The organism is Martelella sp. FLE1502 (assembly GCF_053484255.1).
Genome location: NZ_JBAKFQ010000024.1, coordinates 1 through 56,264, shown reverse-complemented (window position 1 = coordinate 56,264; position 56,264 = coordinate 1). Strand labels below are relative to the sequence as shown.

The window sequence follows — 56,264 nt, the reverse complement described above, 5'->3', positions numbered from 1 at the left end:
GAGCGCCATTGGCATATAATCGACGAATACCTTCGCCCGCAGCACACAATCCGTATCGATCTCGCGAAGGCCGGCGACACTCGCACCCACCGCGTTCACATGCGCGCCCGGCGAAAGCCATGCGCCGTGCAGCACAGGTTCCGCCGACGATGTCACGGTGCAGACGATATCCGCTTCCGCCACTGCCGCGCGCGCCGTGTCAAACGCCGTTGCCGCAATGCCCTTGTCGCGCTGGCGGCGGGCGAAGGCTTCGGCCTTCCGCCGATCACGGCCCCAGACCCGGACATGATGAAGCGGGCGCACCAGCGCGATCATATCGACATGCCGGTCGGCCTGCTCGCCATAACCGAGAACCGCAAGTTCGCCCGCATCCCCCCGTGCAAGCGTTCGGGTGGCGGCGGCGCTCGCGGCAGGCGTCCTGAGCCCGGTAATCGCATGGGCATTGATCAGCGCCACCGGATGGCCGTGATCGCCGTCGAACAGCAATACGCCGCCCTGATGGGACGGCAGGCCGTGCCCGAAGTTTTCGGGATAGACCGTTTGCACCTTGGCGCCGGATTGCGGACCTTCGGCGGCGACCATTACGGAAAGGCAGGTGCCGGCCATGCCCGGCAGCGCCAGGGTGCGGCGGATATCCTGCGCGATGCTGCCGTCGGACGTCTTTCTCAGCGCGCTTGTCGCCAGCGCGATCGTCTCTTCGGGCGTGACCAGCGCTTCGGCGGTTACCCCGTCGATCACAAGCAATGGCGGCGCGTTCGTTGCGGCCATGGTCACCTCTCGAATATTCTCATTGCCCAAGAGATAGCATCGCCTTGCCTTGGCCGGCGGACAAACTTGATAACAAATTGCCATGACCTGACCGGCCGAACTTATAGCGCCGTCCGCGCCCCCTCCCTTCATAACTATTGATTATAAGCCCGAAGGTTGCGGTTGTTTGCGCCGCGTGCCCGGCTGTTCCAGAAAATAGCTCATAACGCGGCTTTCCGTTCGGAACGCACAGAAGTGAAATGAGGGGCGCATGCAAATCCAACGCTTTGATACAAACGCGCGGCTTTCGCGCGTCGTCGTTCATGGCGACACCGCCTATCTCTCCGGACTGACGGCGGATGACCGCAGCAAGGACACCGAAGGCCAGACGGCGGAAATCCTCGCCAAGGCCGACAGCTATCTCGAAACGCTCGGCGTTACCCGCAACGCGGTCCTCGCCGCCACGATCTGGCTCCGCGATATCGGCGATTTCGACCTGATGAACGCAGCATGGACGGCCTGGATCGACGCACCGCCGGCGCGCGCCACCGTCGAGGCCGTTCTCGGTCTGCCGGATATCCGCGTCGAAATCCAGTTCACGGTCGCGATCGCATGATGACGGGGCAGCGGGAAAGGAATGCTGTGTTCAGCAAGATCAATGTCGCCGATCGGCGCGCGACGGTAACCGTGGAAATCGACGGCCGGTCGGTGACCTGTCGCAAGGGCGATACCGTCGCCGCCGCAGTGATGCTCGCGGACGATGGCCCCTATCGGCGAAACCCGGTCTCGGGCGCGGCGCGCGAACCCTATTGCATGATGGGCATCTGCTTCGAATGCCTGATCGAGATCGATGGCGTGGCCAACCAGCAAGGCTGCCTGCGCACTGTCGAGCCCGGCATGCGCATCCGCCGCCAGCGCGACGTGCGGCCCCTGCGGGAAAGGGGCGAAGCATGACGCGTGATCTCTGCATCATCGGCGGCGGTCCCGCCGGCATGGCGGCCGCCAGCATGGCCGCCCGTCACGGACTGTCCGTCACCCTGATCGATGAGCGCCCGAGCGCGGGCGGCCAGATCTACCGGGGGCTTGAGGATGGCCCGCTGAAGGGTGGGCTGGGACCCGACTATGCGGCTGGCTCCAGCCTGATCGACCGCTTCCGCAAGGCGGATGTCGATGCCCATTTCGGCGCCACTCTGTGGCGGGTGGATCACGGCGACAATGGCGGCTTCGCAAGCTTCATCAGCGGCGGCGTCTCGCGTCGCGTTACCTACAAAAACCTGATCCTCGCGACCGGCGCGATGGAACGTCCCGTCGCCTTTGAAGGCTGGACCCTGCCGGGCGTGATGGGCGTCGGCGCGGCGCAGCTTCTGCTGAAATCCTCGGCCATCGCGCCCAACGGTAAAATCGTGCTTGCCGGCAACGGCCCGCTGCTGCTTCTGTTCGCAAACCAGTTGCTCGATCTCGGCGTGAAGATTTCCGCGATCCTCGATACGGCGCCCAGGAAAAACCCGGCGGCCGTTGCCGCTCAGCATCTGCCGGCGCTGTTTGCCAACCGCGCAAAGCTCGCCAAAGGCCTCGCCATGCAACGCGCCATCCGGGCGGCCGGCATAAAAGTTTACCGCGATGTCTCGGCGCTGCGCGCGCTCGGTAAGGAGCGGGTCGAGGCGGTGGCCTTCGCCGCGAACGGCAACAGCCATGATTTACCTGTCGACACGTTGCTGACCCATGAAGGGGTCATACCCAATACCCAGCTTTCACGCGCGTTGAACTGCGCACACGTCTGGGACGCCGGGCAGAACTGTCTGCGTCCGGACGTCGATCGCTTCGGCGAAACCAGCCTTGCCGGCGTCTTTGTCGTCGGCGATGGCGCGACCATCAACGGCGCGATCGCCGCGCCCGCCTCCGTCGAAATCGCCGTCGGCCGGATCCTGGAACGGGCCGGCATGCTCGATGACGCCGGCCGCGCCACCATCACTGCGGCACATCCCGTGATGAAACGCGAGCGTGCCTTCCGACCTTTCCTTGATACGCTCTATCCGCCGCGCATTGCTGCTGCCCCGCTTTCGGACGCGACGCTTGTGTGCCGCTGCGAGGCCGTGAGCGCCGGGACCATGCGGCAGGCGGTGCGCGATGGCGCTGCCGGCCCTGCCCAGGCCAAGGCCTTTACCCGCGCCGGCATGGGGCCATGCCAGGGCCGCGTCTGCGGGTCGATCGTCACCGGCCTGATCGCGCAGGAACGCCACACTTCCCCTGCCGATGTGGGCGCCTATCACGTGCGCTTCCCGCTGAAGCCGGTAACGATCGGCGAGATGGCAAAAAGCCGCGACAAAGACAATCAGGACGAGGCCCATCATGCAGCTTGAAACGGACGTCGCGGTGATCGGCGGCGGGCTGGTCGGCATCGCGCTCGGCTACGGCCTCTCTCTGCGCGGCGTCGACAATGTCGTGCTGGACGAGGGCGACGATGCGATCCGCGCCAGTCGCGGCAATTTCGGCCTCGTCTGGGTGCAGGCCAAGGGGTTGGGCCTTCCGGCCTACAGCAACTGGGCAATGCATGCGGTCTCGCGCTGGCCGGCGCTTTCCGACCAGCTTCTGGCGGAAACCGGCATCGATGTCGAACTGGTGCAGAATGGCGGGCTGTACCTCTGCCGCACGCCCGAGGAGCTTGCAGCGCGCGCGGCCAATCTGGCGACCATCCAGTCGCGCCATGAAGGTGGTTACGACTACGATATTGTCGACAATGCCGGGCTGCGACGGTTGGTCCCCGAGATCGGCCCGGATGTGCCGGGCGCCAGCTATTCGCGCTATGACGGTCAGGCCAATCCGTTGCGGCTGCTCCAGGCATTCCACCGCGCCTATCAGAAGCGCGGCGGCCGTGCGCTCGCCAACAGCGGCGTGCTCGACATCACCCGGCGGGGCGAAAAATTCGTGCTGAAAACCGCGCGCGGCGAGGTTGTCGCCGGGCGCATTGCGCTGGCCGCCGGCCTCGGCAATGCCGATCTCGGCGACATGCTGGGCGTCAATATCCCGCTCGAGCCCGTGCGCGGCCAGGTGCTGGTCACCGAGCGGGTGCCGATGAAGCTCGACTATGCGATCGAGCAGGTCCGGGGCACTGGCGACGGCACGCTGATGATCGGCGGAAGCTGGGAGGAAGAGGCAGGGTACGACCTCGGCACCACCTTCGACGTCACCACGAGGATCGCCGCCGATTCGATGTTCTTCTTCCCATTCCTCGAAAATGTCCGGATCGTGCGAAGCTGGTCGGCGCTGCGCATCATCACGCCCGACGCGGCGCCCGCCTACGAGGAAGTCGTCCCCGGCGCCTTCCTGATCACCTGCCACAGCGGCGTATCGCTTGCCGCGCTCCACGCCTATGAAAGCGCCGGCTGGCTCGCGGAAGGCGCAATTCCTGAAGCAATGGCGCCGTTTTCACTGGCGCGCTTTTCAGACCGGCGATAGGCGAAGCCGGGCGCCGTTCCGGGCAGAACCCAAACCAAAGCGTGAGAGCGAAGATGTTTGTCGAAGAGCCGAGCAAAGTGGCGGAACCACCTGGGACATTCTGCATAACGGCGCCCTGAAGGTACCCGTTGCACGTCATCGCCGTTCACCTTCTCGGATCAAAGCTGAAACCAGTCTCGATTGGTTCAATGGACGCGTCAGTCGATGTCCTGATCCGCTGCTGCGGAATTGCGAAACGCTCTGCAAAAAACGTCGCCTCCCGGGCCCACGCCCGGGCGGCGGCTTCGAAACCGGCGGGTTAAGGGGTAAGCATGACCCGGCCCAGAATGGAATTTTCCTCGGCATAGGCATGCGCCGCCGCGGCCTCTCTTAGCGCAAACCGCCGGTCGATGGGCACTTCCAACTCGCCGGAAGCGGCCCGTTGCAACATGGCGTCGACTGTCCGGTGGACTTCGGGTTTTTCGAACTGGCTGCCCATGAACACGCCCATAAGCGTCTGATTGGCCTGCAGGGCGGGCCAGAGGTCGAGCTCGAGCGCCGCGCGCCCGGCATTGCCGACGAACACCAGACGGCCCTCGGGCCGCAATGCGGCAAGCGATCCCGCGAGCGTGGAGCCGACGGGATCGACGACCAGATCCACGCCGCGGCCGTCGGTCAGCCGCATGACGGCGGCGGTCACATCCTCGGTGCGGTGGTCGACCGCCGCGTCCAGCCCATAGGCCCGCAGTCGCGCCGCGCGATCCGCGCCCGATACGGTCGCCAGCACCTTCGCGCCGGCGCGATGGGCCAGCTGGATTGCCGCGACCCCGACGCTGCCCGCTCCGCCCTGCACGAGAACGGTCTCGCCCTCGGCCAGCTTTCCCCGTGCGAAAAGGCTGTGATGGGCGGTTCCGAAGGAGATGGGAAGCGCCGCCGCAGCCGCCATGTCCAGACCGTCCGGCACCACCCATGTCCGCGAGGCCTTCACGGCGCGCAATTCGGCATGGGAGCCGCCCATGTCGAACGACGTCACCTTCTGCCCGACAAAGCGATCGCGAACCTTCGCGCCAACCGCGACGATCTCGCCCGCGGCGGCATAGCCCGGAACGTGGCCTGCTGCCTCAGGCGCGGCCGTCGCCCGATTGATGAGATCGCCGCCTTCGATCGAGATCGCCTCCACCTTCAGGAGTACGCCATCCTCGGGACAGGCCGGCGCTTCGACGTCCGCGTAGCGCAGGACCTCCGGCCCGCCCGGAACATCGTAATATGCAGCCTTCATGATCTTTCCTTCCATCGGTCTTCTTCATCGAGCGGTCAGATGACGATGCCAGAAGCACCGTTCTTGACCGCAAGGTTATGGTGAGGGGGTTCCGTCCGACGCCGCCGTTCATGCTCGACACAGCGAGCGGCGCTCTGAACCTGTTAAACCCTAGATGCAACGTGCGATCATTGTTGAGAACGCTCCAGTAGCATCAGCCTTGCTGAGCCTTCCACGGAGGACGGCCGTCGAGAGCGCCTCGCCCGCGCCGATGAGCCCGATGCACCGCCGTTCGAGTTCCGAGGGGTCCAGATTGCTTTGTGCTGCGAGAACGGCGACGAACATATCGACGGCCTGGTCCAGAAGCTCCTGCAACACATCAGCCTTTTCATCGCTGCCCGCAAGCGCGGCGCCAACCGCATGGAAATCGCCAGAAGTGTCGGTGGCGCAGCCAATATAGGCGGTGGCAAGCTCTTCAACCGCGTCCGCAGTGGCGGGGTTCCGGCTGACAAGGCCATTGCGGAACGTCTCCATCCGCTCCGTGTCGATCCACCTGTAGAGCGCGATCAGCAGGCCGGATCGATCGCCGAAGTGATCGTAGGCAACCGGCTTCGACACGCCGGCACGTTCGGCAAGGTGGCCGAGACTGAGCCGGTCCGTGCCTTCCTCCCTGATAATCGCCCGGGCCGTGGTCAACAGCTGGTGGCGGCGCTCCGCCTTGGAAAGCCTCGCGGACACGTTTCGCCCGTCAGTTTTCTGCCTGATCTGCCTGTCCGTCATACGCCCCTCTTGAAACCTACTAAAAGTAGGTTACGTATACCCTACGAATAGTAGGTAATGCAACAAGGAGGTCAGGACAATGGCGATCAACCCAATTCTTCTGGTGGGAGGCTCTGGTATCGTCGGGCAGCACGCCGCCCGGTATCTGAGAGACCAGCACCCGGATGCGCCACTGCTGATCGGTGGGCGCGATCTCGGCAAGGCGCAGCGCGTCGCCGACGAAATCGGAAATGCGGAAGGCATCGCCGTCGATTTGTCAGCCGACGATCTTGGCCTAGGCGATCGCCCGGTTGGCGCCGTCGCGGTCCTGTTCACCGACCAGCGGATCGCGGGCCTTCGTTTTGCGCAGGATCGGGGCGTGCCTTACGTGAATATCTCCCCGGGCATAATCGAGCTGGGCCCTGAGGTTGCAGCTTACATCCACCGCCCTGATGCCGCAGCGGTCGTCCTCGGGACGGAATGGCTGGTCGGCGCAACCAGCGTGCCGGCACTGGCGGCCGCGAAATCCTTCGGGCATGTCGAAAATATCCGCATCGGCGCCCTGCTTGACGAGGAAGATGCGTTCGGTCCGGCCGCCGAGGCGGACCTTGAGCGCCAGACCCAGGTGATGGCGGCGGCTCTGGAGCGTCGCGAGGGGGGCTTTGCCTGGCGGACCGGTGACGCCACGGCCGCGCGGTTCCGGGCCGTGGACGGGACGGAGATGGAGGCATCCGCCCTTTCGCCGAACGATCTCCTCGGACTGTCCATGGAGACGGGCGCGCCGAATGTCCGGTTTGACCTGGCGATCGGCGTCAGTTCCAGCCGTCGTGCGGGTAATTCGCTCTCTGCCGAGATCCTGATCGAACTTTCCGGCACGGACCCGGAGGGACAGCCCCTGGCCATTCGATTTGCCGTTGTGCACCCCGGTGGACAGATGCCGCTGACCGGTCTGGGAGTGGCGATGGTTCTTGAAAACCTGACCGGGCTGGGCGGACAGGCGCCGACACAGCCGGGCCTTTATTTTCCCTACCAGCTCCTGGACGCAGGTGCCTACTTCGTGCGTCTTCGGCAAATCGGCGGGTCAATCATCGATCTCGGGTCTGACGGGCCGAACAACAAAGGGGTTTCAATGGAGCGTATCTCCGCTGATCCGTCTGGACCCTTCACTTCGTTATAAAGCGCTTTCGGCATAGTTTCCGCAACCCGGCGGGAACGAGAACAAGCACAAGCCATATGGCACGCGCCCGCTTCGGCAGATGGTTTGGAACGAAAGTTCAGGTCATGGCACCAACCGCATGTTTCTGCTGCGGCCTTGCCGGTGACATGCGTGCAGTGGCGGTGTTTTACCCTTCCGGCAGAGCTGGAGCACGCGGCAGTTTGACATTATCCGCATCGGGAATAGGTGGCACTGTGACGATGTGCGCAGCATCGGTGGGTATTATTCACCTCCTTCCACGGGATGGGGGCCGCCGAAAAAATCCTGCTTACACCGATCAGTCGGATAGGGAGAATTGCGTTTTAATATTCTTGAGGCGGCTTTCTGTATATCCAGACTGGTTTTGTCACCTCGAATGCCTTTTAGAGTATCCGTTTTCTCCAATCTTCGCGGCACGGTCCCTGCGGGTAAGGGCGTCTCGATAGAAGCATGGATGACCGATACGCCGGGCGAGGTGCTGGGTGACAAGGCATTGGATATGATGCTCGACGACAGCACGGTCGTGCAGGCCGGTATGAGCATGGACATCTTCTCCGAAATGTTCGCAGCAAGTTTTCTGTCCTAGGAAAACAGGGAGCTGATTACCGCATGGCTGAAGGACGCAAAGGCGGCCTATGTTGCCCAGGGCAATACGGACGCCTCGCCTCAAGGGCACGCCGGGCTCCAACGTCCATTACACCCTACCCGATGGCACGGAAGGCGACGTCACGCTCGACGAGGACGGCAAGGCCGATGTCGAGGTCGGCGATCCCCAGCCGGAAGGCGGTATCCACGCCTATGCCGAAAACCCGGACACCGGCGAGAAGAGCGACGAAGTCGTTGTCAACTATAATCCGAGCTCCGACAGTCAGAGTAACAGCTCGTCCGACACCACGCCGCCGGATGCGCCGCTGATCGGCGCGATCAAGGATGACGACGGCAATGCCATTACCGGCGATACCAATGACACCAAGCCGAAGATCAAGGGCACCGGCGAGCCGGGTTCGCTGATCACCCTCTATGACGAAAAAGACAATGTCGTGGGTCAGGGCACGGTCGGGTCGAATGGCCACTATTCGATCGAGCTGACCGCGGCGCTGGCCGAGGGCACGCACAACCTGACGGCGACGGCCACCGACGCCTCGGGCAATGAAAGCGCCGAAGTCGCTTGATTTCCTCGGATCGGGCGCTGGCTTGGGCGTCGAACCGGCAAACTTCTTCTTCCATGCATAGAGCGAATGCCGGCTTACGCCGAGCCGTTGAGAGACTTCCGACACCGGATAGCCTCGTTCTGACGCACGCACCGCGTCGTATAACTGACGTGATGACGGGCGCCTGAGGGGAAAGCAAGCTCGGTCAGCCTCGCGCAAGCTGACCGAGCGGCTTTTTAGTGGAACAGTCCGTCGATGGGGTTTTCATTGTCGTAGGCGATGACCTCTTCGCTGGTCATCCCTTCGAACTTTTCCTTGCCTTCCTTGAGGGCGGCAATGACTTCCTCGGCGGAGGGATCGGAGAGGGATGCATTCGCGGCGATGAAATCGTCATACATCGAGGCCAGCAGTTCATCCATTTTGGCCATGTCGGCCTCGCTCGGCTGCGTGATGACGATGCCCTCTTCCTGCATTTTCGCCAGGCCCGCCTCGTTCAGATCATGATACATCGTCGCCATGTTGATAGCCGCGTTCCGTCCGGCCTCCGCCACCACGGCCTTGAGATCATCGGGAAGCGCGTCGTACATCTGCTGGCGCATGGCTGTCGGGACGAAGACCCGTGCGATGCCTGTGCGATAGACATGGGTTCCGATGTCATCAAGATTATAGGCGACCATGTCGCCGGAGGACAGGAAGATGCCGTCGACGACCCCCTGCTGGAACGCCGAGTAGGCATCGGCGATCGTGATGTTGACGGGGACGGCCCCCAGCTTCTCGGCCACCTTGGTCAGCGTGCCGCCGGCGGCGCGCAGCTTCAGGCCCTTGAGATCGTCAAGAGAATTGACCGGCGTCTTGGTCATGATGTCATAGCTGCCATTGACCCCCGCAAACGCCAGATAAACGCCCATCCGCTCGTATTCGTCGCGGTAGTAATCCGGGTAGAGCTCGCTGACCAGCCGGACCGCGGCATAGTCGTCATCCGGTAGCGCGTGCGGCAACTCGTTGGCATGGATCAGGTTGAAGCTCGACGCCGTATAGACCGGATAGGCGGCGGTGATGTCGGTAATGCCGGACACCAGCGCCTTGAACCCGTCGCCGACCGAATGCAGCACCGAGTTCGGGTAGCGCTCGACCTTGATCCGGTTGTCGCTGAGCGTTTCCAGATCCTCGGCATAGACCTCGTAGACCTGCTGCCAGGATGCCGAGGTTTCCGGCTGGTTGTAGGACAGTTTCAGGGTCACCTCCTGCGCCAGCGCGCCGGCGGTCAGTGCCATTCCTGTCAACAGTCCGGCAGCGATCGTGATGCCGGTTCTTGAAAGTCTGATCTTCATGCTGGGTCTCCTCCCTTAACAAGCTTTCAATCAGGTTGAGTAGCGGGTGAATGCCACCGTGGTGGCGCGGGCCTTCCAGTCGGTCAGCACGTTGACGACGGCCGGACGGCCTTCCGCCACGGCGGCGCGGGCGCGTTCGAGCGCCGGCCGGATATCGTCCGGCGTCTCGACATATTCGCCGTGGCATCCAAGCGCCTCGGCCATCTTGTCGTAGCGGGTGTAGCCAAGGTCCCGGCCCGGTTTCTCGCGCTCGGGATCGCCGGTCCAGCCGCCATTGAGGCTGATCACCACCAGAACCGGCAGCTTGTGACGGACGGCCGTGTCCAGCTCCATCGCGTTGAAGCCGAAGGACCCGTCGCCGTGCAGCACGATGACTTCGCTGTCCGGCATGGCCGCCTTGGCGCCAACCCCGAACGGCAGGCCGACGCCCATGGTGCCATAGGTGCCCGAATTCATCCGGTGCGCGGGCTTGAACGTCGGAATCGACTGGCGGCCGTAATTGAGGATTTCCTGACCGTCGACGCAGAGGATGGTGTCGTGGGTCATGAAATCGCGGACTTCGCGGCAGAGGCGAAGCGGATGAATCGGAATGCCGTTATTGGCGAGCGCCGCCTCGGACTTGGCCGTCTTCTCGGCGTTGACCTCGGCAAGATGCGTGCGCCAGGCAGCGAACCGGTCGCTCATGCCCTCAATGCGCGGGGCGAGCTGTTCCAGGGCGGTCCTGAGATCGGCGATCGCGCCAACCGAGAGCCCGCGGCTCATCGCAATCTCTTCGCCGTCGATATCGATGCGGACGACCTTGACGTCCTTGTGGAACCGCGGCGCCGCCACATGGCCGGACACATAATTCATGCGGGTGCCGAGCACGAGCACCAGATCCGCCTCGCGAAAGGCGGTGGCGCGGGCGGCGAGGTGGCACATCGGGTGGTCGTCGGGAACGATGCCGCGACCCTGCGGCGTGGTGAAGAAGGGAATGCCTCCGGTTTCGACGAAGGATGTCAGAACCTCGCCGGCGCCGGACCAGAGCGCGCCGCCGCCGGTGAGAATGATCGGACGCTCGGCCGCGCCGATCAGATCGACAATGCGCTCGACATCCGCCTTTGACAGCGCGGGGCGGGGCCGCTCGGTCGGGTTGTCCCTGGGCCATATAACCTGGTCGGGCTCGACATCCTTGGACAGCATGTCGGCGGGCAGATCGAGATAGACCGGTCCCGGCTTGCCGCTGGTTGCGATCTGCAGCGCGCGGGCGATGAGTTCGGGAACACGGTGCGGCTCGGTGACGCGCTCGGCCCATTTGACGCAGGGGCGCATCATATCGAGCTGGTCGACATCTTCCTGGAATACGCCGTGGCCGGATTGATCGCGCGGGGCGGAGCCGCCGAGCAGCAGAACCGGAACGCAGTCGGCCTTGGCATGGGCGGCGCCGGTGGTGAGGTTGGTCGTGCCCGGCCCGGACGCGGTCATGCAGGCGGCCACCTTGCCGGTCAGCCGGCAATAGGCCTGCCCCATCATCACCGCCGCCTGTTCGTGACGCACGTCAATGCCGCGAAGGCCGCGGCGCAGCGCGTCTGCCTCGGCCTGCAGCATCGGGGCACCCATGATATAGAAAAAGGTATCGATGCCGAAGCGTTCCAGCGCTTCCGCAACCAATAGTCCGCCGTTGGTCGTCATTGTCTTGTCCATTCGTTTCAGATGATGCCCTGGCTGCGCAGATCGGCGATGTCGCTCTCGCCCAGCCCCAGAATTTGCGAGAGCGCCTCGCTGGTGTAATTGCCGAGCTTCGGCGCGGGCGTGGATACGTTCGCAGACGACGACATCAGGACCGGCCAGCCGGGAATCGTGACCCGGCCCCGCGTCTCGTGCTCGAAGCTGACGAACACGCCGCGATCATGCATCGACTGGTCCTGTTCCAGCTCCTCGGTGTCCAGCACCGCTCCCGCGGGTACGCCGGCGCCGGCCAGGATGCGCATCGCCTCGTGCTTGTCGTAGTCCTTGATCCAGTTGCGCACGAGCTCGTCCACCGCCTCGTGATTGTCGGCGCGGGCCTGGGGTGATGCAAAACGAGGATCTTCCGCCAGATCGGTCCGGCCGATCACCCGCAAAAGCGCTTCCCATTGCAAATTGTTCGCGCGGTTCGAATAGACATAGCAATAGTCGTTCGGCCCGCCGCCCTTGCAGGGATAGGCGTCGCTGGGAGCGGTGGTTCCGAGCAGCATCTGGTTGCCGGCGCGCAGCGGTGCCTTGCCGTCACGCGCCTGGGCGGCGAAGGCGACGCGGCAGAAATTGACCATGGCATCCTGCATGGCGACGGAAACGAGCTGCCCCTTGCCCGTCCTCTGGCGCTGCAACAGCGCCGCGAGGATACCGATGGTCAGGTGCAGCCCGGCGCCGGTATCGCCCATGGTCGGACCCGGCTTGATCGGCCGTCCGTCGCGATCGCCGGTGATCGCCATGATGCCGCCGGTGGCCTGGGCGATCATGTCGAAGGCTTTGTAGCTCTCATAGGGGCTGCCGCTGGCAAATCCCTTGATGCGGCCGTAGACGATGCGCGGGTTCATCTCATGCACGGCCTCCCAGCCGAAGCCGAGCTTTTCCATGAAACCGGGCGTGAAGTTTTCGATCATCACGTCACACTTGCCGATCAGGTCGCGCAGGAGCTCCTTGCCCCGTTCGGACTTGAGGTTGATGGTGACGCTTTTCTTGTTGGCGTTGAGAACGAGGAAATAGTAGGAATCCATGCCGGGCTTGTCCGCCGAGGCGTAACGGCCCTGCTCGCCGCCCTTCGGATTTTCGATCTTGAGAATCTCGGCGCCCATCCATCCCATGGCCTGGGTCACCGATGTCCCGGCCTCGAACTGGGTAAGATCCAGCACCCGAATTCCCCTGAGCGCCTGATCTGCGACGTCATCCATTTGAAACCTCTTTTTCTATTGCGACTGTGTCTGATGAAGGGGCGCCGGCGTCGCGATCGGCGAGGATCATCTCGGCGGCCTTTTCGGCAATCGCGACAACCGGCGCATGGGTGTTCGAAGACGGGACGGTCGGCATGACCGATGCATCCACGACCCTCAGCCCCGCCACGCCGTTCACGCGGAGCCTCGGGTTGACAACCGCATGCTGGTCGCGGCCCATGCGGCAACTGCCGACCGGGTGGAAGACGGTGGCGCCCGTCCGCTTCATGTAGTCGACCAGTCCCGCGTCATCGGTGCAGTCCGCGCCGGGACGCACTTCGGTGGCGTTCGCGCCGAAGGCGCTCTCCAGCAGGCGACGGTTCCATCGCATCCCCGCAAGCAGCCGTGCGGTATCGTCCGGGTCGGTCATGAAACCGAGATGGAACTGCGGCGGGATATCGGGATCGGCGCAGACGGTCGTGAGCCGGCCGCGGCTTTTCGGCCGCATCAGCCAGGTGCTGCAGGTGATCCCGGCAAATCTGTCAAGCCGCCCGCCGCCCTCGGGCGAATAGCTCGCCGGCGTGAAGACGAATTGCAGATCGGGTTCGGCTTCCGCCGGCGTGCTCTTGACGAAGCCGGTCCCGTTGGCGGCCGAATAGGTGAGAATCCCCCGCCCCGTAAGAAGATATCTGAGCGCATGCGCGGCGACGCGCGGAAACCGGGCCTCGCGGTTCAGGCTGGCCCCCTTCTCGATCCGGGCGATGACCCGGACATTGTAGTGATCATGCAGGTTCGCCCCCACATCGCGCCGGTCGACGCGCGGCGCGATCCCCGCGCTCGCAAGCGCGTCTGCGGGCCCGATGCCGGACCTGTGCAGTAGGTGCGGGGAATTGATCGCGCCGGCCGAAAGGATCACCTCGCGCAGGGCGCGCACCGTTTCCAGCGTGCCGTCCGCCTTGCGGAGCTCGACGCCGCTGACCCGCAGGCCCTCGAACAGAAGCCGCGTGACAAGGACCTGTTTCTGCAGCCGGACGTTTGCGCGTTTGCGCGCGCGGTGCAGATAACCCGTCGCCGCGGTTTCGCGGAACCGTCCGCGTCTCGTCTGCTGGATCCGCGCCAAACCGCTGCCAGGCGTTGCGTTGTAGTCTTCGATGAAGGGGAGTTGAAGATTCCGGCCTGCCTCGAAGAACCGGGCTGTGAGGCTGTGCACCTCGGAGGTCTCGACCGTGATCGGACCATCCGTGCCCCGGCTTGGATCGCCGCCGGAAAAGGCTTCGGACATGCGGAAATACGGCAGCATCGCCGCGTATGACCAGTCCGGCCCCGCAATCTCGGCCCACCTGTCATAGTCCGAAGGCAGGCCGCGCGATTGCCAGAGACCGTTGATGGTGCCGGATCCGCCCAGGATCTTGCCGCGCGGATAGGGCAGCCTGCGCCCGTCCAGCCCCGGCTCCGGCGCCGTCTGATAGCCCCAGTCGACGCTCGGGTCGCGCAGGAGGTAGTAGAAGCCGGCCGGTATCCTTGACATTGCCCGGCGATCCGTTCCGCCGGCCTCGAGCACGAGGACGGTCGATTTTGAATCCGCCGACAACCGGTCGGCCAGGACGCATCCTGCCGCACCCGCGCCGATGATGATATAGTCCGGCTCCAATTCGACCTCCACGGTTTTCGGTTCTCTGACTGGTTTGACGATGCCGCGGCCTCTAGTGACCGGGCAGCAGGCCCTTGACCGGCTCGGCCTCGTCGAGCGCGATGATTTCCTCGGGCGTCATCGCGGCGTATTTGTCCGAAAGCGTGCGGATTTGATCGACAAGCGCCTGCGCCCGCTCAGGATCGGCGCTGTTGGCGACGAAATCGTCCCAGATCGGCGCGAGGCGGCTTTCGATCTCGGCCATGTCCTCCGGCGAGGGTTCGACCGTCGTCACGCCCGCCTCGTCCATCACGGCAAGCGCGTCCCTGGTCAGATTGTCGTAGTGGATCGCGTTGTTCATCGCCGCCTCGCGCCCGGCGACCGCAAGCACGTCCTTCAGATCGTCGGGCAGCGGATCATAGAAATCCGGGTTCATCGCATTCGGAATCCAAATCAGCGCGCCGTTGAGCCGGTAGTTGTATTTGGCGACTTCGTAGAGACGATAATCGGCCATGGCCGCGGTGCTGAGGATCACCCCATCGACGACGCCCTGCTGGAATGCCGCATAGGTGTCGCCGATCGAGATGTTGACGGGCACCGCGCCCAGAAGCTCGAGGATGGTGCTGATCAGCCCGCCGGCGGAGCGAATCTTGAGCCCCTTGAGATCCTCAACCGAGTTAACCGGCGTCTTGGTGATGATGTCGTAGGGCGACGTGACGCTGGTAAAGGCAAGATAGGTGCCCAGCCGCTCGAACTCGTCGCGGAAATATTCGGGATACAGTTCGTTGATCACCCGTGTCGCGACGTAGACATTCGGATAGGCCAGCGGAAGCTCGGTCGCCTTCACGAGGTCGAAGCTCGAGGACATGTAAACGGGGAAAGCAGGCGTGACGTCCGTGATATCCCCGGCGATCGCCTTGAAACCGTCGGGCGCGCTGTGCAGCGTGCCGTCCGGAAAAGTCTCGATCGCGATGCGGCCATCGCTGAGCTCGGCGATCCGCTCCGCATAGGGGACGTAGACTTCCGTCCATGCCTTTGAATTGCTGGGCTTATAGGTGGACAGACGCAGGGTGTAATCCTCCTGCGCAGCCGCCTCTCCAACGGCCAGCGCGGCGATCAGCGCTATGGCGCCACTCCTCAACAAACACATCATGATCTCCTTCCAGGTCATGTGATGCACAGGCAGAGTAAAACAAACATTCGTTCGTTTTGCAACTCCCGATCGGGGCTGTATCGGCGGGCCGACAAAAAATATCATATTTACAAACGGTCGTTTGTATGAGACGCTCGGCATTCCTTGGAGGATCGGCTTCAACGGGAACGGAGCAAGGGAGGAAAGAATGTTTATCAAGAAAATCGCAGCCGGGGCCGCGCTCGCACTTGCGCTGTCCGCCGGACCAAGCCTCGCGCAGGAGTTCGAGGTAAAGGTTTCCTATAACCAGCCCGAGACGTCGCCGGCCTGGCAGGAGGTCTTTCAGGCTTATGCCGACGAGCTCGAAGCGCTCAGCAATGGTCGCATCGAAGCCGAAACCTATCCGGGCGGCGTGCTGCACCCGGTCGGCGACGGTTTCAAGGCGCTGGTCAGCGGCGTCACGGACGCGACGGCGGCCTACCCGATCTACATGGCGTCGAGCTTCAACCTGATCCATGCAAACGAACTGCCGCATGCCCTGCCCGACAGCGACATTGCCGCGACCCGCGTCGTCAACGAGATGTACCCGGACTACTACATGGACGAGTATGAGAGGGTTGGCGTCTATCTCGGCTTCTATGCGGTGACGCCATCCTACGACATCCTGTCGCGCAAGCCGATCACGAGCGTCGAGGACCTGAAGGGCATGAAGATCCGCGCCGCCGGCGGCACCATGTCCGAGATCGTCGAGCGTCTGGGCGCGGTGCCCGTCACCATGACCATCACCGACACCTACTCCGCCTTCCAGCAAGGCGTTCTGGATGCCGTCCTGCTCAGCACCGCGGATCTCGGGGCCTATAATCTGGACGAGATCGGCAAGTACAATTACCGCGTCGGCATTGGCCGCGTCGCCATCCCGACCGGGTTCAACAAGGCGCTCTACGATTCCATGCCGGAAGATCTGCAGCAGGTGGTCGCCGAAGCCGGCCGCCATGCGGCGATGAACTACGCCAAGATGTATACCAAGCTGACCAATGATGCGCTGGCCGGCATGGAGGCGGAGGGCGTCGAGATCATCGAGCCATCGGAAGCGGATCTCGCGAAGATCGACGAGCTCCTGGCCCCGATGTACGACGCCTTCATCGAGAAGAACGCCGCGATGAAGGATCCGACGGCCGAGGAAACCCTGGCCCAGCTTGAGCAGCTCACGGAAAAATACAGCGCCATGAGCGACGAGGACATCCTTGTCCTCGATGAGGAGCAGCCGGTCACCGGCGCCTTCCACTGACAGGAGAACGGGTGGGGTCGGCCAATCGCCGGCCCTGCCCGCGTCACTCATACCCCGGACGACATCATGGTACGTTATCTGCTCGTAAGAGCCTCTTCACTGATGTTCGGCGTCGCAGCCTATGTCTGCTACCCCGCGATCCTCGTCATCATCTCGATCGACGTCGTGCGCCGCTACGTTTTCAATTCTCCATGGACATGGTCGCAGGAATTCGCCTCGCTGATGCTGTTCCTCGCGCTTGCGCTGTCCGCGCCCGCAGCCTGGCTCGCCGGGGTTCACATCCGGGCGGAGTTTGTCCGGGCCAACGTGTCGCCCAAAGCGAAATCGCGCATCGAGCGCGTGGTCTGGCTGCTGTTGGTTCTTGCGAGCGCGGCGCTGGCCTACCAGTGCTGGAAAGACGGCAGGATGATGATCCTCTTCAACGAAAATTCGCCTGAGCTGGACCTTCCGCATGTCTGGTTCCGCTTCGCGCTCGGCCTGTCCGCCATCATGACCGGCCTTGTCGGGCTCTGGGGCCTCGTCACGGGCCATGTGGCCGATGCGGACAGTTCCGAGCACGAGGAGATAATCGAATGATCCCGGTGATCCTCAGCTTCGGAGTCCTGCTTGCGCTGATCGCGCTGGGTATCCCGATCGGGCTGGCCATGATCAGCATCGGCCTCGCCGGCCTCTATTTCGTGGGAACGCTGAACAGCGCCCTTGCCCAGATGACGCTGGTCTACTGGTCGGAGGGCACCAGCTTTCTGCTGCTGTCGCTGCCCTTCTACATCCTGATGGGCAATCTCATCCATCACACCGGCATCGCGCGCAGCCTGTATCGCAGCGCGTCGCTCTGGCTGAACTGGCTGCCCGGCGGCCTTGCCATTGCGTCGGTTTTCGCCTGCGCGGGCTTCGGCGCCGTCAGCGGCTCCAGCGCCGCCACTGCCAGGACCATGGGCGGCATCGTCATTCCTGAGATGAAGCGCTACGGCTATGGCATGCGTCTGGGCACCGGCGTGATGTCGGCTTCGGGCACGCTCGGTATCCTCATTCCGCCCAGCATCATCATGGTGTTCTACGGCCTGATGACCGAAACCTCGATCGGCGATCTGTTTGTCGCGGGCATCGTGCCCGGCATCTGCATCTCGATCATTTTCGCGCTGATCGTCCTGGTCACCGCGGCCATCCGGCCGAAAGAGGTCGGCCAGAAGATCGACCCGGCAAGCTTCACCAGGCGCGACATGCTGATATCGCTTTTCGAGGTCCTGCCGGTTCTGGGCATTTTTGCGGTCATCCTCGGCGGTCTCTACCTCGGGGTCTTCACGCCGACCGAGGCCTCGGCCATCGGCGTGGTGGCCGTGCTGCTGTACGGAGCGATTTCGCGCAAGCTGAGCATGGCTGCCGTCCGCAACGCGCTGACGGACAGCGCCCTGACGACCGCGATGCTGTTTCTGATCATCGTGGGCGGATATCTGTTCACCCGGTTTCTCGCGCAGACCGGGTTGATGGGCGCCATCCTCGGTTTCATGAACAGCCTCGACCTGAATTATTGGGAATTCATCATCGCGGTGACGATCCTGTACCTCGTGCTCGGCTGCATTCTCGACCTGTTCGGCATGCTGATCCTGACGGTCCCGATCCTGTTTCCCTTTGCCATGTCGCTTGGCATCGATCCGGTCTGGTTCGGCATCTACATCGTGATCGTCGCCGAGGTGGCGCTGGTGACGCCGCCGATCGGGGTGAATGTCTACATCATCAACGCGGTGGCCAAGGACGTGCCGCTCGGCACGATCTTCCGGGGCTGCATCCCCTTCGTTGCGGGCATGCTATTATTCGTCGCCGCCCTGGCGGTCTGGCCCCAGATCGCGCTGTTCGCAATCCGATAGGAGGAACCCGTCTTGATCATCACGGCCATTATCGACCTGCAGGAAAGACTTGTGCCCGCCATGGCGGGGTCCGACGCCATGGTGGCGAATGCCGCGAAACTGGTCGCCGGGTCGCAGGAGTTCGCCCGCCCGATCGTGGTGACCGAGCAGAACCCCGACAAGCTGGGCGGAACGGTCGCCGACCTGCAGATCGATCGGGAGACGGCGATCGCGAAGATGTCATTCGACTCCTCCGACATGATCCTGCGCGCTTCGGGAGCGGTCGAGACGGTGGTGCTGGCGGGTTGCGAGGCGCATATCTGCGTGCGCCAGACAGTGCGCGGGCTCAGGGCTCGCGGCATTGATGTGGTCGTCGCGGTGGATGCGATCGGCTCCCGGAAAGACATCGACTATCGCACCGCTCTTCAGTCGATGCACGACATGGACGCACGACTGGAAACGGTGGAATCCATCCTGTTCGACTGGCTTGGAACCGCCGAGCACGACAGTTTCCGCAAAATCTCTCGGCTGATCCGGTAGGTTTGCGGAGCCGAATGAGGACGGGGCCCGACGACGGGCCCCGTCTTGTCATTTGTCGTTGCGCCAGTCCCATGCCGGCCGGCGTTTTTCGAAGAAGCTCGCCATGCCTTCCGCCGCATCGGCCCAGTCCCACATGTCCGCGACCCGGTCGACGGTATAAATGAAGTTCTCATCATGATTGTGCCGGTCGACATAGCGGATCAGGTTCTTCGCGGCGGCGATCGCCTTGGGCGAGCAGCGCAACGCCAGATCGACCTCGCGCTCGACCGCGGCGTCCAGATCATCGGCCTCGACCGCCATGCTCAAAATGCCGTATCCGACCGCCTCTTCGCCGCTGAACGGCCTGGCGTTCAGGAACAGCCGCCTGGCATTTGCCTCGCCCATGCGCTTGACCACATAGGGCGCGATCATCCCGGGCAGCATGCCGATGCGCGATTCCGTGATCGCGAAGGTTTCGCTCTTCAGACCGATCGCGATGTCGCAGGTCGAGACCAGGCCAAGGCCGCCGGCATAGGCCGCGCCATTGATCCGGCCGATCAGCGGCTTGCTCAGGAAATCGAGTTCCCGCAGCCAGCTTGCCAGCTTCTGGGCTTCGGTGATGCGTTCCTCGCGCGGCCGGCCGGACTGGCTCTGCTGATATTTGAAATCGCCGCCGGCGCAGAAGGCCTGGCCCTCGCCCGACAGCACCACGACGCGGACCTTCGGGTCACTGTCGTATTCGCGCACGACCGCGCGCGCCTCGTCGTACATCGTGCCATTCATGGCATTGCGCACCTCCGGCCGCGCCAGCGTCAGGTAGCCCACCCCCCTATCGTCGACATGCGCCTTGATCGTCTGAAATGTCATCCGTCCCTACCTTGTTTCGATTACAGGATTTACAAACAGTCGTCCGTTAGTTTAATGTCGTCAAGAGCGTTGATCAACCATTGATACCGAAATGCGAGACGAAGAGATGCGGAATGAACTCGAAGCAAAGCGCCGCAAGGCGCTTGAAGGCGGCCAGGGCAAGGCCCGCGACAAATACATCAAGTCCGGCAAGCTGCTTGTTCGCGACCGGCTGAAGCTGCTGTTCGACGATGGATTCGCCTTCGAGGACGGCCTTCTTGCGGGCAGCGAACGCGACCTGCCCGGCGACGGCATCGTCACATGCATCGGCAAGGTGAACGGCCAGGATGTCGCCGTCATCGCCAATGACATGACCGTCAAGGCCGGCACGTGGGGCCCACAGGCGCTGTTGAAGTTCAACCGGATGCAGGATCTCGCGCTCGAGGCCGGCATACCGATCGTCTACCTCGTCGATTCGGCAGGCGCGCGCATCGACGAGCAGAAATCGCTGTTCCTCGGTCGCAATGGCTGGGGCAATATCTGGTACAATCAGGTACAGATTTCCGGCCGCGTGCCGCAGGTCTGCGTGCTGTTCGGGCCGTCGCCGGCCGGCGCGGCCTATGTTCCGGGCCTGTGCGATCTGGTGATCATGGTGGACAAGCAGGCTTCGGCCTTCCTCGGCTCGCCGCGCATGGCCAAGATGACCATATCGGAAGACGTCACCGACGAGCAGATGGGCGGCGCAAGGCTGCACTGCATGTTCAGCGGCCTGGGCGATGTTCTGGTCAAGGACGATGCCGAGGGCATCACACGGGCCAAGGAATACCTCTCCTACCTTCCCGGCAACTGGGAGGAACCCGCCCCGCTTGCCGCGCCTGTGGCCGCCGAACCGGCCGCCGCCGCCCGCATCAACGAGGTGGTGCCGAAGAACCAGAACGTGCCCTATGACGTTCACGACCTGATCGACGGACTTGTCGACGAGGGCACCTTCTTCGAGGTGAAGGCGCTTTACGCCAAGGAAATGACCGTTGGTTTCGCGCGGCTCGGCGGCCGGCCGGTCGGCATTGTGGCCAACAACTCGAAGCACAAGGGCGGAGTGATCTTTTCCGACACCTCCGACAAGGCGGCCCGGTTCATCTGGACCTGCAACGCCTACAACGTGCCGCTGCTGTTCCTTCAGGACGTCAGCGGCTACATGATCGGCAGCTCGGTGGAAAAGGGCGGCATTATCCGCCATGGCGCGAAACTGTTGTCCGCGGTCTGCGAATCCACCGTGCCGCGGATCTGCGTGCTGGTCCGCAAGGCCTATGGCGGCGGGTATCTGGCAATGTCGGGGGCGCCCACCCATCCCGACGCGATGCTGGCCCTGCCGACGGCGATGCCGGCCCTGGTCGGCCCCGAGGCCGCCGTCAACGCGATCTATTACAACAAGATCATGGAACTGCCCGAAGAGGACCGGGCGGAGTTCATCCGCCAGAAACGGGATGAATTTGCGCAGGACATCGACGTCTACAAGGCCGCCGCAGATACGTTCGCGGCGGAGGACGTGCTCGCCGCGGACACGCTTCGCGACGATCTCATCAAGCGTTTCGCAATCTACAGCCGCCGGAAAGCGCAGGTCATCCCGCGCCGCTCCGCCGTTCATCCCGTCTAAGGAGAGTATAAAAAATGGCAAAAACGATCGATTCCATCATGGCCGGAAACGTCTGGAAGATACTGGTCAAGGAAGGCGACAGTTTCGACATCGGCGAGACTGTGGCAATTCTTGAGTCGATGAAAATGGAGATCAACATCGAGGCCGATGATTCCGGCACGGTGGACAAGCTGATGGTTGCCGAAGGCGATACCGTCGATGAAGGCACGTCGCTCTTCAGTTATTCCTGATACGCACAGCCAAGGACGGGAGGATAGTAAAATGATGCGAATGGATGTCGGCTCTCATGTCACCCACAATGCGGGGCGGTTTCCGGACAAGACGGCTCTTATCCAGGACGACCGCAAGGTGACCTATGCCGAGCTGGACCGCGTGTCCAACCGGATCGCCAATGCGATACGCGCAACCGGCGTCAACAGCGGCGATCGCATCGCCATGGTGATGCATTCGACGATAGACTGGGTCGAGGCCTTCGTCGGCATCATCAAGTCCGGCTGCGTGGCGGTTCCGCTGAACTACCGGCTGATGCCCCATGAAATCGCGGCGCTCATCGCGGATTCGGGCGCCCGGATCGTGTTCGTCAGTTCCGATCTGGTCGGACTGACCTCCGAGGTTTCGGGGATCGACAAGCAGGTCGTTTTCGACACCGCGGATCGCGATGCGTTCCTGGCCGATGCATCGTCGGAGCCCTGCGGCGTGGAGGTTGATCGCGCAGGGACCAAGGTCATCATTTACACCGGCGGCACGACCGGACCCTCCAAGGGCGTCATGCTCTCGCATGAAAACGTGTTCTGGAACACGCTGCACGAAGCCATCGACACCCGGATGCACGAGGACGACAACACCATGTTGCTCACCCCGCTGCATCACGCCGCAGCGCTGAACTGCTGGCTGCTGCCGCATCTCTATCTTGGCGCCACGGCGACGATCGTTCCGAAATACGATCCGGCGCTGGCCATCGCAACCATCGAAAAGCATAAGGTGACGAACGCCTTCACGCCGCCCTCGATGGCGCGCGACATCTTCAACCATCCCGATGCCCCGAAAACGGACCTCAGCTCGTTCCAGCGCTGGTATGTCGGCGGCGCCAACCTGTCGCGGCGCGACCGGGACCGGATGCACGCGCTGATCCCCGGCGTGGAAATCTTCTTCCAGTACGGCTTGTCCGAAGCCGGCGTGATCGTGACGGTGCTCAAGGAAAAGGATTATGAACGAGCGCCGCAGGGCTCGATCGGCCGCGCCTTCCTGAACTTCGACGTCAAGATCCTCCGCGAGGATCTGAGCGATGCCGAAAGGGGCGAGGTCGGCGAGATCGCCGTGCGCGGACCGAGCGTGATGAAGGGTTACCACAACAAGCCCGATGCCACCGCCAAGACCTTTCACGAGGGCTGGCTCCGGACCGGCGACATGGGGTCGATGGACGAAAACGGTTTCGTCCAGTTCCACGACCGCCTGAAGGACATGGTCAAGACCGGCGGGCTGAACGTCTATTCCCAGGAAGTCGAGCAGGCACTGCTTAGGCATCCTTCGGTGCGCGAAGCGGCGATCCTTGGCTTCCCGAGCGAGAAATGGGGCGAGGAAGTGGTCGCGGTCGTCGTATGCCAGGATGGCTGCGCGGAGGATGCGGCCGAACTGATCGCCTTTGCAAAAACCGAACTCGCCGGCTACAAGGTGCCCAAGCGGATCGTTTTCCTCGGCTATGGCGAAATTCCGATCAACGACAGCGGCAAGATCGCCAAGAAGGAGCTCAGGGCCAGGCTGGTCCCCGACAAGGAAGCGGAAGATGTCTGAACAGATGATGCCGACGGACCTCCTGAAGGGGCAGACGATCCTGGTCACGGGCGCCGGACAGGGCAATGGACGCGCGATCGCTCTCGGCATGGCCGCTGCCGGGGCACGCATTCTGTGCGCCGACCTGAACGCCGACACCGCGGCTGATACCGCGCAGGCCTGCGGCGCGGACGCCCGCTCCTTTGCCATCGACATCTCGGACCGCGACAGCGTGCTTGCCGCGGCGGCGGAAATTGAGTCGTCCTGCGGCCCGATCGACTGCCTGGTCAACAATGCGGGCATCCTGCTCAGGGGCCGCGTCGAGGAAGACCCCGACATCGAGAAGTGGAAGAAGACCTTCGCGGTCAATGTGACCGGAACCTATTCGGTCGCCATGGCGTTTCTGGATCAGCTCAAGGCGACCAGGGGTTCGATCATCAATATCGGGTCGATCCAGTCCTTCGTCGCCACCCCGAACTCCACCGCCTACACCGCCTCCAAGGGCGCGGTCCTGCAGATGACGAAATCCCTTTCCGTCGAGCTTGCGCGCTACGATATACGGGTGAATGGAATCGCCCCCGGCGTGATGCGCACGCCGATGACGGTGGAGACGCTGTCCAACGAGAAGGCGTCGACCGCGCTGCTGAACCATATTCCCATGGGCCGCGCGGGCGAGCCGGAAGAACTCGCCGGACCTGCGGTGTTTCTGGCTTCGAGATTGGCGAGCTATGTCACGGGTGTTATGCTGCCCGTCGACGGAGGGTATCTGTCTGTTTGATGAATCTGGCGGGAAGTTACATTGAGAACACTGGGGTCCAAGGGCGAGGTTACCGAAAAGCTGCTGCGCGAGGCCGGCATACGCCTGATCGCGCGGCACGGCTATGACGCGGTCAGCCTCAGGCATCTTGCAAAGGAAGTCGGAATTCAGGCCGGTTCCCTCTACAACTACATCAGCAACAAGCAGGACTTTCTGCATGCGCTGATGGGCGACATCATCCGCGACCTGAACAGCGACATGGAACAGGCGATGGCGGGTCTGGAAGACCCGCTCGAAATGCTTCGCGCCTTTATCCGGGTGCACATTCTGTTCCACACCAAGCGCAAGGACGAAGTCTTCATCGGCAATATGGAGCTGCGCAGCCTTACCGAAGAAAACCGGGCCGACATCGTGAAGATGCGCGACGAATACGAGGACCGGCTGGACCACATTCTGAAGAAGGGTCAGGAAAGCGGCATCTTCAGATTTTCGAACCGCCGCACCGTCCGCCTCGCCCTGTTCGCCATGCTCACCCAGATCGCCAACTGGTACAGCCCGAAGGGCAAGGAAAGCATCAGCTCCATCACCGAAGAATATATCGACCTCGCCGTCGCCATGCTGCGCGTGCCGGAAGAGCACCTGATGGAAGCGGCATAGGCGCCCGCCGGATCAGCGGACACCGATAGCCCTGATCAGTTGCGGAAGCGGCTCAGACTTCCGGCGTGCATGACCTTTCCGGGCAGGGTATGGCCGAACATGGCCTCGGCCATGCGCGCGGTTTCAATCAGCGCGTCGAGGTCCACGCCCGTGCTGATGCCCATTTCCTCACACATGAAGACGATATCTTCGGTGCAGACATTGCCGGCCGCGCCCTTGTGATCGGCAAACGGACAGCCGCCGAGCCCGGCGGTCGAGCTGTCGAACTGGTCGACCCCCATGCACAGGGCGGCATAGACGTTCGGCATTCCGGTGCCCCTTGTGTCGTGCAGATGCAGCCCGACCCGCAGATCGGGGTAGCGTTCCCGCAGCGCGCCGACCCTTTCCTCGATATCGCGCGGCGTCGCGAAACCCACCGTATCGGCAAGATAAATGCCCTTGAGCGGCTGCGAATACTCCTTCGCCAGTTCCACGATCCTGGCCGCCATGTCCATCACCCGGTCGATCGGCACATGACCTTCATAGGTGCATCCGAAGGCCGTCATGATGTAACCCCACTCAAGCGCGATATCGTGAGCGCGGTAGGTCTCCAGCCATTTGCGTTGCTCGTCGAAGGTCTGTTCGATGTTCTTGTTGGTGTTCTTGATCGAAAAGGTCTCGGATGCCGTGACGCGCAGCGACCCCATGATATCGAGCGGCAGGGTGAGCGCGCGCTCCAGTCCCTGCTGGTTCAGCCAAAGCCCGGTATAGCGAACGCCGTCGCGCTTGGGGATGGCGCGAGCGACCTCGTCCGCGTCGGCCATGCTCGGCACCCGCTTGGGGTTGACGAACGACACGCAGTCGATCTGCTTGAGACCGGTCGCGGCAAGAGAGTCGATCAGCTCCACTTTCTGATCCACCGTCAACTGCGCCTTCTCGATCTGGATGCCTTCGCGCGGGCCTTCTTCGTGCAGATGTATGGCCTTCGGAAAGTCGCTCATTGTTTTATGCCCTTGCATCTCGATTTGTAAACTAACGTATGTTTGTATATGACATTGAGGCGTTTTCTTCAAGCCTTGTTCCCGTCAGGGTGCTAGGATCGAAGGATGGATGGAGGAAGCTTTGGGTATCATCAGTCAAACGCACGGACCTGTGGCTTGGGTGTCGATCGACAGGCCGGCCAAGCTGAATGCGATCGATCCCGAGACGCATGAGGCGCTGGCCGCGCTCTGGCCGGAACTGGAGGCCGACGATCAGGTGCGGGTCATCGTTCTGACCGGGACGGGAGAGCGGTCCTTCTGCGCCGGGGCCGACATCGGAACCTTTCTGCCGTATCTGGCATCGGCGATCGAGGCGGGCAACGACCCGCAGCATTTCTGCGGCCTGACCAACCGGCGGCTGGGCAAACCGCTGATCGCCGCGATCAACGGCGACGCCATGGGCGGCGGGCTTGAACTTGCGCTGGCCGCAGATATGCGGATCGCCTCCGATCATGCGCGGTTCGCGCTGCCCGAAGTGCGGATCGGCGCGATGGCGGGCGCCGGCGGCGTTACCCGGCTGAGACGCATGATCCCGCCCGCCGTCGCCGAACACATGATCCTGACCGGAGAGCCGATCGGCGCCGCGCGCGCCTGCGAGATCGGCCTGGTCTCCGAGATCGTGCCGGGGGCGGAGCTTGCGGCGCGGGTGTCACAGATCGCCCACCGCATCGCCGCCATGCCGCCACAGACGATCCGCGCCTGCCGGGAACTGGCCGACGACGACCACCTGCCGATCGACGCCGCGCTCGAAAATGAACGGGCGGCCTTCCGCACCCTGATGCATTCGCAGGTGCTGCGCGACAATCTTGCGCGGTTCTCGCAGGAGCGGACCCGCATGTTCAGCGGATCGGAATAATACCAAGGACCGATGGGCGGCAGCCTGCCGCGCCGGACGGTCGGGCCCGGCGCGGCAGGCAGATCTAGATCAGATCCTTGATGTTCTCTTCCACGAATTTCGTGTGAAGCCGATCCGCCCGAAATTCCGGATGCCGGACGAGATTTCGCAGAAACGCGACATTCGTCCTCAGCCCTTCGAATTCGATTGCGTCGAGCGCCTCGGTCAGCCGGTCAATCGCCCGATCGCGGTCTTCCCCCCAGGCGATCACCTTCATCACCAGGCTGTCGTAATAGGGCGTGATCGCGTCACCTGCCTCAAACCCCGTATCGACTCGGATATCAGGCAGATCCGGCAGGCGCAGCCCTTCGATCTTGCCGGGGCTGGGGATGAACTGCTTGTCGGGGCGTTCCGCGCAGACCCGCACTTCGATTGCGTGGCCATGGTCGCGGACGACCTCCTGCGTCAGCTCCCGCGACAGGTCCTCGCCGAGGGCCTGCCTGATCTGCAGCTGCACAAGATCCAGGCCGGTGATCATCTCGGTAACGGGATGTTCGACCTGCAGGCGGGTGTTCATCTCCATGAAGTAGAACGCACCGGTCTCGTCGTCGTAGAGATATTCGACCGTGCCCGCGCCGACATAATTTGTGGCTTTGGCCAGCGCGACGGCCGAATCCAGCATGCCCTGCGCCGCTGTCGGATCGAGACGTCTCGGGCGGGCCTCCTCGAGGATTTTCTGGTAACGCCGCTGGGCGGAGCACTCGCGATGCCAGAGATGCACCGCCCCCTCGCCGCCGAAGCCGAAGACCTGCACCTCGATATGGCGAGCACGGCGAACGAGCTTTTCCAGATAGACGGATGGGTCCGAAAACGCCCGCTCGGCCTGTGCCGAGGTGGTCTGCACGGCGGCCACCAGCTTGTCGGCCGTTTCGACCGGGCGCAGGCCGATCCCGCCCCCTCCCCCGGCCGCCTTGACCAGCACCGGAAAGCCGATCTGTTCGCCCGCGGCGAGAATTCCCTCCGCATCCGCGGGGTCCAGTTTCGGCGTGCCCTCCAGAACCGGCACGCCGGCGCCCCGGGCCACGGCGCGCGCCTCGTTCTTGTCCCCCATCATCCGGATCGTCTCCGCCGACGGCCCGATAAAGGCGATGCCGGCGCGCTCGCAGGCATCGGAAAAGCCGGTGTTCTCCGACAGGAAACCGTAGCCGGGATGGACGGCGGCGGCGCTGACGCGCTTGGCGACATCCAGTATCCGCCCGGCATCAAGGTAGCTTTCCGTCGGCCGCGCGGGGCCGATCTCGTGCGCTTCGTCAGCGAGGCGCACGTGCAGCGCGGTCTTGTCCGCCTCGGAATAGACGGCGACGGCCTCATACCCCATTTTCTGCACGGAACGGATGATGCGGCAAGCGATCTCGCCACGGTTGGCGATGAGAATCTTCTTGGTCATGTTCTACCTCGTGACGTCAGAACGAGCGGGGGAAACCGAGCCAGCGTTCGGCGATCATGTTCAGCGACATGTTCTGGTTGAGCGGCGCGAAGGAATAGAGCCGGACATCGCGATAATAGCGCTGAATCGGCAGATCCATATCGAAGCCGGCGCCCGCGAAAATCTCCATCCCGGTATCGGTGCAGTCCACGGCAGCACGGGCCGACGCCCATTTCGCCATCGAGCTCAGCACGTCCGTCGCCTCGCCGGCCTCATCGCGGCGGGCGGCTTCCATCACCATTGACCAGGCGGATTCGACGGCGATGCCGGCCACCGCCAGCTGGTGCTGGACGGCCTGGAACTGGCCGATCGGCCGCCCGAAGGCCTGACGGTCGGCGGCATAGTCGCGCGTGACCTCGATCGCGCCCCGGCCGATGCCGACGGCCACCGCGGCCGCGTTGATTCGTTCGCCGTTGAGCGTCGCGACCACCTGCGGAAAGCCGTTGTCGAGCTGACCGAGGATGGCATCGCCCGGCACGCGGACATTGTCGAGCGACAGCGCATTGGTGTCGTAGCCATTGATCGCCATCGTGTTCAGCTCCGTGGCCGAGACGCCTTCGGCGCGCGTGGGAACGAGGAACATGGACAGGCCCCGGCTGCGATGCTCGCCCGTGCGGGCAAGGACGACCATGATGTCGCTGGTCGAAGCGCCGCTGATCCACATCTTGTTGCCGGAAATCAGCCAGTCGTCGCCGTCGCGCATGGCCTTGGTCTTCATCGAGGCCAGAATATCCGTGCCGCCGCCGGCTTCGGTCAGGCAGAAGGAGGCCTTGGTCTGCCCCTTGAGCAGCGGCGCCAGATATTCCGCCTTCTGCGCATCGCTGCCGTTTTCCTTGATGATGCGCGTGATCATGTAATGCACGACCATGAAGACCGCCATCGAGGTTGCCTTGCGCCCGAGCACCTCGAGCACGATGGCCTGTTCCACGACACCGCCGCCGCTGCCCTCCATTTCTTCCGGTATGCCGATGCCCATGATGCCCAGTTCGGCAAGGGCGGCGTGCAGATCCGCGTCGAAGGTCTTGGCATTGTCGAGCCGCTGAACCTTGGAGACCGGAGAGACGCGATCGATCGTTCCCTCCAGGGCCTCGCGCAGCATTTCCTGTTCGGGTGTGACGTTTGTGAGTTGGGGCAGCATTTCGACCTCCTTGGCGCCTATTCTCAGGCATGATTATCTGTTTGACAAAAGAACGGCTGTTTGTTTTTATACGCGAGGAGGAAGCGATGATCAAGATTACATACAGCATATTCGCAAGAAAGGATCTGGCTCTCGATATTGTTCGCTCCAGATGGATGGACGATCACGGGGGCATGGTGCGTCGCTTTTCCCAAAAGCTTCGGCTGGCGCGCTACGTCCAGACCCTGCGAACGCCGCACAGGCTTGAGGGCGTGATGGCCGCCTCCAGAAACCAGCCAGCGCAATACCCGTTCGGCATGGCCGAACTCTACTGGCAAAGCCGGGAAGACCTGGAATGGTCCTTCACCGACGAGGAGGCGCGCGAATGCTACCGCCAGCTTCTGGAGGACGAGAAGCGGTTCGCCGAACGGACGGAGTGGATGCCCTGGATCGGGGCTGAACATGTGGTCATAGACGGAGAGATTACCCATGGATGAACGCGACCTGTTCGGTCCCGTCACAATCGGCGGCATCGAACTGAAGAACCGGATCGCGATGGCGCCGATGACCCGCAGCCGCGCGGATTTCGAGGGAAATGTCAGCCCGCTTGCCGCCGAATATTATGCGCAGCGGGCGTCGGCGGGGCTGGTCATCACCGAGGCCATCGGCATCAGCCCGCAGGCGCATGGCTATCCGTTCACGCCGGGCATCTGGTCGGCCGAGCAGCGTGCGGCATGGCGCGCCGTAACCGATGCGGTCCATGCGGCGGGCGGGCATATCTGCGCGCAGCTCTGGCATGTCGGGCGGGTCTTCTCGAAGCGCAACAACCCGCTCGGTCTGGATGCGCTCGGGCCGTCAGCGGTGGCGCCGGCCTTCAAGATATTCACCAAGAGCGGGGTCGAGGATATCGCAACGCCCCGGCCGATGACCGCCGAGGACATTGTGCAGACGATCGAGGATTTCGCCACCGCCGCATTTGCAGCACTCGAAGCGGGCTTTGATCTGGTCGAACTGCACTGCGCCAATGGCTACATCATCGAACAATTCCTGTCCGACGAAGCCAATCAGCGCACCGACGCCTATGGCGGTTCCCGGCAGGCCAGGCTCAAGTTCTTCTCGGATATCCTGGACGCCATCCGCGCCAGAGCGGGTGACCTTTCCCGGATCGGCATCCGTCTGTCGCCGTTTGGCGATTTCAACGGCATCCGCCACAGCGACCCCATGGGCGTATTCCGCGATGTGCTGGGGCTGATCGAAAATCAGGGGCTTGCCTATCTGCACATCATCGAGCCTTCGATTTCCGGCGATGGAAGCCGGCGCGTGGCCGGCGAAGCCGAAGCGCCGGACGTCCTCGCCATTGCGCGGTCAGCGTTTTCGGGCCCGATCATCGCCTGCGCCGACTACGACCACGCCCGCGCGCAAGATGCCATCCGCACGAACCGCGCCGACATGATCGCCTTCGGGCGCCCCTATATCTCGAACCCCGACCTTGTCGAACGCCTGAAGGCGGGCGTCGCGCTTGCCGAATACGACCGGTCGACTTTCTACACCCGCGGCGCAAAAGGATATGTCGATTATCCCCGCGTGCTTTCCGCGAAAGCAGATGCCAACACCTGACGCAGAGGAGTAATGCAATGGAAAAGGTAGTGCCAATCGTCACGCGGGCTGGAGCCGAGGACAAGAGAACCGCGCAGTCGGATGACTGCGTGCGGGTCTCGGGGGTCAGCCCGCAACACACCCCCGCCACCAAGATCTGGTTCGGCAAGGTTTCCAACGAACCAGGTCATCGCTCGCCGCCGCATCACCACAAGGAGTGCGAGACGGGCGGCTACGTGCTGAAGGGTCATGGCCGGATCTATTTCGGCGAGGACTACAAGGAATATACCGACATGTACGAGGGCGATTTCGTCTTCGTTCCGCCGTTCATGCCGCATGTCGAGGTCAATATGAGCACCACGGAAGAGCTGATCTGGCTGACCTGCCGGACCCCCGACAATCTGGTCGAAAACCTTCCGGATGTGCCGGACGAACAGCTTGAAGGCTACCGCCGGTCCTGACCGCGTCCCTGGAGATCACCATGCAGAACGCCACTCCACTCTCGCAAGGCCTGCCCGGCACGCTCGCCCGATCCTTCGGCGCCATCGTTCTCGGCTCCATCCTGATGACCCTTGCGGCCAAGTACCAGGTGCCCTTCTACCCGGTGCCCATGTCGCTTCAGACGCTTGTCGCCATTGGCATCGGCTTCGCCTTCGGCCCGGTTCTCGGGTCGCTCTCGGTCCTCTTCTACCTCGTCGAGGGCGCATTCGGGCTTCCGGTCTTTGCCAACGCGCCCGAACGCGGGATCGGGCTTGCTTACATGATGGGGCCGACCGGGGGCTATCTCGTCGGCTTCGTGCTGGCGGCGGCGACCGCGGGACTGCTGTCGGGCAGGCTCCGCGTCAGGCGCTACTGGTCCGCGCTGGTCGTGGCGCTTGCCGCCGGGGCCATCGTGTATCTTCCCGGCCTTGCGTGGCTCGGCGCGCTTATCGGCTATGACAGAACGCTGCTGGACGCCGGGTTCTACCCTTTCCTGCCGGGCGATCTCATCAAGGCCGGCATCGCGGCGCTGGTCTATGTTCAGGCCATGCGCTTTTACGACCACAGAAAGGCGTGAGCCGCGATGCGACTGCTGAGCTACAAAACGACTGACGAGGCCCCCGACTTCGGCGTGCTGACCGCCGATGGTCAGGGCGTCGTCAGCCTTTCCTCCCATGCCCCGTCCCTGAAGACCTTTCTGGGACTGGACAATTGGCAGGAGATCGCGGCCGGGGCGGAAACCGCCCCGGCAACGGCCGCTCTGGCGGATCTCGTCTTTCTGCCCGTCATTCCCGACCCGGCCAAGATTTTCTGCGTGGGCGTGAACTACGCCAGCCACCTCAAGGAAACCGGGCGCGACCTGCCCGAAAAGCCGATGATCTTCACCCGGTTCGCGCAGTCGCAGACGGGACACGACCAGCCGATCATCCGACCGGCCGCCTCCGAGAAACTGGATTTCGAGGGCGAGCTTGCCGTCATCATCGGGTCGCATCTGCGTTACGCGCCCCCGGAGGCAGCGCTTGCCGCCGTTGTCGGATACAGCTGCTACAATGATGGCAGCATCCGGGACTGGCAGCGCCACACGACGCAGTTCACGCCCGGCAAGAACTTCCCCTCAACCGGCGCCTTCGGTCCCTGGATGGTGACGCGCGAGGCGTTCGGCGCAGTCGGCCCGCAGAGGATCGTGACGCGGCTGAATGGCGCGGTGATGCAGGACGGCCGGCTCGACGATCTCATTTTCGACGTCGGCCATCTGGTCTCCTACATGTCGTATTTCTGCGCCCTGGAACCGGGAGACGTCATCATCACCGGCACAACCGGTGGCGTCGGCGCCTTCCGCAATCCCCCGGTCTGGATGAAACCCGGCGATATCGTCGAGGTCGAAATCGACGGCATTGGCGTGCTGCGCAATCCGGTGGAGGCCGAAGCGCCCTTGCGGAACGCGGTCTGGTGATGAGCGCGCGCGAACAGGCAGCCGGACCGCTTCTTGCCGGCAAGGTGATCCTGATCACAGGGGGCGCATCCGGGATCGGCCGGGCCGCCGCGATCCTGGCCGCGCGCGAAGGGGCGCGGGTCTTCATCGCCGACCTTGATCTCGCCGGCGCGCGCACCACCCGGGCCGAGATCGAGGCGGAGGGCAGCGCTGCGGAGGCGCTGCGGGTGGACCTTTCGGATGCCTCCACGATTTCCGCGATGATTGCGCATGTGATGGCGGCGGCCGGTCGTCTTGACGGCGCGGTCAACGCCGCCGGCATCGGCGTCGGCGCCGTGGGGTCGGCCGGACAGAAGGTCGGCGAAATCGCGCCGGATGCCTGGAGCCGGATGCTCGACATCAACCTGACGGGCGTGTGGCGTTCGATGAAGGAGGAGCTCAGGGTCATGAAGGCGGGCGGCGCGATCGTCAACATGGCCTCGGTTGCCGGGCTGATGGCCTTCCCCAATGCCGGCGCCTATGTGGCGGCAAAACATGGGGTGATCGGTTTGACCAGGGCCGCGGCGGTCGATTACGGGCCTTCGGGGATAAGGATCAACGCCCTGTGTCCCGGCTATACCGACACGCCCCTCGTCGCGCATGTCCCGCCTGCCGCCCGCGCCGCGCTGAGCGCCAGAATTCCGCTGCGCCGGCTGGCCGAACCGGAGGAGATTGCAATTCAGGCGTTGTGGATGGTGTCCGACCGCGCCTCCTATCTGAACGGCGCGGCGCTGGCCGTTGATGGCGGCCACACCGCATGTTGACCGGGTTCCGCCGCCGGAGAGGACGGCGGGCATCACAGGCGGTCCGACGCGGATAACGGGTTTCTGACGTGTCAATGAAACTGTGCAGACTGTAGAGGAGACATAAGCACATGATAGGCAAGCTTAAAACGGCAGCGATCGCTTCCGCTATTTTCATGATGTCGGGTCAGGTCATGGCTGAGGAGGTCACGATAAAACTGTCCTACAACAATCCCGATACCACGCTGGCATGGCAGAGCGTCTATGAGCCTTACGCCCGGGACCTGGAGACCCTGAGCGACGGGCGCATCAAGGTGGACAGATATCCGAACGGCGTTCTGCACCATGTGACCGAGGGCTTCAAGGCTCTGGCGTCCGGGATCGTCGATGTCGCTCCTGCCTACCCCGTTTACATGGCCTCGAGCTTTCAACTGATCCATGCCATGGATCTGCCCTACGTCCTCCCGGACAGCAATATCGCCGCCGGCCGGGTCGTGAACGAAGAATACGCCGACTACATGCGCCCGGAATATGAAAAGATGGGCATCTACCTGGCCTTCGCCGGCACAACAGCGACTTACGATATACTCGCCGATGTGCCGATCAACACGCTGGAAGACCTGAAGGGCCTCAAGATCCGCGCGGCCGGAACGACCGCCACCGAGATCGTCACGCGCCTCGGCGCGGTTCCGGTGAACATTTCGGTCGCCGATGCCTATTCCGCGCTGCAGAGCGGGGTTGTCGACGGCGCGTTCCTGGCGCCCGGTGATATGGAGGCCTACAACCTTCACGAACAGGCCCAGCATCTCTACAGAACACGCGCCGCGCGGGTTTTCGTCGCCATCGGCATGCGCAAGGACATGTATGATGGCCTTCCCGAGGACCTGCAGAATGTCTTCAAGGAGGCCGGCAACAATGCCATGATCAACATGGCGGAGATGTACGAACAACTCACATCCGAAGGGCTCGAGAAGATGGCAGCCGAAGGCGTGACCATTGTCGAACCGTCAGCAGAGGACAGGGCCGAGATCCGCCGCCGGCTGGATCCGATGATCGGCGAGTTCCGCGAGAAGAACAAGGACTTGCAGGATCCGTCGGTGGACGAGGTGCTTTCCTCCCTCGCCGCACTTTCGGCGGAATACGGTGACCTTTCGGACGAGGAAGTCCTGACGATCTGGAAGAACGATCCGATCGAAAACTTCCTGCCGTGATCGGCCGCTGAAACTGCACAGGAATGAACAGGGCGGCGACGTCAATGTTCACAAAACGCAAGGGAACGCGTTTGCCCCGCCAAGCGCGCGCGTTCCCTGACCGAATGAATCCCCTGCCGGTCTCACTGCCAACAGGCGCAGTGCAACAGCGCAGGGAAATAGCTGGTGGCACTGGTCAAAAGGGAAATGTCATGCACCCACTTGAAGACGTCAAGGTAATCGACTTCAGTTTTCATCTGCCGGGACCCATGGCAAGCCTCATCCTGTCGGAAGCCGGCGCCGATGTCGTCAAGGTCGAACGACCCGGCACCGGCGATGAATTGCGCATGATTCCGCCTTTCTCAGGCGAGGAAAGCCTGAGCTTCGCCATGCTCAATCGCGGCAAGAAATCGGTCTGTGTCGACCTCAAGGACCCGCGTGCTTTTGGCATGCTGGAACCCCTGCTTGCCGAAGCGGATGTGCTGATCGAGCAGTTCCGGCCCGGCGTGATGGAAAGACTGGGATTCGGCTACGACGCGATCCGCGCGGTCAACCCGGGCATCGTCTACTGTTCGATCACCGGCTACGGGCAGACCGGTCCGGCGCGCATGAAGGCCGGTCACGACCTCAATTACTGCGCGGAGACGGGACTGCTTTCCCTGTCGGGCGACCGCTCCGGCCGGCCCACGGTGCCCCAGGTCACCATTGCCGACATCGCCGGCGGCAGCTATCCGGCGGTCATGAACATCCTTCTGGCCCTGCGCAAGAAGGAGAAGACCGGCGACGGCTGCCATCTCGACATCTCCATGACCCGCAACCTTTTCGCGCTGCAATACTGGGCGGTGGGCGAGACCGCTTTCCACGGAAAGCCGCCCGCCCCTTCCGACGCGCTGCTGACGGGCGGGTCACCGCGCTACGCCATCTACGAGGCGGGCGACGGACATTATCTCGCCGCCGCGCCGATCGAGGACCGTTTCTGGCAGCGGTTCTGTGAATTGATCGAACTCCCCGAGGAATACAGGGATGACGCGCAGGATCCCGAGCGGACGCGGTCCGCGGTCGCCGCAATCATAGCGCAGGCGCCGGCGGATCACTGGGACAGCCTGCTCGGCGCGGATTGTTGCTGCGCGAAAGTCCGCAACATGGAAGAAGCGATGGCGGACCAGCATTTCGCCGCGACGGGAACCTTCGATCGCAAGGTGGTAACCCGCGACGGCCGCACCCTCACAGGCACGACGGTTCCGATCGACAGCGCGCTATCGGTATCATCCGAAAGCCTGCACGCGCCAAAGCTCGGCGAGCAGAACAGCCTGCTCCTCCAGTCCGGGCCAAAGGACGACTAGCTTTTCGGGGGCAAAAGCTCGCGGAGCATCTCGGAGACCCGATCACGGAAGTCGGGCGCGCGCTTTTGCAGAAAACTTTCAACGCCCTCCCTGGCGTCCGACGAGCGCGACCGCGCCTTGAGCAGCCGGCTCTCTTCGAGATGCGCGGCCATGGGGGTCTCGGACATCGACTGTGTCCATAGAAGACGCCTGGTCAGCGCCACCGAAACCGGAGCGGTTTCCGCAGTCTGAGCGCGCGCGTACTCTATTGCGGCGGAAACGACCTGCTCTTTCGGAAGAACGGCGCGCACCAATCCCTTTTCGAGCGCTTCCGCCGAAGAAATGCTCCTTCCGGAGAGGCACCAATCCAATGCCGTTGCCATGCCCACCGCCCTTGGCAGGAACCAGTTGGCCGCGCCGTCGGGAACGATGCCGCGGCGCGTGAAGGGATAGGCGAACTTTGCATCGTCGCTGCAAAACCGCGCATCAGCCGGCAGAACCAGCGTCGCGCCAAAGCCGATGGCCGCACCATTGATCGCCGCGATCACCGGTTTCCGGCATTCCAGAAGACGCATGGTGACAACGCCGCCGAGATCGCGGTCCGCATCCGGATCGAATGCGCTATCCGGGCTATTCGCGGCATCGAAGAACGGCGCCGAACCACTGAGATCGGCACCGGCACAGAAGGCGCGTCCGGCTCCGGTGATGACGATGGCGCGGATGCCGTCGTCACGATCGGCGCTGTCGACCGTTTCGATCAGGCGGAGGGTCATGGCCCGCGTGACGGCGTTCAGCTTCTCGGGCCGGTTCAAGACGATGATGCCGATATCGCCATCATGCTTGAGGACGACCAAGCCGTCGCCCTTTCGGCCGCTCTCAGCCATAGACGAACAGAATTTCCGAGATCATGGCGGGCTTTGGTGCGCCCTCCAGTTCGAAGGTCACGCCATAGGTTACCCTCAGGCCGGCCGGGGTTTCCTCGGTCTCCTTCAGGGTCAGCACCAGCCTCACACGGCTGTCCACGGGCACGGCGGCGAGGAAGCGCGTCTTGTTCGAACCGTAGTTCAGGATACGATCGGATTTCACCTCCAGTATCTGCGGCATCAGCGTGCCGAGAAGGGACATAAGAAGGTAGCCGTGGGCGATCGTCTTGCCGCCCGGGGCTTCCCGCTTGGCGCGTTCGACATCAACATGAATCCACTGGTGATCGCCGGTTGCCTGCGCGAAAGCGTCGATGGTTTCCTGCGTGATCGTCATCCATTCGCTTGGCTCGAACGTGGTTCCGGCCAGATTGACCAATTCCCGGGGGGACGAAAAATGCTGCATCTTGATACCTTCAATTGACCTGTCGTGAATTGTTCGCCCAGTAGGGTTCTCGTAGGACGCGCTTCAGGATCTTGCCTGCGGCGTTTCGCGGAAGCGCATCGACAAAGTCGACACTCTTGGGAATCTTGTAGCCGGCCAGACGCTTGCGGGCGAAGGCAAGCAGGTCCGCCTGCGTCAGCTCGGAATCAGGGGCCCTGACGACGATCGCCTTGACGGCCTCTCCCCAGCGCTCGTCCGGAACCCCGATGACGGCGACGTCGCTGACGCCGGGACAATCCGCCAGAACATTCTCGACCTCGGCGGGAAAGACATTCTCGCCGCCCGTCACGACCATGTCCTTGATCCGGTCATGGACGTAGAGAAAGCCCTCTTCGTCGGCGTAGCCGGCATCGCCGGTGTGGAACCAGCCGCCGCGCTTGACGTGGCGGGTCTCCTCCTCCATTCCCCAATAGCCTGCAAAAACGGGCGCGCCCCTGACGACAATCTCGCCAATCTCGCGTGGGGCGGCATCGGTACCGTCCTCGCGAACGATCTTGACGTCCATCAGCGGCGCGGCCCGGCCGACGGAGCGCTGCCGCTCGGCGGAGCCGGTCTCGAAATCCTCCGTCGACAGGACCGTGCCGACGGAAGCGGTTTCCGTCATGGCGAAGAGCTGGATCAGGTCGCATCCGAAGACCGCCTTCGCGCGCCGGAACACGCTTTCGGAAATCGGCGATCCGCCATAGGTGATCGTGCGGAGCCTGGAGAAGTCCATCTTGGCGCAGCGTTCGTGTTCGAGGCAGAATTGCAGCACCGAGGGCACGACCCCCATCCGGTTCAGGGGCCATTTTTCAAACGCATCGAAGATGGTGTCCGGGTGGGCGTCGGCCACGATCACCATATGCCCGCCGTGATGCAGGATATGGAGACCGGATTGCGCCCCGCCCACATGGAAGAACGGCAGGCACATCAGGGCCGTCTCATTGTCGGACCAGGGCCCGTAAGCCCCGGCATCGCCGGATTTCAGGGATGCGACGATATTGTCGTTGGAGAGCTGGACGCCCTTCGGCCTGCCCGTGGTTCCGGACGTGTAGATCTGTATCACAATCGCCGAACCGTCGACGGCAAGTCGGGGATCGGTGTCGGGGCTGTCGCCGACCCACTCTGCTATCGACCCTGGATCATCGCCGGAAGAAAGCGCCACAAGGTCGAGACCGTCGATCAGCCCCTGCAACTCGCGCGACGTGGCGGCATATTCCGGCGTGTGAAACAGCAGCTTCGCGCCACTGTCAGCGAGGATCTGCTGGAGCTCGAATGCCGTCAGCCGCCAGTTGAGCGGCACCAGCGTCACCTGCGACTTGGCGCAGGCGAAATAGAGCTGGGTGAAGAAATCGGTATTCTTGCCGAGATAGGCAATTCTGTCTCCGGCGCGAAATCCTTTCGCCAGAAGCGCCTGGGCGAGCCTGCTGGTTTCATGGTCGAGCCCGGCGTAGGAATGCGTCGTTTCGCCAAAGCTGACCGCCGGCGCCTCGGGTTTCACCTTGCCGAAATGGCGGACGATGTCCGCGACCTCGCGAATGTCGTAAGAGGGCGCCGATCTCATGATTTGCCTCCCTGCTCTTCCACCGGTGTGAAGCAAGGCGCCAGACCGCCCGCAAGCTCCCGGAAGGTGAGCTGCACCTTTTGATCGATGCGCAAAGCATCGAGATCGCAATCGACGATATTGGTCAGCAGACGCGGCCCTTCCTCAAGGGTTACGAAGGCGATCGCATAGGGTTCGGCGCCGCGGCGTGTAACGCTCACGGCATAGATATGCCCAGCCCCACTGCATTCCTGCCAGGATTGATTGGTGCCGAAACACTCCGCGCAGTGCGGTCGCGGATAATAGTTTGCAGAACCGCAATCGTCGCAGACCCGGATGATCAACGATCCGGATTCAGACCTCCAGTAGGGCGGAGTGTCGCGGTCAGGTTGAAGCATGGTGTCGGTCATCGCTCATACCCTTTCCAGAACCAGCGTCGCGCTGCCGTGACGGGTGCCGAGATATCCCCCGGTCCCGTGGGCCAGCGCCAGATCGCAATTGCGCACCTGGACGGCGGGATGCGCCTCGCCGCGCAACTGCCGAACGGCTTCGAGGATCTTGATCATGCCGCCCCGATTGGCGGGATGATTGTTGCAGAGCCCGCCGCCATCGGTGTTCACCGGCAACCTCCCCGTGCCGGAGATGAGCCCGCCATCGGCCACGAAGCGTCCGCCTTCGCCCTTTGCGCAGAAGCCGAGATCCTCAAGCGTGATGAGAACCGTGATGGTGAAGCTGTCATAGATGGAGGCGTATTTGATGTCGGCCGCCGTGACCCCGGCCTCCGCATAGGCCTCCGCGCCCGAACGGACGCCGCCGGAAAAGGTCAGGTCGACCTTGCCGTTCGACAGGTGCTTGACCGCTTCACCGGAGCCCTTCACCCGCACCAGCGGACGCTTGAGGCTTTTCGCCACCTCCGCCGACGTGACGATCACCGCGCCTCCGCCATCGCTGACAACACAGCAATCCAGACGGTGGAGCGGGTCGGCGATGATCGGCGATGCCAGGACCTCTTCCACGGTCACGGGCTTCGGCAGCATTGCATGTGGATTGTGTTGCGCATGCTGCGACGCGGCGACCTTGATCCAGGCCAGCTGCTCGCTGGTGGTGCCGAACTCGTGCATGTGCCGGTTCGCGCACATGCCGTAGATATTGGCGATCGTGGGCCTGAAGGGAAGTTCGTAGGGCACGTCCGGGGTTTCGGGGTCGGAACCGAACCGTCCCTCGGCCGCCGGCGCAATGCCCGTGCGGGGCTTGCCGGCCTGGGTGATCAGGCCGATCGTGCATTTGCCGGCCGCGATCGCGCGGGCCATGTGGGCGACCTGGATGAGGTAGGATGAGCCGCCGGTCTCGGTCGTGTCGACATAGCGCGGATTGATGCCGAGATACTCGACCATCGACAGCGGACCGAGCCCCGGCGCATCGCCGGCGCAGGCGTAACCGTCAATGTCCTGGATTGTCAGCCCCGCATCTTCCAGCGCGCCGCGCGCGACTTCGGCGTGGAGTTGCGCGATTGTCTGGGTATCGGCCTTTCGTATCGGGTGCTCATAGGCGCCGACAATGTAGCCGGAATCGGAAAGTTTCATCTCATGGTACCACTTCTTGGAAGGAAGCTGGGGGGACGCTTGTTGATGAAGGCCTCGACGCCTTCCCGGAAGTCCCCGGAAGCAACGGCTTCCCGTTGCATCAGATCTTCGAGAGCGATCTGCTCCTCGAAGCATGTATCGTAAGTTCGCCAGTACAGTTCACGTGTCCGGCGAAGGGCGTTTGAAGGCCCGGAAGCGATCATATTCGCGATCTCGATCGCCCGCGGCAGCAGGTTGTCGTGCGCGACGACCTCGGCCGCCATTCCCCAGTCGAGCGCCGTCGTCGCCGTAACCCGCTCGCCGGTCAGCGACATCAGATTGGCGCGCGGGCGTCCGATGGCGCGCGGCAGCAGCCAGGTGGCGCCGCAATCGGGCACCAGCCCGATATTGCGGAAGGCCTGCTGAAAATAGGCGTTTTCCGAAGCGATCAGAATGTCGGCCATCAGGGCGAGCGACATGCCGGCCCCAACGGCCGGACCATTGACCGCCGCGACGATTGGAACGGGAAAATCGCGCAGCCGACGCAGGATCGGGTGATAGACGGTCTCAAGCACGGACTGGTCGGGATCGCTGCCTGCCTCGTTGAGATCGGCGCCCGCACAGAAGCCCCGGCCCTCGCCGGTGACGACAAGGCAACGAACATCGGCGTCTTCCGCCGTCGCGCGCAAAACGCTCCGCAGTTCCGTCAGAAGATCGAGCGAAAGGGCGTTCAGGCGATCCGGAGCGTTCAGCCTCAGAACCGCGATGCTGCCCTTCATCTCAAGCTTCACCAGGGCGCCGGTCATTTGAGACCCCGGCTGAAGTTTTCGAACTGCCGTTCCTGAAAGACGGCGTTTCCGAAGGATGCGTCGAGCGCAATGAGACGCTTCAGATACCGGCCGACGGCCATTTCATGGGTCATGCCCATGCCGCCGTGAAGCTGCAGCGCCTCCTGCCCCACGAACCGGCCGGCGCGACCGGTCGTCGCCTTTGCGGCCACCGCATAGCGCCTCGAGTATGGGCCGTTCAGTTCGCGCGCCGCGCTGGCGACCATGGCGCTGGCAAGGTCCAGCTCCATCTTCATCTCGACCGCCCTGTGCCGCAGCACCTGGAAGTCGCTGAGCCGCTGCCCAAACTGTTTGCGGTTCTGGATATATTCCAGCGTGGCTTCATAGGCGTAGCCCATGGCCCCGACGGCCTCCGCGCTTGTGAAGACGAGGCAGTGGTCGATGACGTTTTCGAGCGCGGCAGGGACATCGCTCGAAGCAGCCAGCTTTCCAAGGGCGGGGACGTCGTTGAAACGCACGGCCGAGATCGACGCCCCGTCGACCCCGTCTGCGATGTCGATCTCGCAGGCATCGGCATCGACAACATAGAGCTCCATCTCGCCTTTTTCGTCGCTTGCCGAAACGATGAGGTTCTGGCCGCGGATGTCGCCCTCAAGGTCGATCTTCGATCCGTTGAGAACAAGTTGCCCCTCATGCTCCCGAACCTTGGTCTCAGGCGCGGCGCAATCATAGCCCTTGCCGCGTTCGTAGAGCGCCGCCGACCATGCCTGTTCGCCCGCGACCAGCGGCGGCAACCAGTCCGATTTCTGCTTCTCGTCGCCGCATGCATTGATCAGTCCGGTCGCGAGAATGGCCGTCGGAAGAAAGGGGTCGGCGACAAGGTGTCGGCCGAGCAGACCGCCGACCACGGCAAGCTCTACGCCCGACGCTTCCAGGCCGCCATGGCGCTCGGGCACCAGAAGGCCCAGCAAACCCAGTTCGGCAAAGGCCGCTTGCGAGACGATCGTGCCTGGCTGGCGTTCGGTGACGGGCGGAATATTGGCCCTGAACCAGCCATCGAGGCTCGATGCCAGGATGGTTTGCTCTTCATTCAGAAGATGAAAGATCATAGCTTACCCGTTCAGTATCAGTTTCGACACGATGTTCTTCTGGGTCTCGTTCGAACCGCCATAAACGGTCGCCGCCCGGCGATAGAAATATTCCTCCAGCAGACCGGCCGCATATGCGGGAAAGGCGGGCGTGTCGTGGCCGGAGGCAGCGTCGGGATCGAACGGGATGGCATCGTAACCCAGCGCATCCACCGTCAGTTCGAGGATGGCTTGCAGCAGATTGGAGCCGCGTAGTTTCAGAATGCTCGGTTCGGCAGCGATATGCTCTGCGAGGTGTTCGCGTTCGACCGTTTCGAGCGCAAGGCTTTCCAGTGCCAGAAGCTGGATCTCCAGAGCGGCGACCTTGCGCCAAAGACAGGGGTCTGTCGGCCCGGTCGTTTCTTCGGCAAGAACCTCCTTGAGGATCGCCAGCCTGCGTTTTGATCGTCCGACATCGGCGGTCAGCACGCGTTCGTGCGCGAGCAGGAACTTGGCATAGGTCCAGCCCTTGTTTTCCTCACCGACGAGGTTCGCCGCGGGAACCCGGACGGAGTCGAGGAACACCTCGTTGAGACTGTGGCCGCCATCCAGACCGATAATCGGACGGACCGTCACGCCGGGGCTCTTCATGTCGATCAGCAGCATGGAGATGCCGGCCTGCGGCTTTCCTTCCGGATTGGTGCGCACCAGGCAGAACATCCAGTCGGCGCGGTGGGCGTCGCTTGTCCAGATCTTGCTGCCGTTCACGACGAAATCGTCGCCGTCGCGCGTTGCTCTGGTCTTGAGGGAGGCCAAGTCCGATCCGGCGCCCGGTTCGGAAAAGCCCTGGCACCAGATGTCGTCCATCGACAGGATACGGGGAAGAAACCTTTCCTTTTGCTCGTCCGTCCCGAAGGTGTAGAGGACCGGCCCGATCATCCCCAGTCCGAATGGCGAGAGTGCCGGCGCGTCGGATGCGGCGGCCTCCTCCTCGAAGATATACCGCTTGGCGGCGGACCATCCCGTTCCGCCGAACTCCTTCGGCCAGCTCGGTGCACCCCAACCGCGCGCATGCAAAATCTTGTGCCAGCGGACCACGTGTTCCTTCGGGCTATGCGAATGATACCGCGCGTGGTTGGAAAGCTCGGCGGGCAGATTGTCTCGGATGAACGACCGGACCTCTTCGCGAAAGGCAAGGTTTTCCGGCGTGTTGATGATGGACATGACGCACTCCATTGGAAAAGCCGCGCGACCACAAGATCGCGCGGCCCGCGATCAGTATTCGACGGAATCGGAAACCTCGACATAGTCCCCGTCCTGAATCTGGTAGAGATAGGAGGACTTTGTGCCCTGATGGCTCTCGGCGCTGAAGCTCATCGGCGGCGTGCCCCAATAGGACTGATAGTCCTTCACATCTTCCAGAGCGGCGAGGAACTTGTCCAGGGTGATGTCCCGCCCCGCGTTCTCGAGCGCCAGAGCGGTCACGTTCAAGGCGTTGATCGCGTTGATGGCGGTTGCGTTGATATCAGTGCCGTATCGGGAGGCGAATTCCTCCATGAAAGCCTTCGCTTCCGGGCTGGCGTCTTCATCGCTCGGCACCACGGTCGGGATCACCGCATAGAGGCCGTCGGTTCCCGGCGCTGCGGCGATGGTCGGGTCATAACTGGCAGATACCCCGACAACCGGTATGTCGAGCCCATTCTGACGCGCCGCCGTGTAGATCAGGATGGAATCCCGGCCGAGCGAACCCAATGCGAGAACCCCGCAACCCGATGATTTCAGCTGCAGCAGCTGGCTCGTGAAATCATTGTCCGTCGGCTTGTATGTCGCCGTCGCCACGATTTCGACGCCGCTTGCCTCGGCCTGATCTTCAATGCCTGCAAAGACCTCCTCTCCGAAGTCGTTGCTCTGATAGAGCGCGCAGACCTTGTCGATGCCTTCATTGTCGACGAGATATTTCAGCCCGGACCGGATCTGGTCGTAATAGCTCGAAGTGGCGGCGAAATTCAGCGGGCTAAGCGGCTCCCAGAGGGACCGGGCCTGCCCCGTCGGAAACAGGTTCGGAACCCCTTCCTTTTTCTGGATCGGCATCGCGGCATTGTTCATCGAGGTGCCGAGCGCGCCGATCATCGCGAAGATGTCGTCGCGGTAGATCAGCTTGTTGACGGCCTGCACCGCTCGGGGCACCTGGTACTGATTGTCCTCGATGATGATTTCGATCTCGCGTCCGTTGATGCCGCCGTTTTCGTTGATCTTTTCGGCAGCCATGCGCAGCGCGTTCGAGGCGGGCACGCCGAAATTCGCCGTCGGCCCGCTGAGATCGAGATGCGTGCCGAGGCGGATCGTATCGTCGGTGATGCCTCGAACCTCCTGGCCGATTGCCGGCCCGGATATCAACGCCGCCGCGAAACCGGCCGCGAGAAATGATGTCCTCTTCATATTTTCCTCCTCCACTTGCTGATCAGGAATTGTTCAGCAATTTCATGCGCTCTTCCAGAAGACCCGCGGGTCCCGGGGTCGTGGGCTTCGCCGTATCGAGCGCGGTGATGCGGTCGAAAGCCTCGGCAAACATGTCGGGCGTGATCTCCTTGGCGGGATCGAATTGAACGCCCTCCGTTTCGAAGTAGTGGACGCGACCGAACCCGCCGGCGCCCGCCGAGATGATCGTCGCGGTGGACGTGCAGGCTTCGCTGCAGAGATAGGCGACAGCGGGGGAGACCTGGTGCGGGCCCATATGCTCCTCGATTGCCGGCGGAACCAGACCGACGGTCATGCGGGTGTTGGCGGCCGGAGAAACCGCATTGAGCAGGACGTTCTTCCGCGCGCCCTCAATGGCGAGGCAGTTCATCAGGCCGAGCATGCCCATTTTGGCGGTGCCATAATTGGACTGTCCGAAATTGCCGTTCGTGCCGGCAATCGACGTGGTGAAGATGACGCGACCATATTCCTGTTCGATCAGGTGCGGCCAGACGGCCTTGGTGCAGTAGATCGATCCCCTCAGATGCACATCGAGAACCGCCTCGAAGTCTTCGATCCGCATCTTGGCGAAACTCTTGTCCCGCAGGATCCCGGCATTGTTGACCAGCACGTGGACGCCGCCGAATGCATCAATGGCGGTTTTCACGATGCCTTCGGCGCCCTCGGGCGTGGCGACGCTATCGTAGTTGGCGACGGCCTTGCCGCCGGCCGCGACGATTTCCGCCACCACGGCATCGGCGGCGCTGCTGCCCGAGCCGCTGCCATCGACGGCGCCGCCCAGATCGTTCACCACGACGCTTGCGCCAAGGCTTGCAAGCAGCAGCGCATGTTCCCTGCCCAGACCTGCACCAGCACCGGTTACGATGGCGACGCGGTTATCGAACCTAACTGTCATGTTCTTTCCTCAACTTTCCAATGTCACGTACATGCGCTCGATGACCGAGCTGTATTTCCGCTCGACGAGCTTTCTCTTCATCTTCATCGTGGGCGTGATCTCCTCGTCCTCGGCCGAGAGCTGCTGTTCGATGAGGGTAAATTTTCTGATGTTCTCGACCCGGGAGAACCGCGCATTGACCGCATCGACCTCGGTGGATATCAACTGCCGTATTTCGGGGATCCGGCAGAGCGACGGGTAATCGGTGAAGGCGTAGCCCCGGTCGAGGGCGTATTGGGACACATTCTCCTGATCCAGAAGAATGAGACAGCTGAGATATGGCCGCCGGTCGCCGATAATGATCGCATCCGCGATATAGGGGCTGAATTTCAGCTGGTTCTCGATCTCCGACGGGGTGATGTTCTTCCCGCCGGCGGTGATGATCAGGTCCTTCAGCCGATCCGTGATGTAGACCCAGCCGTCATCCTCGATCCGACCGACATCGCCGGTGCGCAGCCAGCCATCGACGATGGTCTCCCGGGTCTGGTCGGGTTTGTTGAGGTAGCCCTCGAAAACATTCGGCCCGCGAATTCGGATCTCGCCCTGATCGCCCAGACGGATTTCGTTGGAGGACACAGCCTTGCCGACGCTGCCCAGCCGATACTCTCCGGCCGGCGGCGCGGTCGCAATGCCCGACGTCTCCGTCATGCCGTAGAGCTCAAGCATTGGCTTGCCGAGGGCGAAGTACCATCGGATCAGATCAGGCGCGATCGGCGCGGCGCCGGTCACCAGGAAGCGGCACCGGTCGATTCCGATCATTCGCTTGACGTTTCCGAGAACGAACAGATCGACCAGCGCGAACAGGAGGCGGATATGAAAAGGCACGGGCCGGCCCTTGATGACATAATCCGCGCGACGCTCGCCGATTGCCAGAGCCGCCTCATAGCTCTTGCGGTTGAACCAGGTGGCCTGTTTGACCTTCAACTGAATGTCGGAATGGAATTTCTCCCAGAAGCGGGGAACCGCGAAGAACGCCGTGGGTCGGACTTCCCTGATGTTCTGCAGGACCGTACTTGGCTGTTCGGCGAAGTTCACGATCTGCTCGGTCGCCAGCGGAAACAGCACCGTCCAGGACCGCTCGGCGATATGGCATAGCGGCAGGAAACTGATCTGTTCCTCTCCGTCCTGGAACCCAAGGGCCCTGGTACCGGTCTCGATGGCGCTTATCAGGTTGCGGTTGGACAACATCACGCCCTTGGCCGGCCCGGTCGTACCGGAGGTATATATGAGCATCACGATGTCCGCGGCCTTTCCCGCCTCGACCATCGCATCCCAGTCCAGCTCCGTCTGCGCCGAGCCCAGCGTCTGCAACGCCTCGAAGCTCATGACCATCGGATCCGAGAAATCGCGCAGGCCTTCCATGTCGAGCACGACGATCGTTTTCAGATCTGGGCAGCGGTCGCGCACCGACAGGATCTTGTCCAACTGCTCCTCGTTTTGGACCACGCACACCACCGTGCGGCTGTCTGTGAGGATATACTGGATCTGGTCCGGACTGTCGGTGGTGTAGATGCCGTTCGAAACCGCCCCCATGCCCATTGCGCCATGGTCGACATAGACCCATTCCGGCGCGGGATCGGCGATGATCGAGACCGTGTCGCCGCGTTTCACGCCGAGCGCGGCAAGGCCCAGACCGGCGCTGCGCGCATTGCGGCCATAGTCTTCCCAGGACACGCTGTGCCAGATGCCATGCACTTTCGCGCGGAACGCGGTCTTGTGCCCGCGCTCCCGGCAGGCTTTGGCAAACAGCTTGGCAACCGTCGGCGTTTCCATCTTGCTCCCCCTCAGCGCCAATTCTTGGCTTTCTTCCAGCGGCGGTTCGCGCGTCCCCCCTCCTGCTTGGCGCCCAGGTAGAACTCCTTGATGTCCTCCTTCGTCCGCAGGGCTTCGCAGGTATCCGCCATGACCACGCGGCCGGTCTCTATGACATAGCCGAAATGCGCCACTCTCAGCGCCTGAGCGGCGTTCTGCTCGACCAGAAGCACGGTCAGCCCCTGCTCGGCATTGATGCGCGCGACCACGCCAAGCACCTCCTTCACGAGTTTCGGCGACAGGCCGAGCGACGGCTCATCGAGAAGAAGGATGCGCGGGCGGCTCATCAGGGCGCGGCCGATGGCCACCATCTGCTGTTCGCCGCCCGAAAGCATGCCTGCGGTCCGGGATTGCAGTTCGCGAAGCCGCGGCAGGTAGTCGAAGATCATCTCAAGGTCGTTTTCAACGCCGTCGTCTTCGCGCCGCGCCGTTGTCCCGAGCATCAGGTTCTGCATGACCGTCAGGAACGGGAACAGTTCCCGGCCCTCCGGCACATGGGCAAGGCCGAGGCGGGCAACCCGGTCGGGCTCGAACCCCTCGATATTCTGTCCGTCGAACACCACCTCGCCCCGCGTGGGATTGAGCACACCGGAGATCGTCTTAAGGATCGTGGTTTTCCCGGCCCCGTTGGAGCCAAGGATCGTGACGATGGATCCGGCTTCGACATCGAGGCTCACGCCGCGCAGGGCGGCGATCTGCCCGTAGTGGGTTTCGATGCCCGAGACTCTCAGAAAAGGAGCACTCATTCGGCGTCTCCCAGATAGGCGGTGAGAACTTCCGGGTGCTGCTGAACGATCGAAGGCTCGTCAATCGTGATGACCTTGCCCCTGTTCAGCGCCATGACGCGGTCGGATACCCGGCTGACGAGACCCATGTCGTGTTCGACCAGCACGACGGTGATATCGAGTTCGGACCGGATATCATCGATCCAGAACGCCATGTCGTCGGTTTCCTCCGGGTTGAGGCCCGACGAGGGTTCATCGAGCAGCAGGAGTTTTGGCTCCGAGCACAGCGCGCGGGCAATCTCGACAATCTTCCGGGTGCCGTAGGGCAGATTGGCGATCAGTTCGTCCCGCACGTTCTCCAGCCGCAACAGTTCGATGACGCGTTCGGCGACCTCGCGATGGCGCACTTCCTCGCGCCTGACGACCGGCAGAAACAGCATGTCCTGAAGAAAATTGGTTCTGACATGCGGTTGCCGCCCGACGAGAAGATTGCGCAGGACCGTGGCATGGTCGAACAGCTCGATATTCTGAAAGGTGCGGCCGATGCCGCGCGCCGCCACGTGGTGAGGCGGTATGTTGGTGATGTCCTCGCCATCGAGGAACATCCGGCCCGAGGTTGGACGATAGATCCGGCTGATAATGTTGAACAGGCTGGATTTTCCGGCGCCGTTCGGACCTATGATCGTGAAAACCTCGCCCCGGTCGATGGAGAAGGTCACGTCATCGACAGCGGTGATGCCGCCGAACTGAAGGGTCAGGGAAGTTGCGCTGAACAGATGCGTCACCGGAAGCGCTCCGATTTCGTGTAGGTCTTCTGTGTCCGGAAGGTCGCCTTGCGATAGGTCGGGAACTGCGAGCAATAGACTTTCATCTTTTCCCAGCGACCAGCCATGCCGGTTGGTTCGAACAGCACGACCAGCACGATGATCAGACCGAACAGCGCCGGCTCCAGGCCAGGCTGCTGCCCAAGCTGTGGCGGAAGCTCGTCGCGCAGAATGGCGATGGCCTGCGGCAGCACGCCGAGGAAGATGGCGCCGTGAAACGAGCCCAGCCCGCCCACGACGATCATCAGCAGGAACTGGATGGAGATCAGCACGCCGAAGGCGTCGGGCGCCAGATAGGATATCCTGTGGGCGAGCAGCGCGCCCCCGAAACCGGCAAAGCCGGCCGAAATGCTAAAGGCGAGCGTCTTCTTGGCTGCCAGGTTCACGCCCATCGACTGGGCTGCCGTCTCGCTGTCCCGGATCGACACGAAGGCACGACCGGTGGGAGACCGCATGATGTTTTGCGCAATCAGCAGGGCAGCCGTTGCGCCCAACAGGCACAGAAAATAGAACGGCGTGCCGAATGTGAGCGTGTATCCGAAGGCCGACCCTTCCGGCACCATCATGCCGTTATAGCCGCCCGTCGCACTCTCCCAGTGGATGAATACGTGCTCCACGATGAAGGAGAAGGACAAGGTCGCGATCGCGAGATAGAGCCCGCTCAATCGAAGCGCGGGGTATCCCAGCAATATGCCGATCACGGCGGCGAGCAAGGTCGCGCCTATGATCGAGACGCCGAACGGAACGCCAAGGGTCAGCAGGATGGCCTCGGTATAGGCGCCGATGCCCACGAAGGCTCCGTGACCGATGGAGACCTGGCCCGTAAACCCGGTCAGAAGCATCAGGCCGATGCTGATGATGCACAGGATGAAGACATAGGCGATCTCGCCGACCCAGAAGGTGCCCAGGAACAAGGGAAGAACCAGAAGAAGCGCGGCCAGGAGAATATACCAGATGCGTTCGCGCCAATCCTTTGTGCGCGCGATGTCCTGATGGTAGCTGGTCTTGAATATCGTGCGCATGATCAGACCTTTTTCCGTAAAACAGCGCCCAGCAGGCCCTGGGGACGCACGAGCAGGACGGCGAGAAGAACGATATATGCGGTAATGTCCTTGATATCCGGGACGTACCAACTCGCAAGCTGCTCGAGCAGACCGATCACGAGGCCGCCGATCAATGCCCCGCCAACCGATCCGAATCCGCCCAGTATGGCCGCGGCGAATGCCTTCAGACCGATGAAGCCCAGATTGGTATCGATCAGGGTGGCCGGAGCAACGAGCACGCCTGCCAATGCCGCGGTCGCGCCGGAAATGGCCCAGATAACGGAAAACAGGACCTTGACCCGGATGCCCATATAATAGGCCGCCAACTGGTTCTGGGCCGCGGCCTGCATCGCGATGCCGATGCGGGTGGCGCTGAAGAACAGCGAAAGCAGAACGCAAAGCAGGACCGCGCCGACAACCATCGCCAGCGTGTTGGCCGGGATACTGACGCCGGAAAGGGTCAGGGACTGCCCGAAGAAAGGCGTCGGCAGCACCAGGGAATTTGCGCCCCAGATCATCGTGGCGACCGCGCGAAAGATGAAGCCGAGACCGATCGTCAGCATGACGATGGCAAATTGCGGCTGACCCAAAACCCTGCGCAGGATGACGGCATCAATGGTAAAGCCGAGGAAGGCGACAACGACCATGCTCGCTATAAGGCCGGCCCAGTATTGCCAGCCCCAAAGGCCGATGAACGTATAGGCCACGAAGGCGCCGAGCATGAGCAGTTCGCCCTGGGCGAAGTTCACGACTTCGGTCGCCTTGTAGATGAGCGTGAAGCCCAATGCGACAAGCGCGTAGATGCAGCCGACGCCAAGGCCGCTGATGATGATTTGAATGAGGTTATCCAAACCGACCACCCCCGGACCTCGACGCCTGCCGGCGGATCCGCATCTCGAATGTCGAGAGGTACCCCTCACCTGGCTCGCAATGGCGATACACTACACCCTCCCCCCGGGTTCTTCCGGTTTCCCGTTTGCCGGCTCCGCCGCGCAAATGACGTTCTACTCGCTCCGCAATTAAACAAACAAACACCCGTTCTTTTGTCAATGGCTTTTTTGTCGTTCCGCAACTCTACCGTGGTCGGGAGCGCGAGAGAATCCTCCACATCTCCACGGAGAGAGGCGACGGCTCGACCTGGATCGAAATTGCGCTGGCCGGATTGCGGGACTGACAGGCTTGGGTCCCGCCCAGGCGAAGACCGGAGACAGTCCTCCGCCGCTTCCGGCGGAGCTTCCCAGGGGCGGCGTCGGCAACATTTGCCCACGCCCTCCGTTCTTTCGCATCCATCGTCAACAGACCGCAGACCGTGGATTGACAAAAGTACGGTTGTTTGTTTTTTTAAAGTCGGAGGACGGAATGATGATGACCCGTTGCGATATCGTTGCCCAAGGCGATCATCTGCTCGCAGACCCAGCGTCGCGGATATGCGGAGAGCCTGGAACACTGCCTGATCTCATCGCGGCACATCCGAGTTTCGTTTTGGCAGATCAAGGATATGGCAGGCCGCACGCCGCCGATCGCGTCCGGGTCTCGCGGACAGACGGCGCGCCGCCATTTGCCTCCACAGCAACTTTCCGGGAAGAGCCGATCGGCCCCTCGCACAGCCACATGAAAGAGGATTGAATGAGTATCCAGGTGACATCCACACAGACGCAAGAGCTCTTTCGGGACCTGCCAAAGAAGTTGCTGATTGACGGCGACTGGCGCGATGCCCAGGCCGGCGAGCTACTGGAAACGAGGAACCCCGCGACGGGCGCCGTCATCGGCAGCGTCGCCAGGGGCGGTCCCGGCGACATCGACCTAGCCGTTGAGGCCGCGCGCCGCGCGCTCAATGGCCCCTGGGCGAAGCTCACCCCGTTTGAGCGCCAGGAGATTCTGCTTCGTCTGGCCGACATCATCGAGAAGAATTACGACCTGATCGCCGCGGTTGACACTGTGGATATGGGCGCGCCGATCACGCGGACGCTCGCCGGTCGCCGCCGCGCCCTGCAGCTTCTGCGCTACTATGCCGGTCAGGCCACCACCATCCACGGAGAGACGCTCAGAAGCTCGGTCGCGGGCGACCCCTTCGTCTGCACGTTGAAGGAGCCGATCGGCGTCGTGGGGGCGATCACGCCCTGGAACGCCCCCTTCGGAATGTGCGTCTGGAAGATCGCCCCCGCCCTTGCGGCGGGATGCACCGTCGTCCTGAAGCCGGCGGAGCAGACGCCCCTGTCCGCGCTTCTGTTCGGGCAATTCTGCCTCGAAGCGGGCGTGCCACCGGGCGTCGTCAACGTGGTCACGGGCGAAGGCGATACCGGCGCGCGACTGGCGGAACACCCGGACGTGGACAAGGTCTCGTTCACCGGCTCGACCTCGACGGGTCAGAAAATCGTTCGCGCCTCGGCCGTCAACATCAAGAAGCTCTCGCTCGAACTGGGCGGAAAATCCGCCCATATCATCATGCGCGATGCCGATCTGGAAAAGGCCGCTATTGCCGGTGCTGCGGCGGTGTTCAACAATTCGGGCCAGATCTGCAGCGCCGGAACGCGGCTGTTCGTCCAGTCCGAAATCCACGACGCCTTCGTCGATATGGTCAAGGCGGAAACCGAAAAGCTCAAGCTCGGCGATCCCCTGGACCCCGGCACGCAACTCGGGCCCCTGGTCGACACCAACCAGATGGAGAGAGTGCTCGGCTACATCGCCAAGGGCAATGCCGAGGGCGCGACGCTGAGGACGGGCGGCGAGCGCCCGCAGGAACTCGCGCAAGGCAGCTTCGTCGCGCCGACGATCTTCTCCGACGTGACCGACGACATGACGATCGCGCGCGAGGAGATCTTCGGACCGGTCCTGTCGGTCTTCCGCTTCGATAGCGTCGATGAAGTCGTGGATCGCGCCAATAGCAGCGAATACGGTCTCGGCGCGGGTCTCTGGACCCAGAACATCGGCACGGCGCACCAGATCGGCCGCGCATTGCGGACCGGAACCGTATGGATCAACAGCTATCAGAGCATGGATCCCGCAGTGCCCTTCGGCGGCTACAAGATGAGCGGCTACGGTCGCGAGTCCGGTTCCGCGCATATCGAGGAATACCTTCAGACCAAAGCGATGTGGATTGCCTGAACCGACCGCATCGAACAAGAAACCAAAAGGAATAGGCGAATGAAGGTCCTCGTACCTGTCAAGCGTGTGATCGATTACAATGTGAAGGTCCGCGTGAAAGCGGACGGAAGCGGCGTCGAACTGGCTAATGTGAAGATGTCGATGAACCCCTTTGACGAAATCGCCGTCGAGGAGGCAATCCGCCTGAAGGAGGCCGGCAAGGCGGAAGAAATCGTGGCCGTCTCCATCGGGGTCAAGCAGGCGCAGGAAACCCTGCGAACGGCGCTCGCCATGGGCGCCGACCGCGCGATCCTGGTGGTCGCTGCCGACGACGCGCACACCGATATCGAGCCGCTGGCCGTCGCCAAGATCCTCGCCAAGATTGTCGAGGAAGAACAGCCCGGTCTGGTGCTTGCGGGCAAGCAGGCGATCGACAACGATATGAACGCCACTGGCCAGATGCTTTCGGCGCTGATGGGCTGGTCGCAGGCCACCTTCGCCTCCAAGCTGGAGATCGAAGGCGACAGCGCCATCGTAACCCGTGAGGTGGATGGTGGCCTGCAGACCATCAAGGTGAAGATGCCCGCCGTTGTTACCGTCGACCTGCGCCTGAACGAGCCGCGCTACGCGTCGCTGCCGAACATCATGAAGGCGAAGAAGAAACCGCTGGACGAGAAGACCGCCGCCGACTACGGCGTCGACGTCTCCCCGCGCCTCGAAATCGTCAAGATCACCGAACCCGCGGCCCGCGCCGGCGGCGAGATCGTTCCGGACGTGGATACGCTGGTTGCCAAACTCAAAGAAAAGGGAGTCCTGTAATGGCCGTTCTGCTTCTGGCCGAAGTGACCGACGGCGAACTGTCGCTGGACGCAACCGCCAAGGCCGTGACCGCCGCCCGAAAGCTGGGCGACGTCACCATCCTCTGCGCCGGCGGTTCGGCCGCCAGGGCGGGCGAGGCCGCCGCGACGATCGACGGCGTTGCCAGGGTGCTGGTCGCCGAGGACCCGTCGCTGGATCATCGCCTTGCCGAAGCCACCGCAGCGCTGATCGTCAGCCTTGCCGACGATTACGAGCACATCGCCGCGCCGTCCACCACCGATGCCAAGAACGTGATGCCGCGCGTGGCCGCGCTGCTTGACGTGATGGTGATCTCCGATGCCTCCGGCGTGGTCGACGGCGCGACCTTCGAGCGTCCGGTCTATGCGGGCAACGCGATCCAGACGGTGAAGTCATCGGATGCCAAAAAGGTCATCACCTTCCGCACCTCGACCTTCGATGCTGCCGGAACGGGCGGCGCGGCCCCGATCGAAACGGTGTCCGCGGCCGGAAACCCGAGCCTCTCACAATGGGTCGAGGACAAGGTGGCCGAGAGCGATCGACCGGACCTCACCTCTGCCGGGATCGTTGTCTCCGGCGGGCGCGGCATCGGCTCGGCGGAAAACTTTAAACTGATCGAACAGCTTGCCGACAGACTGGGGGCCGCCGTTGGCGCCTCGCGCGCCGCGGTCGACGCCGGCTATGCGCCGAACGACTGGCAGGTCGGCCAGACCGGCAAGGTGGTCGCGCCCGACCTTTATGTCGCCTGCGGCATCTCCGGCGCGATCCAGCACCTGGCCGGCATGAAGGACTCCAAGGTGATCGTCGCGATCAACAAGGACGAGGAAGCGCCGATCTTCCAGATCGCGGATTACGGCCTGGTCGCCGACCTGTTTTTGGCCGTGCCGGAACTGGCTGAGAAGCTGTGAGGGCTCCTTTCGCGCTCAACCTCCTCCCTGAGGGCGAAACTGGCGGCGTCGGTCAATCCGACGCCGCCGTATTTTGGGCATGACTTGCGGGAACAAGGTGAATCAGTGATGAAACACGGTCAGGCGCAGGCCGGGGCGCAGCTCCGGTCGATCGATGGAGGCGGCCAATGAGCGGTACGAGCATGTTTTTCACGGAGCCGGAACCGGTCCGGGCGGCAAGCGTCGCGGTTGCCGAAAATGTGCGCCGCATCGTGGCCAACAATCCCAACAAGATGACCTATCACGGCACCAACACCTATCTTCTGGACACAGCGGCGGGCGTGTTCGTCGTCGATCCGGGGCCGGTCGAAGACAGCGCGCATTTCAATGCCGTCGTCGAGGGACTGGGAGGCCGGGGGAAGGGAATCCTGATCACCCATCATCATTCCGACCATTTCGGCTCCGCGCCGGCGCTGCGCGAACGGACCGGCCTGCCCGTCTATGTCTCGAGCGCATTTCCCGATGATGCCTTCGAACCGGATGTGCGCCTGGAGGATGGAGACGTCATTGCCGGCGTGACCGTGCTGCACACGCCCGGTCATGCCAGCGACCATCTCTGCTTTGCAACGCCGGATGGCCTCCTGTTTTCGGGGGACCATGTGATGACCTGGAACAGCTCGATCGTCAGCCCGCCCGACGGCAACATGTGCGACTATTGCGACCAACTGCAACGCCTGCTCGACCGGGACGACAAGACCTATCTGCCGGGCCACGGGCCGGTGCTTCACGAGCCCCGACCCTACGTCGAACGGCTGCTCGCGAACCGGATGCGACGAGAAGAGCAGATCCTCGCCCATATCGCGTCAAAGCCCGATACCGTCCGCAATATCGCCGCCGCCGTCTACCGCAAAACCGATCCGCACATCGCCATGGCCGCGGAAAGAAACGTCATCGCCCACCTGGAAAAACTCCAGTCCGAAAATCGGGCGACCCGTTCCGGAAGCCTTTGGAGCATGTCCTCCTGACATCGGACTGATGACCGGATTTCCGTCATGTCAAACGCCCTCAGCGCCTCCCGGCGCTGCGCAGCTTTTCCTCCGCACCCGCGATAATGAGGTCGATGCTGAAGGCGAGCTGTTCGGCGCTGTAGGTGTCGACATTGCGGGCGGCGATCCGCTCGAGATTGGGAAAGGAGCGATCCGTCTGCGCGCCA

57 protein-coding genes and 1 pseudogene (1 of these 58 running past the window's edge) are annotated in these 56,264 nt (G+C 62.9%); 30 read left to right on the top strand and 28 right to left on the bottom strand.

Features of this window, described 5'->3' with window-relative positions; all coding sequences use genetic code 11:
• Positions 1 to 768, bottom strand: the 5' portion of a protein-coding gene (locus V6767_RS17810; RefSeq protein ID WP_448474678.1) for an ornithine cyclodeaminase family protein. Its footprint begins 228 nt before the window's first position; only the first 768 of its 996 coding nucleotides appear in the window; its start codon is at positions 766 to 768; its stop codon lies off the left edge, out of view.
• Positions 769 to 1,018: 250 nt separating this feature from the next.
• Here V6767_RS17810 and V6767_RS17805 point away from each other — a divergent pair, with 250 nt between their 5' ends.
• From V6767_RS17805 to V6767_RS17790, 4 genes are read left to right on the top strand one after another with little or no spacing between them, the layout of a single operon-like run.
• A complete protein-coding gene (locus tag V6767_RS17805; RefSeq protein WP_448474677.1) occupies positions 1,019 to 1,363 on the top strand; it encodes a RidA family protein in 345 nt (114 codons plus the stop codon).
• 26 nt (positions 1,364 to 1,389) lie between these two features.
• Entirely contained in the window at positions 1,390 to 1,701 is a 312-nt protein-coding gene (locus tag V6767_RS17800; RefSeq protein WP_448474676.1) for a (2Fe-2S)-binding protein, read from the top strand.
• A complete protein-coding gene (locus tag V6767_RS17795) occupies positions 1,698 to 3,107 on the top strand; it encodes an FAD-dependent oxidoreductase (protein WP_448474675.1) in 1,410 nt (469 codons plus the stop codon). The genes V6767_RS17800 and V6767_RS17795 overlap by 4 nt, the downstream gene beginning before the upstream one ends.
• Entirely contained in the window at positions 3,097 to 4,203 is a 1,107-nt protein-coding gene (locus V6767_RS17790; protein WP_448474674.1) for an NAD(P)/FAD-dependent oxidoreductase, read from the top strand. Before V6767_RS17795 ends, V6767_RS17790 begins: the two co-directional genes overlap by 11 nt.
• A 298-nt stretch (positions 4,204 to 4,501) precedes the next feature.
• Here V6767_RS17790 and V6767_RS17785 read toward each other — a convergent pair whose 3' ends face one another.
• Positions 4,502 to 5,461, bottom strand: a complete 960-nt coding sequence (locus V6767_RS17785) for a quinone oxidoreductase family protein (protein WP_448474673.1) — start codon at positions 5,459 to 5,461, stop codon at positions 4,502 to 4,504.
• 150 nt (positions 5,462 to 5,611) lie between these two features.
• On the bottom strand, positions 5,612 to 6,220 hold the full coding sequence (locus V6767_RS17780) for a TetR/AcrR family transcriptional regulator (protein WP_448474672.1): 609 nt from the start codon (positions 6,218 to 6,220) through the stop codon (positions 5,612 to 5,614).
• Between the two features lie 79 nt (positions 6,221 to 6,299).
• Between V6767_RS17780 and V6767_RS17775 the strand changes: the two genes are divergently transcribed.
• The 3 genes from V6767_RS17775 (at position 6,300) to V6767_RS17765 (ending at position 8,566) form a co-directional block, all read left to right on the top strand.
• Positions 6,300 to 7,376, top strand: coding sequence for an NAD(P)-dependent oxidoreductase (locus tag V6767_RS17775; protein WP_448474671.1), 1,077 nt, complete (start codon positions 6,300 to 6,302; stop codon positions 7,374 to 7,376).
• Positions 7,377 to 7,848: 472 nt separating this feature from the next.
• On the top strand, positions 7,849 to 7,980 hold the full coding sequence (locus V6767_RS17770) for a hypothetical protein (protein ID WP_448474670.1): 132 nt from the start codon (positions 7,849 to 7,851) through the stop codon (positions 7,978 to 7,980).
• 52 nt (positions 7,981 to 8,032) lie between these two features.
• A complete protein-coding gene (locus V6767_RS17765; protein ID WP_448474669.1) occupies positions 8,033 to 8,566 on the top strand; it encodes an Ig-like domain-containing protein in 534 nt (177 codons plus the stop codon).
• Between the two features lie 15 nt (positions 8,567 to 8,581).
• Here V6767_RS17765 and V6767_RS17760 read toward each other — a convergent pair.
• From V6767_RS17760 to dctP, 6 genes and pseudogenes are all read right to left on the bottom strand, one after another.
• Positions 8,582 to 8,764: pseudogene (locus V6767_RS17760) on the bottom strand (transposase); the annotation flags it as partial.
• Positions 8,765 to 8,781: 17 nt separating this feature from the next.
• Positions 8,782 to 9,876 (bottom strand): TRAP transporter substrate-binding protein, encoded by a 1,095-nt coding sequence (locus V6767_RS17755; RefSeq protein WP_448474668.1) that lies wholly within the window; start codon positions 9,874 to 9,876, stop codon positions 8,782 to 8,784.
• A 30-nt stretch (positions 9,877 to 9,906) separates the two neighbouring features.
• Complete coding sequence (locus V6767_RS17750; protein WP_448474667.1) at positions 9,907 to 11,547, bottom strand: thiamine pyrophosphate-binding protein; 1,641 nt, start codon at positions 11,545 to 11,547, stop codon at positions 9,907 to 9,909.
• Positions 11,548 to 11,564: 17 nt separating this feature from the next.
• Entirely contained in the window at positions 11,565 to 12,788 is a 1,224-nt protein-coding gene (locus V6767_RS17745) for a CoA transferase (protein ID WP_448474666.1), read from the bottom strand.
• Positions 12,781 to 14,430: a GMC family oxidoreductase gene (locus V6767_RS17740; protein ID WP_448474665.1), complete on the bottom strand. Its 1,650-nt coding sequence runs from the start codon at positions 14,428 to 14,430 to the stop codon at positions 12,781 to 12,783. Before V6767_RS17740 ends, V6767_RS17745 begins: the two co-directional genes overlap by 8 nt.
• 40 nt (positions 14,431 to 14,470) lie before the next feature.
• On the bottom strand, positions 14,471 to 15,547 hold the full coding sequence (gene dctP / locus V6767_RS17735; protein ID WP_448474664.1) for a TRAP transporter substrate-binding protein DctP: 1,077 nt from the start codon (positions 15,545 to 15,547) through the stop codon (positions 14,471 to 14,473).
• 190 nt (positions 15,548 to 15,737) lie between these two features.
• Between dctP and V6767_RS17730 the strand changes: the two genes are divergently transcribed.
• The 4 genes from V6767_RS17730 to V6767_RS17715 all read left to right on the top strand — a co-directional run bounded on the left by V6767_RS17730 (position 15,738) and on the right by V6767_RS17715 (position 19,201).
• Positions 15,738 to 16,817, top strand: coding sequence for a TRAP transporter substrate-binding protein (locus V6767_RS17730; RefSeq protein WP_448474663.1), 1,080 nt, complete (start codon positions 15,738 to 15,740; stop codon positions 16,815 to 16,817).
• Positions 16,818 to 16,883: 66 nt separating this feature from the next.
• Positions 16,884 to 17,393, top strand: a complete 510-nt coding sequence (locus tag V6767_RS17725) for a TRAP transporter small permease (RefSeq protein ID WP_448474662.1) — start codon at positions 16,884 to 16,886, stop codon at positions 17,391 to 17,393.
• Complete coding sequence (locus V6767_RS17720) at positions 17,390 to 18,682, top strand: TRAP transporter large permease (protein ID WP_448426442.1); 1,293 nt, start codon at positions 17,390 to 17,392, stop codon at positions 18,680 to 18,682. The genes V6767_RS17725 and V6767_RS17720 overlap by 4 nt, the downstream gene beginning before the upstream one ends.
• Before the next feature lie 12 nt (positions 18,683 to 18,694).
• Entirely contained in the window at positions 18,695 to 19,201 is a 507-nt protein-coding gene (locus V6767_RS17715) for an isochorismatase family protein (RefSeq protein WP_448474661.1), read from the top strand.
• Positions 19,202 to 19,249: 48 nt separating this feature from the next.
• Here V6767_RS17715 and V6767_RS17710 read toward each other — a convergent pair whose 3' ends face one another.
• Entirely contained in the window at positions 19,250 to 20,047 is a 798-nt protein-coding gene (locus V6767_RS17710; RefSeq protein WP_448474660.1) for an enoyl-CoA hydratase-related protein, read from the bottom strand.
• Between the two features lie 106 nt (positions 20,048 to 20,153).
• Between V6767_RS17710 and V6767_RS17705 the strand changes: the two genes are divergently transcribed.
• From V6767_RS17705 to V6767_RS17685, 5 genes are read left to right on the top strand one after another with little or no spacing between them, the layout of a single operon-like run.
• Positions 20,154 to 21,680 carry an acyl-CoA carboxylase subunit beta gene (locus V6767_RS17705; RefSeq protein ID WP_448474659.1) on the top strand — a complete coding sequence of 509 codons (1,527 nt, stop codon included), beginning with the start codon at positions 20,154 to 20,156 and terminating at the stop codon, positions 21,678 to 21,680.
• A 14-nt stretch (positions 21,681 to 21,694) separates the two neighbouring features.
• Positions 21,695 to 21,910: an acetyl-CoA carboxylase biotin carboxyl carrier protein subunit gene (locus V6767_RS17700; RefSeq protein ID WP_448426437.1), complete on the top strand. Its 216-nt coding sequence runs from the start codon at positions 21,695 to 21,697 to the stop codon at positions 21,908 to 21,910.
• A gap of 31 nt (positions 21,911 to 21,941) precedes the next feature.
• Complete coding sequence (locus V6767_RS17695; RefSeq protein WP_448474658.1) at positions 21,942 to 23,471, top strand: class I adenylate-forming enzyme family protein; 1,530 nt, start codon at positions 21,942 to 21,944, stop codon at positions 23,469 to 23,471.
• Positions 23,464 to 24,228 (top strand): SDR family NAD(P)-dependent oxidoreductase, encoded by a 765-nt coding sequence (locus tag V6767_RS17690; protein WP_448474657.1) that lies wholly within the window; start codon positions 23,464 to 23,466, stop codon positions 24,226 to 24,228. Before V6767_RS17695 ends, V6767_RS17690 begins: the two co-directional genes overlap by 8 nt.
• 21 nt (positions 24,229 to 24,249) lie before the next feature.
• A complete protein-coding gene (locus tag V6767_RS17685) occupies positions 24,250 to 24,864 on the top strand; it encodes a TetR/AcrR family transcriptional regulator (protein WP_448426432.1) in 615 nt (204 codons plus the stop codon).
• Between the two features lie 35 nt (positions 24,865 to 24,899).
• Here the strand turns inward: V6767_RS17685 and V6767_RS17680 are convergent, their stop codons facing one another.
• The gene (locus V6767_RS17680; protein ID WP_448474656.1) at positions 24,900 to 25,844 is read right to left on the bottom strand and encodes a hydroxymethylglutaryl-CoA lyase; all 945 of its coding nucleotides are present in this window, start codon (positions 25,842 to 25,844) and stop codon (positions 24,900 to 24,902) included.
• A gap of 160 nt (positions 25,845 to 26,004) precedes the next feature.
• Between V6767_RS17680 and V6767_RS17675 the strand changes: the two genes are divergently transcribed.
• The gene (locus tag V6767_RS17675; RefSeq protein ID WP_448474655.1) at positions 26,005 to 26,739 is read left to right on the top strand and encodes an enoyl-CoA hydratase/isomerase family protein; all 735 of its coding nucleotides are present in this window, start codon (positions 26,005 to 26,007) and stop codon (positions 26,737 to 26,739) included.
• Between the two features lie 64 nt (positions 26,740 to 26,803).
• On the opposite strand, the gene V6767_RS17670 is transcribed toward V6767_RS17675, so the two are convergent.
• Positions 26,804 to 28,165, bottom strand: a complete 1,362-nt coding sequence (locus V6767_RS17670) for an acetyl-CoA carboxylase biotin carboxylase subunit (RefSeq protein ID WP_448474654.1) — start codon at positions 28,163 to 28,165, stop codon at positions 26,804 to 26,806.
• 16 nt (positions 28,166 to 28,181) lie between these two features.
• Positions 28,182 to 29,342 (bottom strand): acyl-CoA dehydrogenase family protein, encoded by a 1,161-nt coding sequence (locus tag V6767_RS17665; RefSeq protein ID WP_448474653.1) that lies wholly within the window; start codon positions 29,340 to 29,342, stop codon positions 28,182 to 28,184.
• An 86-nt stretch (positions 29,343 to 29,428) separates the two neighbouring features.
• On the opposite strand from V6767_RS17665, the gene V6767_RS17660 reads away from it, so the two are divergent.
• From V6767_RS17660 to V6767_RS17625, 8 genes are all read left to right on the top strand, one after another.
• Complete coding sequence (locus V6767_RS17660; RefSeq protein ID WP_448474652.1) at positions 29,429 to 29,818, top strand: EthD domain-containing protein; 390 nt, start codon at positions 29,429 to 29,431, stop codon at positions 29,816 to 29,818.
• Positions 29,811 to 30,938: an alkene reductase gene (locus tag V6767_RS17655; RefSeq protein ID WP_448474651.1), complete on the top strand. Its 1,128-nt coding sequence runs from the start codon at positions 29,811 to 29,813 to the stop codon at positions 30,936 to 30,938. The genes V6767_RS17660 and V6767_RS17655 overlap by 8 nt, the downstream gene beginning before the upstream one ends.
• Positions 30,939 to 30,955: 17 nt before the next feature.
• A complete protein-coding gene (locus V6767_RS17650) occupies positions 30,956 to 31,378 on the top strand; it encodes a cupin domain-containing protein (protein WP_448426421.1) in 423 nt (140 codons plus the stop codon).
• A 20-nt stretch (positions 31,379 to 31,398) separates the two neighbouring features.
• A complete protein-coding gene (locus V6767_RS17645) occupies positions 31,399 to 31,974 on the top strand; it encodes a biotin transporter BioY (RefSeq protein WP_448474650.1) in 576 nt (191 codons plus the stop codon).
• Between the two features lie 6 nt (positions 31,975 to 31,980).
• Positions 31,981 to 32,850: a fumarylacetoacetate hydrolase family protein gene (locus V6767_RS17640; protein ID WP_448474649.1), complete on the top strand. Its 870-nt coding sequence runs from the start codon at positions 31,981 to 31,983 to the stop codon at positions 32,848 to 32,850.
• Positions 32,850 to 33,632 carry an SDR family NAD(P)-dependent oxidoreductase gene (locus V6767_RS17635; protein WP_448474648.1) on the top strand — a complete coding sequence of 261 codons (783 nt, stop codon included), beginning with the start codon at positions 32,850 to 32,852 and terminating at the stop codon, positions 33,630 to 33,632. Before V6767_RS17640 ends, V6767_RS17635 begins: the two co-directional genes overlap by 1 nt.
• Before the next feature lie 110 nt (positions 33,633 to 33,742).
• The gene (locus V6767_RS17630) at positions 33,743 to 34,822 is read left to right on the top strand and encodes a TRAP transporter substrate-binding protein (protein WP_448426415.1); all 1,080 of its coding nucleotides are present in this window, start codon (positions 33,743 to 33,745) and stop codon (positions 34,820 to 34,822) included.
• A gap of 44 nt (positions 34,823 to 34,866) precedes the next feature.
• A complete protein-coding gene (locus V6767_RS17625) occupies positions 34,867 to 36,144 on the top strand; it encodes a CaiB/BaiF CoA transferase family protein (protein WP_448474647.1) in 1,278 nt (425 codons plus the stop codon).
• On the opposite strand, the gene V6767_RS17620 is transcribed toward V6767_RS17625, so the two are convergent.
• The 15 genes from V6767_RS17620 to V6767_RS17550 are packed head-to-tail and all read right to left on the bottom strand — an operon-like array spanning position 36,141 to position 51,103.
• The gene (locus tag V6767_RS17620) at positions 36,141 to 37,007 is read right to left on the bottom strand and encodes an enoyl-CoA hydratase-related protein (protein WP_448474646.1); all 867 of its coding nucleotides are present in this window, start codon (positions 37,005 to 37,007) and stop codon (positions 36,141 to 36,143) included. The two genes, V6767_RS17625 and V6767_RS17620, sit on opposite strands and share 4 nt — an antisense overlap.
• Positions 37,000 to 37,449: a MaoC family dehydratase gene (locus tag V6767_RS17615; protein WP_448474645.1), complete on the bottom strand. Its 450-nt coding sequence runs from the start codon at positions 37,447 to 37,449 to the stop codon at positions 37,000 to 37,002. The genes V6767_RS17620 and V6767_RS17615 overlap by 8 nt, the downstream gene beginning before the upstream one ends.
• Before the next feature lie 10 nt (positions 37,450 to 37,459).
• Positions 37,460 to 39,031: a long-chain-fatty-acid--CoA ligase gene (locus V6767_RS17610; RefSeq protein WP_448474644.1), complete on the bottom strand. Its 1,572-nt coding sequence runs from the start codon at positions 39,029 to 39,031 to the stop codon at positions 37,460 to 37,462.
• The gene (locus V6767_RS17605) at positions 39,028 to 39,420 is read right to left on the bottom strand and encodes a Zn-ribbon domain-containing OB-fold protein (RefSeq protein WP_448474643.1); all 393 of its coding nucleotides are present in this window, start codon (positions 39,418 to 39,420) and stop codon (positions 39,028 to 39,030) included. The genes V6767_RS17610 and V6767_RS17605 overlap by 4 nt, the downstream gene beginning before the upstream one ends.
• A 3-nt stretch (positions 39,421 to 39,423) precedes the next feature.
• Positions 39,424 to 40,593, bottom strand: a complete 1,170-nt coding sequence (locus tag V6767_RS17600) for a thiolase domain-containing protein (RefSeq protein ID WP_448474642.1) — start codon at positions 40,591 to 40,593, stop codon at positions 39,424 to 39,426.
• Positions 40,590 to 41,378 (bottom strand): enoyl-CoA hydratase-related protein, encoded by a 789-nt coding sequence (locus tag V6767_RS17595; protein WP_448474641.1) that lies wholly within the window; start codon positions 41,376 to 41,378, stop codon positions 40,590 to 40,592. Before V6767_RS17595 ends, V6767_RS17600 begins: the two co-directional genes overlap by 4 nt.
• The gene (locus V6767_RS17590) at positions 41,375 to 42,469 is read right to left on the bottom strand and encodes an acyl-CoA dehydrogenase family protein (RefSeq protein ID WP_448474640.1); all 1,095 of its coding nucleotides are present in this window, start codon (positions 42,467 to 42,469) and stop codon (positions 41,375 to 41,377) included. Before V6767_RS17590 ends, V6767_RS17595 begins: the two co-directional genes overlap by 4 nt.
• A 3-nt stretch (positions 42,470 to 42,472) precedes the next feature.
• On the bottom strand, positions 42,473 to 43,651 hold the full coding sequence (locus V6767_RS17585; protein WP_448474639.1) for an acyl-CoA dehydrogenase family protein: 1,179 nt from the start codon (positions 43,649 to 43,651) through the stop codon (positions 42,473 to 42,475).
• 51 nt (positions 43,652 to 43,702) lie between these two features.
• Positions 43,703 to 44,866, bottom strand: coding sequence for an ABC transporter substrate-binding protein (locus V6767_RS17580; RefSeq protein WP_448474638.1), 1,164 nt, complete (start codon positions 44,864 to 44,866; stop codon positions 43,703 to 43,705).
• 22 nt (positions 44,867 to 44,888) lie between these two features.
• The gene (locus V6767_RS17575) at positions 44,889 to 45,800 is read right to left on the bottom strand and encodes an SDR family oxidoreductase (protein WP_448474637.1); all 912 of its coding nucleotides are present in this window, start codon (positions 45,798 to 45,800) and stop codon (positions 44,889 to 44,891) included.
• Between the two features lie 9 nt (positions 45,801 to 45,809).
• Positions 45,810 to 47,612 carry an AMP-dependent synthetase/ligase gene (locus tag V6767_RS17570; protein WP_448474636.1) on the bottom strand — a complete coding sequence of 601 codons (1,803 nt, stop codon included), beginning with the start codon at positions 47,610 to 47,612 and terminating at the stop codon, positions 45,810 to 45,812.
• 11 nt (positions 47,613 to 47,623) lie between these two features.
• Positions 47,624 to 48,397 carry an ABC transporter ATP-binding protein gene (locus V6767_RS17565; RefSeq protein ID WP_448474635.1) on the bottom strand — a complete coding sequence of 258 codons (774 nt, stop codon included), beginning with the start codon at positions 48,395 to 48,397 and terminating at the stop codon, positions 47,624 to 47,626.
• The gene (locus V6767_RS17560; protein WP_448426397.1) at positions 48,394 to 49,161 is read right to left on the bottom strand and encodes an ABC transporter ATP-binding protein; all 768 of its coding nucleotides are present in this window, start codon (positions 49,159 to 49,161) and stop codon (positions 48,394 to 48,396) included. The genes V6767_RS17565 and V6767_RS17560 overlap by 4 nt, the downstream gene beginning before the upstream one ends.
• Positions 49,158 to 50,222 carry a branched-chain amino acid ABC transporter permease gene (locus V6767_RS17555; protein WP_448474634.1) on the bottom strand — a complete coding sequence of 355 codons (1,065 nt, stop codon included), beginning with the start codon at positions 50,220 to 50,222 and terminating at the stop codon, positions 49,158 to 49,160. The genes V6767_RS17560 and V6767_RS17555 overlap by 4 nt, the downstream gene beginning before the upstream one ends.
• Before the next feature lie 2 nt (positions 50,223 to 50,224).
• Positions 50,225 to 51,103 (bottom strand): branched-chain amino acid ABC transporter permease, encoded by an 879-nt coding sequence (locus tag V6767_RS17550; RefSeq protein WP_448474633.1) that lies wholly within the window; start codon positions 51,101 to 51,103, stop codon positions 50,225 to 50,227.
• 499 nt (positions 51,104 to 51,602) lie between these two features.
• Here V6767_RS17550 and V6767_RS17545 point away from each other — a divergent pair, with 499 nt between their 5' ends.
• The 5 genes from V6767_RS17545 to V6767_RS17525 all read left to right on the top strand — a co-directional run bounded on the left by V6767_RS17545 (position 51,603) and on the right by V6767_RS17525 (position 56,076).
• Positions 51,603 to 51,869 (top strand): hypothetical protein, encoded by a 267-nt coding sequence (locus V6767_RS17545; protein WP_448474632.1) that lies wholly within the window; start codon positions 51,603 to 51,605, stop codon positions 51,867 to 51,869.
• Complete coding sequence (locus V6767_RS17540; RefSeq protein ID WP_448474631.1) at positions 51,870 to 53,348, top strand: aldehyde dehydrogenase family protein; 1,479 nt, start codon at positions 51,870 to 51,872, stop codon at positions 53,346 to 53,348.
• A gap of 39 nt (positions 53,349 to 53,387) precedes the next feature.
• Positions 53,388 to 54,146, top strand: coding sequence for an electron transfer flavoprotein subunit beta/FixA family protein (locus V6767_RS17535; protein ID WP_448474630.1), 759 nt, complete (start codon positions 53,388 to 53,390; stop codon positions 54,144 to 54,146).
• Positions 54,146 to 55,072, top strand: coding sequence for an electron transfer flavoprotein subunit alpha/FixB family protein (locus V6767_RS17530; protein ID WP_448474629.1), 927 nt, complete (start codon positions 54,146 to 54,148; stop codon positions 55,070 to 55,072). Before V6767_RS17535 ends, V6767_RS17530 begins: the two co-directional genes overlap by 1 nt.
• A gap of 167 nt (positions 55,073 to 55,239) precedes the next feature.
• Entirely contained in the window at positions 55,240 to 56,076 is an 837-nt protein-coding gene (locus tag V6767_RS17525) for an MBL fold metallo-hydrolase (protein ID WP_448474628.1), read from the top strand.
• Positions 56,077 to 56,264 lie beyond the last annotated feature (188 nt).

Coding starts and splice junctions, on each gene's coding strand:
- V6767_RS17725 (WP_448474662.1), top strand. CDS start 16,884: ATGGTACGTTATCTGCTCGTAAGAGCCTCTTCACTGATGTTCGGCGTC.
- V6767_RS17690 (WP_448474657.1), top strand. CDS start 23,464: ATGTCTGAACAGATGATGCCGACGGACCTCCTGAAGGGGCAGACGATC.
- V6767_RS17700 (WP_448426437.1), top strand. CDS start 21,695: ATGGCAAAAACGATCGATTCCATCATGGCCGGAAACGTCTGGAAGATA.
- V6767_RS17750 (WP_448474667.1), bottom strand. CDS start 11,547: ATGACGACCAACGGCGGACTATTGGTTGCGGAAGCGCTGGAACGCTTC.
- V6767_RS17790 (WP_448474674.1), top strand. CDS start 3,097: ATGCAGCTTGAAACGGACGTCGCGGTGATCGGCGGCGGGCTGGTCGGC.
- V6767_RS17595 (WP_448474641.1), bottom strand. CDS start 41,378: ATGACCGGCGCCCTGGTGAAGCTTGAGATGAAGGGCAGCATCGCGGTT.
- V6767_RS17795 (WP_448474675.1), top strand. CDS start 1,698: ATGACGCGTGATCTCTGCATCATCGGCGGCGGTCCCGCCGGCATGGCG.
- V6767_RS17625 (WP_448474647.1), top strand. CDS start 34,867: ATGTTCACAAAACGCAAGGGAACGCGTTTGCCCCGCCAAGCGCGCGCG.
- V6767_RS17770 (WP_448474670.1), top strand. CDS start 7,849: ATGACCGATACGCCGGGCGAGGTGCTGGGTGACAAGGCATTGGATATG.
- dctP (WP_448474664.1), bottom strand. CDS start 15,547: ATGTGTTTGTTGAGGAGTGGCGCCATAGCGCTGATCGCCGCGCTGGCC.
- V6767_RS17720 (WP_448426442.1), top strand. CDS start 17,390: ATGATCCCGGTGATCCTCAGCTTCGGAGTCCTGCTTGCGCTGATCGCG.
- V6767_RS17545 (WP_448474632.1), top strand. CDS start 51,603: ATGATGATGACCCGTTGCGATATCGTTGCCCAAGGCGATCATCTGCTC.
- V6767_RS17525 (WP_448474628.1), top strand. CDS start 55,240: ATGAGCGGTACGAGCATGTTTTTCACGGAGCCGGAACCGGTCCGGGCG.
- V6767_RS17530 (WP_448474629.1), top strand. CDS start 54,146: ATGGCCGTTCTGCTTCTGGCCGAAGTGACCGACGGCGAACTGTCGCTG.
- V6767_RS17650 (WP_448426421.1), top strand. CDS start 30,956: ATGGAAAAGGTAGTGCCAATCGTCACGCGGGCTGGAGCCGAGGACAAG.
- V6767_RS17635 (WP_448474648.1), top strand. CDS start 32,850: ATGAGCGCGCGCGAACAGGCAGCCGGACCGCTTCTTGCCGGCAAGGTG.
- V6767_RS17780 (WP_448474672.1), bottom strand. CDS start 6,220: ATGACGGACAGGCAGATCAGGCAGAAAACTGACGGGCGAAACGTGTCC.
- V6767_RS17670 (WP_448474654.1), bottom strand. CDS start 28,165: ATGACCAAGAAGATTCTCATCGCCAACCGTGGCGAGATCGCTTGCCGC.
- V6767_RS17655 (WP_448474651.1), top strand. CDS start 29,811: ATGGATGAACGCGACCTGTTCGGTCCCGTCACAATCGGCGGCATCGAA.
- V6767_RS17615 (WP_448474645.1), bottom strand. CDS start 37,449: ATGCAGCATTTTTCGTCCCCCCGGGAATTGGTCAATCTGGCCGGAACC.
- V6767_RS17755 (WP_448474668.1), bottom strand. CDS start 9,876: ATGAAGATCAGACTTTCAAGAACCGGCATCACGATCGCTGCCGGACTG.
- V6767_RS17705 (WP_448474659.1), top strand. CDS start 20,154: ATGCGGAATGAACTCGAAGCAAAGCGCCGCAAGGCGCTTGAAGGCGGC.
- V6767_RS17640 (WP_448474649.1), top strand. CDS start 31,981: ATGCGACTGCTGAGCTACAAAACGACTGACGAGGCCCCCGACTTCGGC.
- V6767_RS17585 (WP_448474639.1), bottom strand. CDS start 43,651: ATGTCCATCATCAACACGCCGGAAAACCTTGCCTTTCGCGAAGAGGTC.
- V6767_RS17610 (WP_448474644.1), bottom strand. CDS start 39,031: ATGAGATCGGCGCCCTCTTACGACATTCGCGAGGTCGCGGACATCGTC.
- V6767_RS17730 (WP_448474663.1), top strand. CDS start 15,738: ATGTTTATCAAGAAAATCGCAGCCGGGGCCGCGCTCGCACTTGCGCTG.
- V6767_RS17620 (WP_448474646.1), bottom strand. CDS start 37,007: ATGGCTGAGAGCGGCCGAAAGGGCGACGGCTTGGTCGTCCTCAAGCAT.
- V6767_RS17565 (WP_448474635.1), bottom strand. CDS start 48,397: ATGAGTGCTCCTTTTCTGAGAGTCTCGGGCATCGAAACCCACTACGGG.
- V6767_RS17665 (WP_448474653.1), bottom strand. CDS start 29,342: ATGCTGCCCCAACTCACAAACGTCACACCCGAACAGGAAATGCTGCGC.
- V6767_RS17580 (WP_448474638.1), bottom strand. CDS start 44,866: ATGAAGAGGACATCATTTCTCGCGGCCGGTTTCGCGGCGGCGTTGATA.
- V6767_RS17660 (WP_448474652.1), top strand. CDS start 29,429: ATGATCAAGATTACATACAGCATATTCGCAAGAAAGGATCTGGCTCTC.
- V6767_RS17785 (WP_448474673.1), bottom strand. CDS start 5,461: ATGAAGGCTGCATATTACGATGTTCCGGGCGGGCCGGAGGTCCTGCGC.
- V6767_RS17535 (WP_448474630.1), top strand. CDS start 53,388: ATGAAGGTCCTCGTACCTGTCAAGCGTGTGATCGATTACAATGTGAAG.
- V6767_RS17630 (WP_448426415.1), top strand. CDS start 33,743: ATGATAGGCAAGCTTAAAACGGCAGCGATCGCTTCCGCTATTTTCATG.
- V6767_RS17710 (WP_448474660.1), bottom strand. CDS start 20,047: ATGACATTTCAGACGATCAAGGCGCATGTCGACGATAGGGGGGTGGGC.
- V6767_RS17645 (WP_448474650.1), top strand. CDS start 31,399: ATGCAGAACGCCACTCCACTCTCGCAAGGCCTGCCCGGCACGCTCGCC.
- V6767_RS17540 (WP_448474631.1), top strand. CDS start 51,870: ATGAGTATCCAGGTGACATCCACACAGACGCAAGAGCTCTTTCGGGAC.
- V6767_RS17805 (WP_448474677.1), top strand. CDS start 1,019: ATGCAAATCCAACGCTTTGATACAAACGCGCGGCTTTCGCGCGTCGTC.
- V6767_RS17680 (WP_448474656.1), bottom strand. CDS start 25,844: ATGAGCGACTTTCCGAAGGCCATACATCTGCACGAAGAAGGCCCGCGC.
- V6767_RS17775 (WP_448474671.1), top strand. CDS start 6,300: ATGGCGATCAACCCAATTCTTCTGGTGGGAGGCTCTGGTATCGTCGGG.
- V6767_RS17600 (WP_448474642.1), bottom strand. CDS start 40,593: ATGAAACTTTCCGATTCCGGCTACATTGTCGGCGCCTATGAGCACCCG.
- V6767_RS17590 (WP_448474640.1), bottom strand. CDS start 42,469: ATGATCTTTCATCTTCTGAATGAAGAGCAAACCATCCTGGCATCGAGC.
- V6767_RS17605 (WP_448474643.1), bottom strand. CDS start 39,420: ATGACCGACACCATGCTTCAACCTGACCGCGACACTCCGCCCTACTGG.
- V6767_RS17575 (WP_448474637.1), bottom strand. CDS start 45,800: ATGACAGTTAGGTTCGATAACCGCGTCGCCATCGTAACCGGTGCTGGT.
- V6767_RS17745 (WP_448474666.1), bottom strand. CDS start 12,788: ATGGATGACGTCGCAGATCAGGCGCTCAGGGGAATTCGGGTGCTGGAT.
- V6767_RS17695 (WP_448474658.1), top strand. CDS start 21,942: ATGATGCGAATGGATGTCGGCTCTCATGTCACCCACAATGCGGGGCGG.
- V6767_RS17570 (WP_448474636.1), bottom strand. CDS start 47,612: ATGGAAACGCCGACGGTTGCCAAGCTGTTTGCCAAAGCCTGCCGGGAG.
- V6767_RS17555 (WP_448474634.1), bottom strand. CDS start 50,222: ATGCGCACGATATTCAAGACCAGCTACCATCAGGACATCGCGCGCACA.